Annotated in this window: 49 protein-coding genes, 1 tRNA gene and 2 pseudogenes; 30 read left to right on the top strand and 22 right to left on the bottom strand. The window is 65.8% G+C overall.

The genetic code is table 11. The features are described from left to right. Positions 1-1,172, top strand: a 1,172-nt coding sequence (locus tag AC0CH8_RS18005) for a sensor histidine kinase (protein WP_465241060.1), incomplete at its 5' end; no start/stop codon positions are given. 6 nt (positions 1,173-1,178) lie between these two features. Here the strand turns inward: AC0CH8_RS18005 and AC0CH8_RS18000 are convergent. Further along, positions 1,179-2,174: a cupin-like domain-containing protein gene (locus tag AC0CH8_RS18000; protein ID WP_465241059.1), complete on the bottom strand. Its 996-nt coding sequence runs from the start codon at positions 2,172-2,174 to the stop codon at positions 1,179-1,181. Next, positions 2,171-2,857: a SapC family protein gene (locus tag AC0CH8_RS17995; RefSeq protein WP_465241058.1), complete on the bottom strand. Its 687-nt coding sequence runs from the start codon at positions 2,855-2,857 to the stop codon at positions 2,171-2,173. Before AC0CH8_RS17995 ends, AC0CH8_RS18000 begins: the two co-directional genes overlap by 4 nt. A 247-nt stretch (positions 2,858-3,104) precedes the next feature. Between AC0CH8_RS17995 and AC0CH8_RS17990 the strand changes: the two genes are divergently transcribed. From AC0CH8_RS17990 to AC0CH8_RS17980, 3 genes are all read left to right on the top strand, one after another. Further along, positions 3,105-6,107, top strand: coding sequence for a TonB-dependent receptor (locus AC0CH8_RS17990; protein ID WP_465241057.1), 3,003 nt, complete (start codon positions 3,105-3,107; stop codon positions 6,105-6,107). Positions 6,108-6,175: 68 nt separating this feature from the next. After that, positions 6,176-7,717 carry a tryptophan halogenase family protein gene (locus AC0CH8_RS17985; RefSeq protein WP_465241056.1) on the top strand — a complete coding sequence of 514 codons (1,542 nt, stop codon included), beginning with the start codon at positions 6,176-6,178 and terminating at the stop codon, positions 7,715-7,717. 26 nt (positions 7,718-7,743) lie between these two features. Continuing rightward, on the top strand, positions 7,744-9,702 hold the full coding sequence (locus AC0CH8_RS17980; RefSeq protein WP_465241055.1) for a sialate O-acetylesterase: 1,959 nt from the start codon (positions 7,744-7,746) through the stop codon (positions 9,700-9,702). Between the two features lie 491 nt (positions 9,703-10,193). Here AC0CH8_RS17980 and lepA read toward each other — a convergent pair whose 3' ends face one another. Further along, positions 10,194-12,017 carry a translation elongation factor 4 gene (gene lepA, locus AC0CH8_RS17975; RefSeq protein WP_204199691.1) on the bottom strand — a complete coding sequence of 608 codons (1,824 nt, stop codon included), beginning with the start codon at positions 12,015-12,017 and terminating at the stop codon, positions 10,194-10,196. Between the two features lie 133 nt (positions 12,018-12,150). On the opposite strand from lepA, the gene AC0CH8_RS17970 reads away from it, so the two are divergent. From AC0CH8_RS17970 to AC0CH8_RS17935, 8 genes are all read left to right on the top strand, one after another. After that, a complete protein-coding gene (locus AC0CH8_RS17970) occupies positions 12,151-13,101 on the top strand; it encodes a CsgG/HfaB family protein (RefSeq protein WP_465241054.1) in 951 nt (316 codons plus the stop codon). A 136-nt stretch (positions 13,102-13,237) separates the two neighbouring features. Then, positions 13,238-13,314 (top strand) — tRNA-Pro (locus tag AC0CH8_RS17965). Positions 13,315-13,446: 132 nt separating this feature from the next. Beyond that, positions 13,447-15,033: a sensor histidine kinase gene (locus AC0CH8_RS17960; protein ID WP_465241053.1), complete on the top strand. Its 1,587-nt coding sequence runs from the start codon at positions 13,447-13,449 to the stop codon at positions 15,031-15,033. 14 nt (positions 15,034-15,047) lie between these two features. Next, positions 15,048-15,410, top strand: coding sequence for a response regulator (locus AC0CH8_RS17955; protein ID WP_465241052.1), 363 nt, complete (start codon positions 15,048-15,050; stop codon positions 15,408-15,410). Between the two features lie 118 nt (positions 15,411-15,528). Further along, positions 15,529-16,869 (top strand): MFS transporter, encoded by a 1,341-nt coding sequence (locus tag AC0CH8_RS17950; protein ID WP_465241051.1) that lies wholly within the window; start codon positions 15,529-15,531, stop codon positions 16,867-16,869. Beyond that, entirely contained in the window at positions 16,866-17,006 is a 141-nt protein-coding gene (locus AC0CH8_RS17945; RefSeq protein ID WP_465241050.1) for a hypothetical protein, read from the top strand. The genes AC0CH8_RS17950 and AC0CH8_RS17945 overlap by 4 nt, the downstream gene beginning before the upstream one ends. Before the next feature lie 23 nt (positions 17,007-17,029). Beyond that, entirely contained in the window at positions 17,030-18,172 is a 1,143-nt protein-coding gene (locus tag AC0CH8_RS17940; RefSeq protein WP_465241049.1) for a glycoside hydrolase family 68 protein, read from the top strand. A 33-nt stretch (positions 18,173-18,205) separates the two neighbouring features. Next, positions 18,206-18,709: a hypothetical protein gene (locus AC0CH8_RS17935; RefSeq protein ID WP_465241048.1), complete on the top strand. Its 504-nt coding sequence runs from the start codon at positions 18,206-18,208 to the stop codon at positions 18,707-18,709. Between the two features lie 5 nt (positions 18,710-18,714). On the opposite strand, the gene AC0CH8_RS17930 is transcribed toward AC0CH8_RS17935, so the two are convergent. The 8 genes from AC0CH8_RS17930 to AC0CH8_RS17895 form a co-directional block, all read right to left on the bottom strand. Continuing rightward, complete coding sequence (locus tag AC0CH8_RS17930) at positions 18,715-18,942, bottom strand: hypothetical protein (RefSeq protein WP_204199699.1); 228 nt, start codon at positions 18,940-18,942, stop codon at positions 18,715-18,717. A gap of 81 nt (positions 18,943-19,023) precedes the next feature. Then, a complete protein-coding gene (locus AC0CH8_RS17925) occupies positions 19,024-19,233 on the bottom strand; it encodes a cold-shock protein (RefSeq protein ID WP_204199700.1) in 210 nt (69 codons plus the stop codon). Between the two features lie 188 nt (positions 19,234-19,421). Beyond that, positions 19,422-20,162 (bottom strand): hypothetical protein, encoded by a 741-nt coding sequence (locus AC0CH8_RS17920; protein ID WP_465241047.1) that lies wholly within the window; start codon positions 20,160-20,162, stop codon positions 19,422-19,424. Between the two features lie 10 nt (positions 20,163-20,172). Further along, positions 20,173-21,309, bottom strand: coding sequence for a hypothetical protein (locus AC0CH8_RS17915; protein WP_465241046.1), 1,137 nt, complete (start codon positions 21,307-21,309; stop codon positions 20,173-20,175). Between the two features lie 75 nt (positions 21,310-21,384). Further along, a complete protein-coding gene (locus AC0CH8_RS17910; protein WP_465241045.1) occupies positions 21,385-22,827 on the bottom strand; it encodes a phospholipase D-like domain-containing protein in 1,443 nt (480 codons plus the stop codon). A gap of 101 nt (positions 22,828-22,928) precedes the next feature. Continuing rightward, the gene (locus AC0CH8_RS17905; RefSeq protein ID WP_204199703.1) at positions 22,929-23,102 is read right to left on the bottom strand and encodes a YegP family protein; all 174 of its coding nucleotides are present in this window, start codon (positions 23,100-23,102) and stop codon (positions 22,929-22,931) included. A 17-nt stretch (positions 23,103-23,119) separates the two neighbouring features. Further along, on the bottom strand, positions 23,120-24,190 hold the full coding sequence (locus AC0CH8_RS17900; protein WP_465241044.1) for an NAD(P)/FAD-dependent oxidoreductase: 1,071 nt from the start codon (positions 24,188-24,190) through the stop codon (positions 23,120-23,122). Beyond that, positions 24,187-25,134, bottom strand: a complete 948-nt coding sequence (locus tag AC0CH8_RS17895; RefSeq protein WP_465241043.1) for an alpha/beta fold hydrolase — start codon at positions 25,132-25,134, stop codon at positions 24,187-24,189. The genes AC0CH8_RS17900 and AC0CH8_RS17895 overlap by 4 nt, the downstream gene beginning before the upstream one ends. A gap of 50 nt (positions 25,135-25,184) precedes the next feature. Here AC0CH8_RS17895 and AC0CH8_RS17890 point away from each other — a divergent pair, with 50 nt between their 5' ends. From AC0CH8_RS17890 to AC0CH8_RS17860, 7 genes are read left to right on the top strand one after another with little or no spacing between them, the layout of a single operon-like run. Further along, positions 25,185-25,658: an A24 family peptidase gene (locus AC0CH8_RS17890; RefSeq protein ID WP_465241061.1), complete on the top strand. Its 474-nt coding sequence runs from the start codon at positions 25,185-25,187 to the stop codon at positions 25,656-25,658. 53 nt (positions 25,659-25,711) lie between these two features. Further along, positions 25,712-26,749, top strand: a complete 1,038-nt coding sequence (cpaB, locus tag AC0CH8_RS17885; RefSeq protein WP_204199707.1) for a Flp pilus assembly protein CpaB — start codon at positions 25,712-25,714, stop codon at positions 26,747-26,749. A 1-nt stretch (position 26,750) separates the two neighbouring features. Continuing rightward, on the top strand, positions 26,751-28,361 hold the full coding sequence (locus tag AC0CH8_RS17880; RefSeq protein ID WP_465241042.1) for a type II and III secretion system protein family protein: 1,611 nt from the start codon (positions 26,751-26,753) through the stop codon (positions 28,359-28,361). After that, a complete protein-coding gene (locus AC0CH8_RS17875) occupies positions 28,361-29,017 on the top strand; it encodes a CpaD family pilus assembly protein (RefSeq protein WP_465241041.1) in 657 nt (218 codons plus the stop codon). Before AC0CH8_RS17880 ends, AC0CH8_RS17875 begins: the two co-directional genes overlap by 1 nt. A 1-nt stretch (position 29,018) precedes the next feature. Further along, the gene (locus AC0CH8_RS17870; RefSeq protein ID WP_465241040.1) at positions 29,019-30,314 is read left to right on the top strand and encodes an AAA family ATPase; all 1,296 of its coding nucleotides are present in this window, start codon (positions 29,019-29,021) and stop codon (positions 30,312-30,314) included. A 25-nt stretch (positions 30,315-30,339) separates the two neighbouring features. Then, complete coding sequence (locus tag AC0CH8_RS17865) at positions 30,340-31,311, top strand: type II secretion system F family protein (protein WP_465241039.1); 972 nt, start codon at positions 30,340-30,342, stop codon at positions 31,309-31,311. 10 nt (positions 31,312-31,321) lie between these two features. Next, positions 31,322-32,314, top strand: coding sequence for a type II secretion system F family protein (locus tag AC0CH8_RS17860; protein WP_239474857.1), 993 nt, complete (start codon positions 31,322-31,324; stop codon positions 32,312-32,314). A gap of 306 nt (positions 32,315-32,620) precedes the next feature. Here the strand turns inward: AC0CH8_RS17860 and AC0CH8_RS17855 are convergent, their stop codons facing one another. Beyond that, on the bottom strand, positions 32,621-32,851 hold the full coding sequence (locus AC0CH8_RS17855) for a hypothetical protein (RefSeq protein WP_211534557.1): 231 nt from the start codon (positions 32,849-32,851) through the stop codon (positions 32,621-32,623). Positions 32,852-32,990: 139 nt separating this feature from the next. Between AC0CH8_RS17855 and AC0CH8_RS17850 the strand changes: the two genes are divergently transcribed. Continuing rightward, on the top strand, positions 32,991-33,176 hold the full coding sequence (locus AC0CH8_RS17850; protein ID WP_465241038.1) for a hypothetical protein: 186 nt from the start codon (positions 32,991-32,993) through the stop codon (positions 33,174-33,176). Between the two features lie 130 nt (positions 33,177-33,306). Beyond that, the gene (locus AC0CH8_RS17845) at positions 33,307-33,498 is read left to right on the top strand and encodes a hypothetical protein (protein ID WP_465241037.1); all 192 of its coding nucleotides are present in this window, start codon (positions 33,307-33,309) and stop codon (positions 33,496-33,498) included. Between the two features lie 89 nt (positions 33,499-33,587). Here AC0CH8_RS17845 and AC0CH8_RS17840 read toward each other — a convergent pair whose 3' ends face one another. The 4 genes and pseudogenes from AC0CH8_RS17840 to AC0CH8_RS17825 form a co-directional block, all read right to left on the bottom strand. Next, positions 33,588-34,220, bottom strand: a complete 633-nt coding sequence (locus AC0CH8_RS17840) for an NF038120 family PEP-CTERM protein (RefSeq protein WP_465241036.1) — start codon at positions 34,218-34,220, stop codon at positions 33,588-33,590. A gap of 535 nt (positions 34,221-34,755) precedes the next feature. Next, positions 34,756-36,027, bottom strand: a complete 1,272-nt coding sequence (locus tag AC0CH8_RS17835) for a cation:proton antiporter (RefSeq protein WP_465241035.1) — start codon at positions 36,025-36,027, stop codon at positions 34,756-34,758. 106 nt (positions 36,028-36,133) lie between these two features. Then, entirely contained in the window at positions 36,134-36,391 is a 258-nt protein-coding gene (locus AC0CH8_RS17830; RefSeq protein ID WP_465241034.1) for a hypothetical protein, read from the bottom strand. 455 nt (positions 36,392-36,846) lie between these two features. Beyond that, positions 36,847-37,272: pseudogene (locus AC0CH8_RS17825) on the bottom strand (IS6 family transposase); the annotation flags it as partial. 170 nt (positions 37,273-37,442) lie between these two features. On the opposite strand from AC0CH8_RS17825, the gene AC0CH8_RS17820 reads away from it, so the two are divergent. Together AC0CH8_RS17820 and AC0CH8_RS17815 are read left to right on the top strand one after the other, a co-directional pair. Further along, on the top strand, positions 37,443-38,159 hold the full coding sequence (locus AC0CH8_RS17820) for a PEPxxWA-CTERM sorting domain-containing protein (RefSeq protein ID WP_465241033.1): 717 nt from the start codon (positions 37,443-37,445) through the stop codon (positions 38,157-38,159). A 422-nt stretch (positions 38,160-38,581) separates the two neighbouring features. After that, positions 38,582-39,196, top strand: a complete 615-nt coding sequence (locus AC0CH8_RS17815; RefSeq protein ID WP_465241032.1) for a PEPxxWA-CTERM sorting domain-containing protein — start codon at positions 38,582-38,584, stop codon at positions 39,194-39,196. 79 nt (positions 39,197-39,275) lie between these two features. Here the strand turns inward: AC0CH8_RS17815 and AC0CH8_RS17810 are convergent, their stop codons facing one another. Further along, positions 39,276-40,274 (bottom strand): helix-turn-helix transcriptional regulator, encoded by a 999-nt coding sequence (locus AC0CH8_RS17810; RefSeq protein WP_465241031.1) that lies wholly within the window; start codon positions 40,272-40,274, stop codon positions 39,276-39,278. Positions 40,275-41,120: 846 nt separating this feature from the next. On the opposite strand from AC0CH8_RS17810, the gene AC0CH8_RS17805 reads away from it, so the two are divergent. After that, positions 41,121-41,372, top strand: a complete 252-nt coding sequence (locus tag AC0CH8_RS17805) for a hypothetical protein (protein ID WP_204199749.1) — start codon at positions 41,121-41,123, stop codon at positions 41,370-41,372. 220 nt (positions 41,373-41,592) lie between these two features. On the opposite strand, the gene AC0CH8_RS17800 is transcribed toward AC0CH8_RS17805, so the two are convergent. Further along, complete coding sequence (locus AC0CH8_RS17800) at positions 41,593-42,957, bottom strand: glycoside hydrolase family 43 protein (RefSeq protein WP_465241030.1); 1,365 nt, start codon at positions 42,955-42,957, stop codon at positions 41,593-41,595. Between the two features lie 248 nt (positions 42,958-43,205). Then, complete coding sequence (locus tag AC0CH8_RS17795) at positions 43,206-45,113, bottom strand: NPCBM/NEW2 domain-containing protein (RefSeq protein WP_465241029.1); 1,908 nt, start codon at positions 45,111-45,113, stop codon at positions 43,206-43,208. 380 nt (positions 45,114-45,493) lie between these two features. Here AC0CH8_RS17795 and AC0CH8_RS17790 point away from each other — a divergent pair, with 380 nt between their 5' ends. Genes AC0CH8_RS17790 through AC0CH8_RS17780 form a run of 3 tightly spaced genes read left to right on the top strand, consistent with a single transcriptional unit; the run spans position 45,494 to position 48,149 of the window. Beyond that, positions 45,494-46,009 (top strand): DUF3489 domain-containing protein, encoded by a 516-nt coding sequence (locus AC0CH8_RS17790; protein WP_465241028.1) that lies wholly within the window; start codon positions 45,494-45,496, stop codon positions 46,007-46,009. Next, positions 46,006-46,419: a DUF2924 domain-containing protein gene (locus AC0CH8_RS17785; RefSeq protein WP_465241027.1), complete on the top strand. Its 414-nt coding sequence runs from the start codon at positions 46,006-46,008 to the stop codon at positions 46,417-46,419. Before AC0CH8_RS17790 ends, AC0CH8_RS17785 begins: the two co-directional genes overlap by 4 nt. Beyond that, positions 46,416-48,149, top strand: coding sequence for a recombinase family protein (locus AC0CH8_RS17780; protein ID WP_465241026.1), 1,734 nt, complete (start codon positions 46,416-46,418; stop codon positions 48,147-48,149). Before AC0CH8_RS17785 ends, AC0CH8_RS17780 begins: the two co-directional genes overlap by 4 nt. 223 nt (positions 48,150-48,372) lie before the next feature. On the opposite strand, the gene AC0CH8_RS17775 is transcribed toward AC0CH8_RS17780, so the two are convergent. Beyond that, complete coding sequence (locus tag AC0CH8_RS17775; RefSeq protein ID WP_465241025.1) at positions 48,373-48,927, bottom strand: 3'-5' exonuclease; 555 nt, start codon at positions 48,925-48,927, stop codon at positions 48,373-48,375. A 362-nt stretch (positions 48,928-49,289) separates the two neighbouring features. Next, complete coding sequence (locus AC0CH8_RS17770; protein WP_239474863.1) at positions 49,290-51,695, bottom strand: TonB-dependent receptor plug domain-containing protein; 2,406 nt, start codon at positions 51,693-51,695, stop codon at positions 49,290-49,292. A 386-nt stretch (positions 51,696-52,081) separates the two neighbouring features. Here AC0CH8_RS17770 and AC0CH8_RS17765 point away from each other — a divergent pair, with 386 nt between their 5' ends. Next, positions 52,082-52,996, top strand: a complete 915-nt coding sequence (locus AC0CH8_RS17765; RefSeq protein WP_465241024.1) for a fatty acid desaturase — start codon at positions 52,082-52,084, stop codon at positions 52,994-52,996. Positions 52,997-53,016: 20 nt separating this feature from the next. Further along, entirely contained in the window at positions 53,017-53,802 is a 786-nt protein-coding gene (locus AC0CH8_RS17760) for a phosphate/phosphite/phosphonate ABC transporter substrate-binding protein (RefSeq protein WP_204199758.1), read from the top strand. Positions 53,803-54,075: 273 nt separating this feature from the next. On the opposite strand, the gene AC0CH8_RS17755 is transcribed toward AC0CH8_RS17760, so the two are convergent. Further along, positions 54,076-55,455, bottom strand: coding sequence for a YeiH family protein (locus tag AC0CH8_RS17755; protein ID WP_465241023.1), 1,380 nt, complete (start codon positions 55,453-55,455; stop codon positions 54,076-54,078). 190 nt (positions 55,456-55,645) lie between these two features. Here AC0CH8_RS17755 and AC0CH8_RS17750 point away from each other — a divergent pair. Then, a pseudogene (locus AC0CH8_RS17750) lies at positions 55,646-55,759 on the top strand (IS5/IS1182 family transposase); the annotation flags it as partial.

The raw sequence follows: 55,759 nt of genomic DNA, 5'->3' as shown, positions 1-55,759 counted from the left end.
CACCGCCCCCACCCCGAACCGCCCGCCACCTCCGCAATCTCGGCACGCTCGCCGCCGCGATCACTCTCGCAGCAGCCGGTGGCACGGTCGTGTGGGCGAGCGAGCACCGCTTCTGGGGCACCGTCGTCGTCGCGCTGCTGGTCGTGCTCTGGCTCGCCATCCTGCTCTGGGCCGCCGTCACGCGCGCAGACCCGCGCGGCCAACCGGCACCCGCGAGCGACCCTGACGACGAACGCATCATGCTGCGCGTGGTGCTCGACCAGGCCCCCGGCGCGCTGCTCGCGGTCGAAAACGGCGGGCATGTCCGCGCCCTCAACCGCGCCGCGCGCCGCCTGTTCGCCACCGACGACCGCGTGCTGCCCGCCCCGCCGGCATTGCTGTCCGCCGACACCACGCGCCTGCGCCACGGCGGGCGTAGCTGGCGGATCGACCGCGCCGTCGTCGATGCGCTCGGCACCCCGCGCACCCTCGTCGCGCTGGTCGACGTCGAGCCCGAGGAACATGCCGCGGAGGCGCGCGCCACCCGCGAACTGCTGCGCGTACTCGGCCACGAAGTCATGAACGCGCTCGCGCCGATCACCTCGCTCGCGGAGAGCGCGCTCGGCGTGCTCGATGCGCCGGCGGAGCGGCGGGAGCGATTGCTGCCCGATATTCTGGGGACGCTCGCCCGCCGCACGGACGGGCTGCAACGCTTCACCGAAGCCTACCGACAGGTCGCCCGCCTGCCCGAACCGACGATCGAGCCCGTACGCTTGCGCGACCTGCTCGCCGACTGCGCGCGCCTGTTCGACGGCGAGTGGCAGGGTCGCGCCACCTTAACGATCGACGATCCTGGCGATCACGCCGCGCCGCTCGACCGCGGACAGGTCACGCAGGCACTGCTCGCCGTCCTGCGCAACGGCGCGGAAGCCGGCGCCGGCGACAGTGCGGACGCAACCGTCCACCTCGCTGTGACCGACACCCCCGCCCGCCTGATCTTCGCGATTTCCGACAACGGCACCGGCGTCGCACCGGCGGATCGCGCGTCGATCTTCCTGCCCTTCTTCACCACCAAGCCCGACGGCAACGGCATCGGCCTCGCCGCCGCGCGCCAGATCGCGCAGGCGCATGGCGGCGAGCTGATCCTGAAAGACGGCCTGCCGACGACGTTCGCGCTGACTCTGCCCAAATAGGCTGGATCAGCCGCGCAACAATCGCATGACCAGCGCGCGGATGCGTCCGTAATTCTCCTTAGCCGCGCCGAGGATGCCGTGCTGCTCGGGCGGCAGGAACGCGAGCGGGTGCCCATCCGGCCGGAATACATAATGGTCGAACCACGCCCGCCACGCCGCCCGCTCCGCCGCCGGCCGGTCCGCGATGGCGATCAACGCCAGCATCATCGCCGTGTACGGCTGATCGGGACCGCCCGCGAAGCCGTCCCACCAGTAATTCACCAGGATGTTGACGTCGCCCGTCGCCTCCACCTGATGCCACCACAGCTTCGGCAGATACAGCGCGTCTCCCGCCTCCAGTTCCACGACGATCGCCCGCCCGCGCGCCTGTTCGAACCGGGGATAACGCGGATCGCCCGGCGCGCTGCCGACCGCCAGACCCACCGGTTGCCCGGCCATCGTGTGATCGATCGGCCCGACATACAGGTCCTTGATCGTATCCGGGGGGAACAGCGTGAAGCGCCGCCGCCCCGCCGCGACGCAGGCGACATTGTCCATAGTGTCGTAATGGCAAGCGACCGTCGACGCGTGCCCGATCCAAAACCGCGGCCGCACCGTCGCGGGCACGAACGGCAGTCGCACGCTGTCCTCGATCCCCGGAAAGAACGTCTCGGCGGTCAGCGATCCCATATACAGGCTCGGGCGATCACCCTGCCCGGCGGTCGTCAGTATTGCGCTCAGCGCATCGCGAAACGGCATCGTCCGCCGCTCGAAATTGAACCCCGCCAGCGTGTCGTCATAATGGTAGCGGGCGCCGATCGACGGTGCCCCGACGAACACCTCTGCGGATCGTCCCGCGTCGAACCGTTCCAGTTCCGCCGCCGCCGCGGCGACCGTCCCGCCCGCCAGCATCGGCCAGTCGCGCGCGATCCCGCGCAGCACCACGGGTTCGCCGCGCGCCATCACCTCCGCGCGAAACTGTTCGGGATCGCGCACATGCTCGGACGCGGCCTCCCGGATCATAGCCCCCCGTCCAGCAACCGCTCGTTCCTGATCCGGCCCAGCGTCCGCAGATGCCGGATCGATCCCGCCTGCGCATAGGCGAGTTGGAGATCGCCCGACCGGAACAGCGTCACCGCGACGTCGTCGGGCAGTGCATGAAGCGCGTCGAGGCTGACGGTGTAGAGGCCGTCCAGCCGCACGTGCTGCCCATCGTCCGAATGCAGCGTCACGTCGATCGGCTCCAGCAGCCGGTGCGTCAGCCACCGCCGGATGATCGCGTCGGTTGCCGGGATGCCCTGCTCCAGCGTCCGCAATGCCTGCTGCACCCGCTTCAGCGCCGGCTCCGCCTCACCGCCGGGTCCGAACAGCGGCTGCCCCGCCGGATCGGCGAACGCGACGTGGTCGGGATCAATCACCACGTGCCCCTCGGCGACGAAGAACCCCTGCCGCTCCAGATCGGCGGGCCGATAATCCGGCAGTGCGCCGTCCACCGACAGCAGGTTGCGGCCCGGCTCCACCCCCATCACGACGCCGGCGTAGAACGCGCCGGTCTCCGCATTCTTGGTGAACAGGATCGGATAATGCGGCGCGGCGAGCGGAAATTCGTCGGCGACGATCTGCGCGAAATGGCGCGCTCCGTCGATGCGGCGCGAGGCGCGCAGGTCCGCGTGCTGCTCCCGGTTCAACACCTCCCATGCGGGCATGCATCCCTCCTCCCGATCGTATTTTGCTGCGCGTCTGCTGCATCAGATCGCACAGCGGGGACCCAAAACAAAGGCGCTACGATCGCTCCGACAAATGCTTGCAATCATCCTATATGATCGTATTGTGAGCGCTACCGTAGATTCGCTCGGCCCCGGCAACGGGACTGGAACGGCTCTGCACACTGGATCGCCAGCGACTACCTCGCATCAGAAGAGGAGCCGCAGCGGACATAGAGGGGATGTTGAAATGCTTCCGAATACGCGTGCCGTTTCGATCAATCCGGGCCTGTCGCGGCGTATCCGCGCGCTCGCCTGCGCTACCAGCGTGGCAGCGCTGACGTGCGCGACGCCGCTCCTGGCGCAGGATCAGGGCAACCTTCAGAACAGCACCACCGGCCAGCCCGCCGCACCGCAGCCGGCGGTGCCCGCAACCGCCAACACGACCAGCGCCGCCGAAGCCGGTCGGCCGCAGGACGCGGCGACGGCGCAGGACGAGTCGCAGGGTAACACCGCCCAGAACGACGACATCGTCGTGGTCGGCCTGCGCGGATCGCTCCAGCGCAACCTCGACATCAAGCGCACATCGTCGGGCGTCGTCGACGTCATCTCCGCGGAAGACATCGGTAAATTCCCCGATTCGAACGTCGCCGCCTCGCTCCAGCGTCTGCCCGGCGTGTCGATCCAGCGCTCCGGTTCGCGCGGCGAGCCGACCGGCATCACGGTCCGCGGCTTCGGCGGCGATTTCAACACCACGCTGTACGATGGCCGCCGCATCTCGACCGCGACGGGTGGTCGCCAGATCGACTTCAGCACCGTCGGCGTCGACTTCATCGGCCAGTTGAGCGTGCTCAAGACGCCGGACGTGTCGCTCTCCGCGAGCTCGATCGGCGCGACCGTCAACATCCAGTTTCCGAACCCGTTCGACCATCCCGGCTTCCGTCTCGCGGCGACCGCATCGGGCTCGATCCAAGACCGCGCCGACAAGATCGTACCGACCGCCGGCCTGCTCATCAGTAGCACGACCGCGGACGACCGCTTCGGCATCCTCGCGGACGTGATCTACACCCGCCGTGATACCGATACCAACCGCGTCTACGTGTCCGGCTGGCCCGGCGGCAACTACGCGCCGTGCCAGCTCACCGCGAATTGCACTGCGGCGCAGGCCGGCAACAAGACCATCCCCGGCTGGTTCCCCCAGCAATATGGTGCGGAACAGCAGCGGGTGGAGGACGAGCGCGTCGACGCCCGGATCTCGCTGCAATACCACCCGACCGACGCGCTGATGGTCACGATCGACAACAACTTCTCGCGCCAGACGATCGACCAAAACAACTATGCGTTCGGCGTCTGGTTCAACCAGGGCGACCTCCGCAACGTCACGCTCGACGCGAACGGCACCGCCGTCGACTTCACGCAGGCTGGCACCCCGACCGACTTCACCGCCGCGCTCAACAAGCAGGTGCTGCAGACCAACCAGACCGGCCTGAACGTCAAGTTCGACGCGACCGACAACCTGACGCTGGAGGGCGACGCCGCCTATGCGAAGAGCTGGCTGAACCCCGGCGACATCATCGGCAGCCGCAACGGCGACATCGGTTACGGCGGCAACCTCGGCAACACGCTGCGCTTCCAGGTCGGAGGCAACAGCAAGGACGCCTTCCCGTCGATCAGCAATTTCGGCCCCGCCGGCGACAGCGCGCGCTGGGCGGACCAGTCGGTCATCGGTTCGCACGTCACCGTCAACCAGACGCAGCACAACACCGACGAACTGATGCAATTCCGCGGCAACGCCACGTGGAAGCAGGACAATCTGACGCTGAAGGCGGGTGGCCAATATTATCAGGACACCTTCAACTTCCGCAACCAGAGCACCTTCACCAACAACTTCTGGCAGGCTTATGCCGGCTACGGCGCGCCGTCCGGCCGCACGTCGGGTATCTCGCCGCTGCCGGGCGACCTGTTCCAGGGCAATGTCAGCCTGAACAACTTCATCCCCGGCTTCAACGGCTCGCTGCCGCCGTCGGTGTTCATCTTCGATCCCGTTGCCTACCAGAACTATCTGACCGGCCTCGGCAATCCATCGGCGCAGAACATCCCCGGCTTCAACTATGGCAGCGTTAACGGCTTCACCGGGACGTTCGACGAGGCGGTCGATCCGGGCAGCGTCCTGCGCGTGCGGGAGAAGACGTGGTCGCTGTATTTCAGCGCGAACTTCAAGACGGAGATCGGCGGCCTGCCGTTCACCTTCAACGCCGGCATCCGTAACGAGGTCACCAACCTGTCCTCGACCGGTCAGGGCCGCCAGCCGGTACGGATCGTCACCAGCTCGGCTGATCCGACGCTGCTCACGGTCGACCAGTATACCGAGATCCAGCCGGTCACGAACACCAGCTCCTATTCGTACCTGCTGCCCAGCCTCGATGCGAAGCTGGAGCTGACCGACAATCTCGTGCTGCGCGTCGACGCGTCGCGCACGCTGACCCGGCCCGGCCTCAACCTGCTGACGCCGGTGCTCAACGTCGGCAGCGGCCAGCGTGTCGGCGCGCTGACCGCCAGCGGCGGCAACCCCAATCTGCGGCCGTATCTGGCGGACAATTTCGACCTCGGCGCCGAATGGTATTACCGTCGCAACTCCTATCTGGCGGTCAACTTCTTCCTGAAGAACGTCAGCAACTTCATCATCGGCGGCGTGACGCGTCAGGCGATCAACGGCGTCGTCGATCCCACCACCGGCCAGCCAGCATCCTTCGCGGTGTCGCAGCAGGTGAACGGCCCCGACGCCACGGTGCGCGGCGTGGAGCTGGCATGGCAGCAGGTGTTCGGCGACAGCGGCTTCGGCTTCCAGGCGAACGCCACCTTCGTCAACACCAACCGCCCCTATGACGAGACCAACATCTCGCAGACGGGCTTCGCGGTCACCGGCTTGGCGAATTCGGCAAACTTCGTCGGCTTCTACGACAAGTCGGGCTTCCAGTTCCGCGCCGCGGTCAACTGGCGCGACAAGTATCTGCTGCAGTTCGGCCAGAACCAGAACACCGGCTCGTTCGGTGCGGAACCGACCTTCGTCAACCAGAGCTTCCAGGTCGATCTGACCACCAGCTACGACATCAGCAAGAACTTCAGCATCTTCGGTGAAGCGCTGAACGTGAACAACAATCAACAGAGCACGCACGGCCGCTTCAGCAACCAGCTGCTCGACGTGTTCGATTACGGTCGCCGCTATACGCTGGGCGCCCGCTACCGCTTCTGACGGTCCCTCCCTCGGGCGGAGCACGACGCTACGTTGTGCTCCGCCCTTTTTTGATTACGCTTCCGCCCATGCGCCCAATCCAGAACATCGTGATCGTCGGGGGCGGCACCGCCGGCTGGCTGACCGCGGGCGTCATCGCCGCCCGGCACAAGGCGCGGGCACCGCACGGCTTCACCGTCACGCTGGTTGAATCGCCGACCGTCCCGATCATCGGCGTCGGCGAGGGCACCTGGCCGACCCTGCGCGATACGCTGCGCCGCATGGGCGTGTCCGAAACCGAGTTCTTCCGCCAATGCGACGCCTCGTTCAAACAGGGCGCACGCTTCAACCGCTGGACCACCGGTGCGCCCGACGACGGCTACTACCACCCGCTAATGCTGCCGCAGCAGTTCGGCAGCGTAAACCTCGCCCCGCACTGGCTCGCGCACGATACGGACGACAGCTTCTGCGACACCGTCACGCCGCAGGGCCGGATCTGCGACGAAGGGCTGGGCCCGAAGACGATGGCGACGCCCGAATACGACGCGCACGCCAACTACGCCTATCACCTCGACGCGGGCAAGTTCTCGACCTTCCTCCAGCGGCATTGTTGCGACACGCTCGGCGTCCACCACGTCCTCGCCGATGTGACCGGGGTGACGCTGGACGATCAGGGCGACATCGCCAGCCTCGCCACCGCACAAGGACCAACAATCACCGGCGACCTGTTCGTCGACTGCACCGGCTTCCGCGCGCTGCTGATCGGCGAGGCGATGGGTGTGCCGTTCAAGAGCTGTAGCGACATCCTGTTCTGCGACACCGCCCTGGCGATGCAGGTCCCCTACGACGCGCCCGACGCGCCGATCGCCAGCCACACCATCTCCACCGCGCAATCCGCCGGCTGGATCTGGGACATCGGCCTGCCGACCCGCCGAGGGGTCGGCCATGTCTTCTCCAGCAGCCACATCAGCGCCGACCAGGCCGAGAGCGAGTTGCGCGCCTATATAGGCCCCGCCGCGCGCGACCTGTCGGCCCGCACCCTGTCGATCCGCGCCGGCCACCGCGAAACCTTCTGGAAGGGCAATTGCGTCGCGGTCGGCCTCGCCGCCGGGTTCCTCGAACCGCTCGAAGCCTCCGCGATTGTGCTGATCGAATTGTCTGCGAAGATGATCGCCGAACAGATGCCCGCCTGTCGGGAGGTGATGCCCGTCGTCGCGCGCCGCTTCAACGACACGACGCTGTATCGCTGGGGCCGGATCGTCGATTTCCTGAAGCTTCATTACGCGCTGACGAAGCGCACCGACACCGACTTCTGGCGCGACAACGTCCGCCCGGAATCGATCCCCGATCGCCTGCGCGGGCTGATGGAGCTGTGGCGCTACCAGTCGCCGTGGCTGCATGACGAGTTCGACCGCGCCGAGGAGGTCTTCCCCTCCGCCAGCTACCAATATGTCCTGTACGGTATGGGCGCGCGCACCGCGGTGCCGCCCGGCACGGTGGACCGCGATGCCGACCTCGCGAGCCGCGCCCGCCGCGAGAACCGCGCACAGACCCAGCGGTTGACGAGCAGCCTGCCCAAACATCGCGACCTGATCGAACGCATCGTCCGCCACGGCCTGCAACCGATCTGACCTCGTCTCGAAGGAGCAAAACCCCCATGCGATCCGTCGCCGCGCGCCTGACCCTGACCGCCATGATGACCGGCGCTGCGTGGGCCGCACCGGCCGGTGCCGCACCCCGCCTCGACGGCGTCGTGAGCGATCACGCCGTACTCCAGCGTAACCAGCCGATCGATCTCAGTGGGCAGGCCGCAGCCGGCGAAACCGTGATGATCTCGCTCGCCGGGCGGAGCGTCAGCGCGAAGGCCGGGCGCAACGGTCGCTTCACGGCGCAGCTCCCTGCCCTGCCCGCCGGCGGCCCCTACGACCTGACGATCGCCGCCGCGAGCGGCGCGGCGGTGCTGCACGACATCCTGATCGGCGACGTCTTCCTGTGCTCCGGCCAGAGCAACATGGAACTGAAGGTCAGCGATGCGCAGGACCTGATCCCGGACGCGCACGCGCCCGCCGACGACAGGCTGCGCCTGCTGACCGTACAGAAACGCGCCGCGCCGACCCCGGTCGCGACCTTCGCCGATCCGCCGCGCTGGGTCGTCGCGGGTCCGACGACGCAGCCCGATTTTTCCGCCGCCTGCTTCTACATGGTGCAGGCCCTGCGCCGCACCGCGGACGTACCGATCGGCGCGATCCATTCCAGCTGGGGCGGATCGCGGATCAGCGCGTGGATGAGCGACGCCGCGCTGCGCCGCACCGGCATGGCCGATCAGGCCGACCTGCTCGCCCTCTACGCCCGCGACCCCGCCGCCGCGAACGCCCGCGCGATGACGATCTGGGAGGCGTGGTGGCGCGCCGGCTCGGGCGACGCCGCGGGCCGCGAACCGTGGCAGCCGGCGGCCGCGCTCGACTGGCGTCCGGTCCCCGCGATGACCAATTTCGAGACGTGGGGCGTGCCCGAACTCGCCGACTACAACGGCATGGTCTGGTACCGCCGCGAGGTGGAGCTGACCGCCGAACAAGCGCGCGGCCCCGCCACGATCGTCCTCGGCGCGGTCGATGATGCCGACCGCACCTGGGTCAACGGCAAGGGTATCGGCGGCAGCAGCCTGGCGTCGCAATCACGCGTCTATGCCCTCCCCGCCGGCACGCTGAAGGCCGGGCGCAACGTCATCACCGTCAACGACGACGACGTGTATGCCAATGGCGGCATGACCGGACCGGCGGATACGATGCGGATCACCTTCGCCGACGGCAGCAGCGTACCGATCGGCAGCGAATGGCGCTACGCCGTCGCGAAACCACTCGCCGGCTCCGCCCCCCGCGTGCCGTGGGACGACATCAACGGCGCAGGCACGCTCTACAACGCGATGATCGCGCCGCTCGGCCGCACGCATGTCGCCGGCATGGCGTGGTATCAGGGCGAATCCGACACCGGCATTCCCGGTTATGACAAGCGACTGGCGACGATGATCGCCGACTGGCGCACACGGCTCGGCAGTCCCGACGCCGCCTTCGGCATCGTCCAGCTCTCCTCCTATGGGAAGCCCGCGACCGCACCGTCGGAGAGCGGCTGGGGCGACGTGCGCGACGCCCAGCGCCGTGTCGCCGTGCAGGACCCGCATGCCGGCCTGGCCGTTACGCTCGACCTCGGCGATCCGCTCGACATCCATCCCGGCGAAAAGCACGCGGTCGGCCAGCGGCTCGCCCGCGCCATGCGCGCGGCCGTCTATGGCGAGCGCATCGCCCCGTCCGGTCCCTCGATCGCCGACGCGCAGGCGGGTGCGGGCGGCGGCGTCACGCTGCGCTTCACCGGCGTCACCGGCACGCTGCACGCGCTCGGTGCGGGACAGGCGATCGGCTTCGAACTCTGCGGCACCGCACCCGCCTCGTGCCGCTACGCCGCCGGCCGTGTTGACGGCGCGCAGGTGACGCTGCCCGGCGACGGCCAGCCCGTCACCCGCATCCGCTACGCCTGGGCCGACGCCCCCGCCATCAACCTCGCCGACGACGCCGGACTCCCGGTCGGCACGTTCGAAGTGCCGGTGATGGCCGCGCGCTGAAGCCCAGACGCCCCTCCCCTTCGGGGATCGTAGCGAATAGCTTCGCTGCCTGTCACCAAGCCACCACCCCGGCCAAGGCCGGGGTCGTAGAAGAGGTTTTTGCGAAGAGCCTTTTCAGGATCGGGGAGGCTCGATCGATTCTCCCCTCCCCTTCAGCGGAGGGGTTGGGGGTGGGGCCTCTCCGCCGGACCGATCGCTGGTGGCTCGACCAGCCAACGTATCCACCAAAGCCGAGTCCCTGTCCTACAAGCGCCGACTCGTATATTTCGAGCTCGCGCCCATAATACGCCCGCTCTTTGACAACCGGCTTCCGGTATTGACCTAACCACCGCCGCGTCACCGCGAGGAGGGGAACGACGCGGCAATCCAGCACCGCGCTCCTGCCCAGACCACCTCACCACGCCCGCGAAAACGACCGCGCGAAAACATCGCGTAGGACTAACCTTAGCCTAACCTTCCGAACAAAATCGTTCGAAATCAGACGCTCAGTGTCAGCCCTCATCCCCCATGCGCAGCGCCGCGATGAACGCCTCCTGCGGGATGCTGACCGAGCCATACTCGCGCATCTTCGCCTTGCCCTTCTTCTGCTTCTCCAGCAGCTTCTTCTTACGGCTGGCATCGCCGCCATAGCATTTCGCGGTCACGTCCTTGCGCATCGCGCTGATCGTCTCGCGCGCGATCACCTTGCCGCCGATCGCCGCCTGGATCGGAATCTTGAACAGGTGGCGCGGGATCAGTTCCTTCAGCCGCTCGACCATGCCCCGACCCCGCACCTCGGCGGTGCCGCGATGGACGATCATGCTCAGCGCGTCGACCGGCTCCTCGTTGACGAGGATCGACATCTTGACGAGGTCGCCCTCGCGGTAACCGATCTGGTGATAGTCGAAGCTGGCATAGCCCTTCGACAGCGATTTCAGCCGGTCGTAGAAGTCGAACACCACTTCGTTCAGCGGCAGTTCGTACGTCGCCTGCGCTCGGCCGCCGACATAGGTCAGGTTCTTCTGGATACCGCGCCGGTCCTGACACAGCTTCAGGATCGAGCCGAGATACTCGTCGGGGACGTAGATCGTCGCCTCGATCCACGGCTCGCTGATCGTCTTGATCTTGTTCACGTCCGGCATGTCGGCGGGATTGTGCAGGTCGATCTGCGTGATCCCGGCCGGATCGGGATGCGTGAACTCGATCTGGTACACCACCGACGGCGCAGTGGTGATGAGGTCGAGGTCGTACTCCCGCGTCAGCCGCTCCTGGATGATCTCCAGATGCAGCAGTCCCAGGAACCCGCAACGGAAACCGAAGCCCAGCGCGGCGCTCGTCTCCATCTCGAACGAGAAGCTCGCATCGTTCAGCCGCAGCTTGCTGATGCTCTCGCGCAGTTTCTCGAAGTCGTTGGCATCGACCGGGAACAGGCCGCAGAACACCACCGGCTGGACTTCCTTGAAGCCCTCCAGCGCCTCCGCGGCGGGGCGCTTCGCATCGGTCAGCGTATCACCGACACGGGCCTGCGCCACGTCCTTGATCTGCGCGGTGATGAAGCCGATCTCGCCCGGCCCCAGATCGGCCAGCTGCTCGATCTTCGGCCGGAAACACCCGACGCGGTCGACGAGGTGCATCGTGCCGGCCTGCATGAACTTGATCTGCTGGCCCTTCTTCAGGACACCGTCGATCACGCGGACGAGGATGACGACGCCCAGATACGGGTCGTACCAGCTGTCGACCAGCATCGCCTTCAGCGGCGCGTCGGCATCGCCCTTGGGCGGCGGGATACGCTTGACGATCGCCTCCAGGATTTCGGCGATACCGATCCCCGACTTGGCCGACGCCAGCACCGCCTCCGACGCGTCGATGCCGATCACGTCCTCGATCTCCTTGCGGACCATCTCGGGCTCGGCGGCGGGCAGGTCGATCTTGTTGATGACGGGTACGATCTCGTGGTCGTGCTCGATCGACTGATAGACGTTGGCCAGCGTCTGCGCCTCGACGCCCTGCGCCGCATCGACGACCAGCAGCGCACCCTCGCACGCCGCCAGCGACCGCGACACTTCGTAAGCGAAGTCGACGTGGCCGGGCGTGTCCATCAGGTTCAGTACGTACGTCTCGCCGTCCGACGCGGTATAGGCCAGGCGCACCGTCTGCGCCTTGATCGTGATCCCGCGCTCCTTCTCGATGTCCATGTTGTCGAGCACCTGCTCGGACATCTCGCGCTCGGTCAGGCCGCCGGTCTGCTGGATCAGACGGTCCGCCAGCGTCGACTTGCCGTGGTCGATATGCGCGATGATGCTGAAATTACGGATGCGGTCGAGCGGGGTTGCCACGGATGTCCTGACGATGTGCGGGTTTCGCCGGCCATAGCATCCGCTCGCCCCAAGGCAAACGCGGGTTCCGCACCGCCTTCACCTTCGCTAAAGGCCGGAGTCGTTACGGGGCAAGTAACAAGGGGGACTATCGATGAAGACGTTCGCAGTAACGGCTGGCTTGGTCGCGGCCGTTACACTGTCTAGCGCACAGGCCGTTGCACAGGCCCGCGCATCCAAGGGACAACAGATGCAGGTGCAGGCCGTCAACGACGTGCCGCGCTGCACCCGCAAGCTGGGCACCGTGTCGATTGCGGACGGCGACGATCCCTCCGCCTGGACGCAGAACAGCCTCGCACCTCCGCAGAAGCTTTTGCGCGTCCTCGTCCAGCGCTCGGGCTGCTTCAACATCGTCGATCGCGGCACCGGTCTGAACGCCGCCAGCCGCGAACGCGCGATCGGCGGCGGCCTTGGCCTGCAACGCGGCGCGAACGTCGGTCAGGGCCAGATCAAGGCGGCGGACTATGTCCTCGTCGCGGAGATCGCCGGTGCCAACAGCAACGTCAGCGGCAGCGGCATCGCCGGCGGCATCGGCGGGCTGGTCGGCGGCCGCGTCGGCGGTCTGCTCGGCGGGCTGAAGAGCAAGAAGATGGAGGCGAACACCCAATTGTCGCTGACCAACGTCCGCACGACGGAGACGATCGCGGTCGAGGACGGCTATGCCGCGAAGAACAACCTGGCGTTCGGCGCGGGCGGCTTCCTCGCGATCGGCGGCGCGGTCGGCGGCGGCTACGACAACACCGATATCGGCCGGATCGTGACGCTGTCGTTCATCCAGGCCTATACGAAGATGGTCAACACGCTCGGTCTCGTCACCCCCGGCGACGCGGGCACCGCACAGGCTGCTCCGACCAAGACCTTCACCGCTCAGGGCCCCGTCGCGATGCGCGCGTCCGGCGTCGCCTCGGCTAGGGTCATCCGCACGCTGCCGGTCGGCTCGATCGTCTACCCCACCGGCCAGAAGGCCGGCCTGTGGTGGGAGATCGCGGACGAGAACGACAATGTCGGCTGGGTGCTCAACACCAAGCTCGCCCCCAGCAACTGACGATCCGCACAGGTGACGTTCAGCGGTCGCGCACCGATTCGGTGCGCGACCGCTTGCCAGCCCGCAAAGTGCTGGCTATAGGCGCGCCTCCAAGCACCGGCAGGCCCCCGAAAAGGCCGATGACCCGGGACTCCGTCGGGGAGTAGCTCAGCCTGGTAGAGCACTGTCTTCGGGAGGCAGGGGCCGGAGGTTCGAATCCTCTCTTCCCGACCATAACTCAGCGACATACGCCACACCGCAGGCGCAACGTGGGCGTCGAGACCGACCGCGGCTTGACAGCGTACCGACTTCAGTAGCTTACCTGCGTCAGGTCCGCCGGGGGGCGGTACGGATAGCGAGATTCGGGTGAGCACGGAACAGGACGCCTCGCGGGCACGCGCGCTGGCCAGTTTGCGGGTGCTCGACACCCCCGAGGAGCAGGCGTTCGAAGACATCGTCTTCATCGCCTCGCAGACCTGCGACGCCCCGATCGCGCTCATCAGCCTGCTCGATAGCGACCGCCAGTGGTTCAAGGCCCGTCATGGCCTCGACGTCGACCAGACGCCGATCGACCAGTCGGTGTGCCGCATCGACATCGATGACGCGCACCTGCTGGAGGTTACCGACCTGTCGCAGGACGGTCGCACCCACGCCAATCCGCTGGTCACGGGCGAACGCACCTTCCGCTATTATGCCGGTGCCCCGCTGACGCTGCGGTCCGGCGAGGTGGTCGGACGGCTGTGCGTGATCGATACGACGGCGCGCCCGGCTGGTCTGAGCGATACGCAGAAGACACTGCTGCTCGCCCTAGCCCGACAGGCCAGCGACCATCTCGAACTTCGCCGGATCGCGCGCGCCAGCGAGCGCATGGCGGAATTGCAGACCGCGCTCGTCGAGATCGGTGAGCACATCCGCAACAGTCCCGACGCCAGCCAGATGACGCATGCCGCCGCCAAGATCGTCGGCCGCGTGTTGAACGTGGAGCGGGCCGGCTTCGGGTTCGTCGACGACGACGTTCGCTCGATCGACATCGAAAGCGATTGGACCGCACCCGGTACCGCGAGCATCGCCGGACGTCATCGGTTCGAGGATTACGGCGCGATCCGCGATCATCTCGCTCGCGGCGAACCGCTGGTGATCGAGGACGTGCTGACCGACGAACGCACCGCGGCGGACCCGGCGGCGATGCAGGCAGTCGGTGTCGAGGCGCTGGTCAACATGCCGGTGCGCCAGCATGATCGGACAGTTGCCGCGCTGATCGTCAACTCCGCCCATCGCCGCATCTGGATGCCGGAGGAGCTCACCTTCCTGCGCAGCGTCGCCGACCGGCTGGAGGCGGGCGTGGCGCGCTTCCGCGGCGAACAGCAGCAGGAGATGCTGAACGGCGAAATCTCGCACCGGCTGAAGAACATGCTGTCGATGGTGCAGGCCATCGCCAGCCAAACCTTGCGCGACGTCCCCGATCGCCGCCCGGTCGAGACCTTCGAACAGCGGCTGATGGCGCTCAGCGCCGCGCACGACGTGCTGCTGCAGAAAAGCTGGATCAATGCCGATCTGCGCACGGTTGCGGACGCGGTGATCGACACCGTCGGCTTCGGCGACCGTGTCCACATGGCCGGTCCGCCCGTGGCGCTCGGCGCGCGCGCCGCTTTGTCCTTTTCCCTCGTCCTGCACGAACTGATGACCAACGCCTGCAAATATGGCGCATTGTGTCGCGAGAACGGGCGTGTCGACGTTGGGTGGAGCATCGAGGGTACCGGAGACGACGCCAACCTCGTCATGCACTGGCGCGAAAGCGGCGGCCCACTTGTCGTACCGCCAACACGTCGCGGCTTCGGATCGAAGCTCGTACGGATGGGCCTGGTTGGAGCGGGCGGTGTCGATCTCCGCTACGAACCGACCGGATTCGAGGCAGACCTGCAAGCGTCGATTCGACATTTGGCGCAGGCGTGACCCACGTGACGGGTGTGGAAGCCAGACCCATCGTCCTGGTGGTCGAGGACGAGCCGTTGTTGCGCCTGTTCGCGATGGACATGATCGAGGAGGCGGGGTTCGAGGTGCTGGACGCCCGCAACACCGCCGAGGCGCTGACGATGCTGGAAACCTGTGCCGGCATTCGCGTCGTCTTCACCGATGTCGACATGCCCGGCGGCGCGGACGGCATCGCGCTGGCGACGAGCATCCGTCGGCAATGGCCAAAGATCGCGATCGTCATCACTTCCGGCAAGCCGTGGCCGATCGGCATCCGCTTGCCCGAGGATGCCGTGTTCTTCAGCAAACCCTATCGGCAGGACCGCGTGATCGCCACGATCAGGGACATGGCCGGCTGACCTGGCGCACCTCCCGAGCAGCTCCACAATCGATTGTTGCGTTCCTTGCTTCAGCCGCTAGAATTCCCGGACAACCCGCGGCAGACGAGTCTGTCGGTCCGAGGGGATCCCGTCGCCCATGCGCTTTCCTGACTCCAAGCCGCATCTGTCGCTGCCGCGCATACTGGAAATGAACCTCGGATTTCTGGGGCTTCAGTTCAGTTTCGGCCTGCAACTGGGCAACATGGCGCCGATCTACAGCTATCTCGGCGCGTCGGAGGCGGCGCTGCCGATCCTCAACCTCGCAGGGCCGATCACCGGCCTGCTGGTGCAGCCGCTGATCGGCGCGATGAGCGACCGGACCGACTCGCGCTGGGGTCGGCGAACGCCGTACTTCCTGTGCGGCGCGGTGCTGTGCGCGATCGGGCTGTTCTTCATGCCGCTGTCCTCGTCGCTGCTCATGGCGGTGTCGATGCTGTGGATCCTCGATGCCGGCAACAACATCACCATGGAGCCGTACCGCGCCTATGTGTCGGATCGCCTGAACGCGAACCAGCATCAGGTCGGGTTCCTGACGCAGTCGGCGTTCACCGGCCTCGCGCAGATGCTCGCCTTCCTCACGCCGTCGCTGCTCGTCTGGGCGGGCATGAACCAGGACTGGGTGGACGCGCACAACATCCCTTATACGGCACGCATCGCGTTCATGGTCGGCGCGGTGCTGAGCTTCACGACGATCCTGTGGTCGATCCGCCGGGTACCGGAACTGCCGCTATCGCTGGCCGAGCGCGCCCGCATCGCCGCCGAGCCGAAAGGCGTCGTCGCGACCTTCACGGAAATCGTCAGCGCGATCCGCGACATGCCCCTGGCGATGCGCAAGCTTGCGGTGATGAGCCTGTTCCAGTGGTACGCGATGGCAGCCTATTGGGCCTATGTGATCTACGCGATCGGACGGTCCGTCTACGGCACCGATGCGCCCACCTCGACCGGCTTCCATTCCGCGGTGCTGACCAATGGAGAAATGGCGGCGTTCTACAACGCGGTGGCCTTCGTCGCCGCGTTCGCGATGGTGCCGCTGGCGAAGCGTTTCGGCGCGGCCGGACTGCATGCCGCCTGCCTCGTGCTCGCCGGCGCGGGCATGCTGTGGCTGCCTCATATCACCGAGAAGTGGATGCTGTTCCTCCCCGCGATCGGCGTCGGCATCGGCTGGGCGAGCATCATGGGCAATCCGTACGTCATCCTCGCAGGGTCGATCCCGCCGCACCGCACGGGGGTGTACATGGGCATCTTCAACATGATGATCGTCATTCCGATGCTGCTGCTCGCGGCGACGTTGCCCTTCTACTACCAGCCGATGATGAACGGCGATCCGCGTCACGTGCTGACGCTGTGCGGGCTGTTGATGATGGCGGCCGCGGTCGCCGTCTGGTCGGTTCGCGAGCGCAACACCGGGGGCCTGCCGGTGGGAGCGACGCAGGCGTGATCGCCCTGCACGGCCCGTCGTCCAGCATCGTGCTGGAGCCGCGCGACGGCGGACCGTCGGCATGGCGCCGATGGGGACTGCCGTTGCCCGCGATGAAGGCGGAAAGCGTCGCCATCTTCCACGTCACCGCCGCGTGACGAAAGGCCCGCACAGGACCCCCATGCCCGACCCCCTCTGGATTCCCACCCACTGGTCCGCCGCCGACGTCGCCGGCATCCGCGATCAGCGCGGCGCCGCCCTGCCCGTGATCCGCGCCGCCGACCTCGCGCCGGTCGTCGCCGGTCACGATGTCTGGGATATGTGGCCGATCGCCGACGCCGACGGACGTACCGTGTTCGTTGAGGGGCGCAGTTTCTGGTTCTTCCTCGCCACCCCGCGCTTTCCCGATCCCGACCGGCGCCACGACGCCGCGCGCATCCGCCTGACCAGTTACGGCGCGGACGGATGGCGCGACCATGGCGACACCTTCGCAGAGGGGTTCACGCCCGGCAGTCGCGAATGGTCCGGCTCGGCGGTGCTCGGCGACGACGGCGAGACGCTGACGATGTACTTCACCGCCGCTGGCCGCCGTGGCGTAGCTCGCAGCTTCGAGCAGCGCCTGTTCGAAAGCACCGGCCGGTTCGTCGCCGCAGAGGCGCGAACCGAAGGCTGGTCTACACCCGTAGAGTCCGTCGCCAACGATCGCACCACCTACGCACCCGCCGACCAGACGGAGGCTGTGAACGACCGGATCAAGGGATTCCGCGACCCCGGCTACTTCCGCGATCCCGCGGACGGTGCGGAGTATCTGCTCTTCGTCGGCTCCGCCGGATGGTTGGACGCCATATTCGACGGCGTGATCGGCGCAGCCCGGCGGGAGAGCGACCGCTGGGTGCTCACGCCACCTCTGATCGAGGCGGTCGGTACCAACACCGAGATGGAACGCCCGCACATCGTCGTGGCCGACGGCCGCTACTATTTGTTCTGGTCGACACAGGCGAAACGCTTCTCCCCCGCCGCCACCGAAGGCGTGACCGGCCTCTACGCGATGGTCGCAGATCGGATCGCGGGGCCCTGGCGACCGGTCAACGGCACCGGACTCGTCGCCGCGAACCCGGCTGATGAGCCCTTTCAGGCCTATTGCTGGTGGGTGACGGGCGAAGGCGACGTCATCAGCTTCGTCGATTTCCCGGGTCTGGAAGGCCGATCGCCCGACACGCCGGAGACTCGCCGCGCCCATTTCGGCGGCACGGCCGCACCCTGGTTCCGTCTCACCATCGACGGCGACCAAGTGGCCATCTCGCCCGATCCATCGATTTCATAGGCTGTTGTGGTTTGAGCCATGTTAGGCGGCGCGATGATCGCATCGCCCCTCACCCTGCCGAATGACGGCGTTCGGCGCGCGGCATCGCTGGACCGGGCGCATGAAACACTGATGCGCGGGGCTGCCTATCTCGACCGTCACGTCGCGCCACGGTGCGATGCCGGCGTCCACGCGCCCTTCATCGGCAACGCGCTCGGCGAGCTCGATCGCTTCCTGAACGTGCTGGTGGATGAGGTCGCCGACTGGATCGGCGCGCCGGTCAGGCCCAAGCAGCGAAACACCGCCAATAAACTGTCGGCGCTGCACCGTGTCACCGGCGCTGCGGTCCATCGCCGTACGGGTCACGCGCGACTCTCGGCGATCGGCCGCTCGCGTGAATTCTTGAAACATGCCGGGGGCCGCGATGCCACGGCCGCGGGCCGGATGCCGAAGGCGATCCTACCGCTGTCGTCGGCGGAGATGACGGCGATCTGCCGCCTCTACAGCGACACCGCCCGCGATCTCCACGCGACGGCGCTGGCGTTACGCCCCCGCTGACTGCGTCAGGCCTCTGCCGATTCCTCGGCCATTTCGGACACCGGCTCGGCGGAGGTCTTCGAACCTTCGCGCTGGGCGCGCATGATCTGCGTACGCTCGGCGCGGACCGCCATCTGTTCCCACGTGCTCGCCGCACGGTCGCAGCGGTCCTTGACGTTCTGGAGCGTCGCGGCCTCCGAGTTGGAGCGCTCTACGGTCGCGCGGTTGCGATAGAAGGCTGCATCGTCGGACATGATATTCCTTCCGCCATCGGGCAGGATCGTCTGGGAAGATCGGGCGACGACGCGCCGTAGTGCGCCGTCGCCCGAGCGGACTCAGTCCGCCGGCTGCAGGTTCACTGCTGCCATCTTGCCGCGGCGATCCTCTTCCATTTCGAAGTGGACGCGCTGGTTGTCGCGCAGCGTCACCATGCCGGCGCGCTCCACGGCACTGATGTGCACGAACGCGTCCTTGCCGCCCTCATCGGGGGTGATGAAGCCATACCCCTTGTCGGCGTTGAAGAACTTGACGGTTCCGGTAGTCATGACAGGCATTCCTTCTTTCGTGTCCGTCGCTCCCCGTGTGGGAACGCCGGCGCCAGGGCAGCAGGGAAAGAAGGAAGAGGGTGCCGCAAAGCGCCGAAGACCGTCGATATGCGACTATAGCGACTCCTATATGCGCCTCGTACGCCGCAATCGCAAGGTGACGCCCCGGTAAGGGCAGGCATGCGCCTCTACGCAGCCTCGCGCATCCATCCCCGCGCGCGCCGCTGCGCGATGTCCGGCGCCGCCCGGTACCGCTCCAGCCGCTCCGGAAGTATCCCGCCGATGACGTCGGTCCAGCGCCCCGGCAAAGGCTCGGCCGGAGCAAGCCGCGCCGGATCATCCATATTGGCGTAATAGCCGAACCACTCCGCCTCCAGATGGAACACGTCCGGCTCGGCATCCGGGAAATGCCGGTCGACCAGCCCCAGCAGGCACGGTCGCGCGCGTGCGAACTTCGTTCGGTCGCGGGGGTCGAGGTCCATACCCCAGAACGCGCCCGGCGCGGCGCGGATCAGCACATCGCCGGTCAGCATCGCCAGATCGCCCATAAAGGACAGCACGATCGCATCACCCGCGCGGTCCGACGTCTCCCATGCCTCCCGACGCGCCAGTTCCGGTCGATACAGCGCGGGCAGTTCCGCCAGCATCACGGGATGCAGCCGCCGAACGAAGCCCGCCGCGTCGGTATAGGCCTCATCCAGCACTAGCCCCAGATCGCGCAGCACCGGACGCAGGATATCGATGCGCACCGGCACGGCGTCGCGATACGCCTGCAGGTTCTCCCGTGCCTCGGACGGGGTCAGCAGCGGCGCATCCCCGTCGCCAAGCTTCAGCACCGTTCCACGATGGGGCGACGACCACGCGGGATAGCCGGCCAAGCTCTTCTTCAGGCGCGACTCGCCTTCGCGCTTACGACCGAGACCGAACATTGTGCGGAGACTAGAACCAGCCCTTCACCCAGTCGACCGCCTTTTCGCCGACACCGCTGCCGACGATACCACCGATCGCCGCACCGGCAAGGCCGCCGACCACGGTACCGACCGGCCCGCCCAACGATCCGATCGCGGCCCCGGCCTGAGCGCCGCCCCATGCGCCGGCGGCTCCACCAACCAGGCTGCCTGCCGCTCGCTGACTATTGTCGCCGAACGTTCCGCCATCGGCCTTGATCGCGCTGCCGATCTGCACCGCGTCGATCACCACGCCGACCGGCCGGGCCACCTTGCCGACACCCTCCGCGACCGCGCCGATCCTGCGGATACCGGCATTCTCCAAGATTCGCTCACCGTCCTTGGCGACCTGGGCCAGATTGCCTTTCGGGCCGCGGCTCCCTGCCGCGGAGCCGAGCTTCGACTCGACATCGACACGCACATTGTCTTCGGGTCGTGCGCCCGCTCGGATGGCGGTCACATCGACATGACGTTCGCCCATCGAAGTCTGCCGGACGATGGTGCCGTCCGCTTCGTTCGCGACCTGGCTATAGCGCGGATCGGTCCGCAACTGGTCCGCGATCGCATCGCGCGCCGCATGGCCGTTGAAGGTTTTGGACGCGGAGGTGTTGATGGTCGTGCCGTTCACCGGTCGCGGCGCTACCGCGAAATCGTGACGGATACCGGCCTTGTCCATCGCCCGTTCCAGCGGGCCGGAAAAGCCGGACCGGCCGGTCACCGGGCTGGTGGTGGAACGCCACTGAACCTCCAGCAGCGGGTTGTCGCGCAACACCCGGCGGCCCGCCACATCGGGAGCCATCCCCGCGCCATACGCCGAATAGGTGGGATCTTGATCGTCCTCGCGCTTTGCTGGCGCGGGCGGCGTCCGCATCGCTTGGGCGACATCGACAGTCAGGCGGGACACGTCGCCGACGCTCAGCTGCGCCTCGATGCCGGCGTAGGCCGACGATGCCGTTTCCGGCGACGTCCGCGCCACATCGGCGACCCACTGCGCCAGCTTGGGGGTGTCGACCGATCCCGTCCTGGGATCGGTTGCCTGCGCCACCACCGATCGCGCATCCGTAGGCGGCGGTGGGGGTGGTGCGGCCTGGGTGGCGACCCGTACGCCGCCGTCGATGGCAAGGCTCATGATGGCTTCCGATCGGCTGTGTTCGACCGAAGTACCATACGCCAGGCCACCTGCGGTCGGGGCTAGTCGATCCGACTAGCCCCGCCGGCGCCACCGCCAGCGTCGGAACAGCCCCCGCTTCGAAAACACCTCGAACATCTCGTCCGGTCCTTCCGGATCGAGCACCTCGTTATCGGCCAGCCAGGTCTCGACGGCGGTCAGGTCGGGCACCTCGTACGGGACCAGCGTCTTGCGCCCCTGCCCTTCCCGCACCCGCAAAGCCTCGATCGTCGCGATCAGCGATCCGTGCTCCGCGACGGCCGCCGCGACCTGCTCGACCGGCAGGCCGAGATGCTCGGCCAGCAGTCCGTCGCGGATCGCGACGATGCACGCACGCTGCCCCTCGTCGGTCGGCGCGATCGACAGGTCGCACTCCGTGTCCAGCCGCAGCGAGCGGTTGTTGATGTTCGACGACCCCAGCCTCAGCACTTCGCCGTCGGCGATCAGGATCTTCGCGTGGCAATAGATCGGCGTGCCGCCCGCGGTGTGGGGGTGATACATGCGCAGCCGTCCATGCCGGTCGCGCCGCCGCAGCGCCTCCATCAGCCGCGCCCGCGCCGTATCCATCGCCAGTGGCTCCAGCCAGCCCTGCGCCGTCACCGGGTTGATGATGACGATTTCCGGCGGCTCCGCTTCGTCAAGCCGCCGTGCGATCGCCTCGGCGATCTTGCGCGACGCGAAATACTGGCTCTCGATATACAGCGTGTGGCGGGCGGCCGCGATCTGCGACAGGAACAGCGCCTCGCTTTCGTACACCGGCTGCTGGTCGTCCATCTCGGGGAAGGTGCGCGCGATGCCGACCTCGATGTTCTCGAAATCGATCGGCAGCCCGTCCGGCCAGCATGGCCCGGACGGCTCGGGCTCGGGCAACAGCGCCATGTCGCCGCCCGCGGCCCGCCACCGCTCGCGGAACAGCACGCCAAGTGCTCCCGCGATCGGCCCCTGCACCGCACTGATCGCGTCGTGCCAAGGCTTGTAGGGCTGGCCGCCGGGGCGATGCCGCAGCGGCTGGTCGTCGAGATGCTCGCGCGTGTCCCAACGTTCCGCGGTCATGTCGATGCCCCCGCAAAAGGCGAGGCAGTCGTCGATGATGACGATCTTCTGGTGATGCGACGCCGCGGTCGGGTGGTGCCCGTCCAGCTTGGTATGGATGCGCGGGTGCCGCATCCAGCGCAGCACCGTGAAGAACGTCGATCCCCGGAACAGCGATTTGATCGCACCGGTATCCCAGCGCAGCACGAACACCTCCAGCGCCGGGTTCGCCTCGACCAGATCGTGGACGAACCGGCCCAGCGGGCGCGGTTGCGAAACGGTGTTGTCGAGCACGATGCGCGCATCGAAGTCCCAGCCGATCAGCAGGATACGCCGCTTCGCGGAAAGCATCGCACGCCGCGCGACCCGGAAATATTCGTCGGCGTCGATGATGACCGCCATCTTGTCGGCGTGCTCGACCCGCCAGAACTCGTCGCCGGTCCGCATTCCCGTTCATTCCCCCGCATACACGCGTCACGCGCGCCGCCGCTCTACGCATGGCGGTGCCTACTGTCTCCGGCTCCCGCGACCGGGCCGTTCGGGCTTCGTCAGATTTCCTCCACCGGCGCCTCGGGGCCGTTCTTCAGGATGGAGGCGATCGCATTGCGCGCGGCGGCCTTGCTCGAATAGCCCTCCGTCCAGAAGATGACTTCGCTGTTGTGCTTGAAGCGCGCGATATACTCGCCGGCCTTGTTCTGCTCGATCGTGAACTTGTGGGCCACGGCATCGTCTCCTGACGTCAGCCCGCTGCGAAGCGGGCGGGGGCATAGCGCGCCGGATCGACGCCCGGCACCGCGGGATCATGCCCCAGCAGCAACGCCGCCGCCAGTGCCGCCGCCGCGGGCGCGGTCTGGATACCGAAGCCGCCCTGTCCCGCACACCAGAAAAAGCCCGGTTCGGCAAAGCCATAGACCGGCAGCCGGTCGGGCGCGAAGCTGCGCAGCCCCGCCCAGCGCCGCTCGACCGCGTCGACGTGCCAGTCGACCGCACCCTGGAACCGGTCGATCGCCAGCGCCACGTCATACTCTTCCGGCGCGGCGTCGCAGGGGTCGGTCGGCGTCTCGTCGTGCGGTGACAGCCACAGCCGCCCGCCCGCCTCCGGCTTGAAGTAGAAGCGCCCGGCGATGTCCGCGATATGCGGCAGGCCCGCCGGAGGTGGCGGCGAGGTCCGCAACTGCGCGACGGTCCGGCGATAGGCCCGGATACCAAGCGGGCGCGCCCCGGACCGCTCCGCGACGACATCCGCCCACGCACCCGCGGCGTTGACCAGCATGGTCGCGGCGAACGTCCCGGCTCGGGTGTCGATCGTCCAGCGGCCACCGGCCCGCGTTGCAACCTCCAGCCCGGCATCGACCACCAGCGTCGCGCCCCCGCGCCGCGCCCGCGACAGGCAGTCGGCATGGACCCCGGCTACGTCGATATACGCACAGCTCGGTTCCATCACGCCCAGCGTCCAGTCGGCGCGCAGGCCGGGGATCAGGCTCGCCGGATCGACGCGGTGCAGTTCGACATCGCTGTGCGCAAACTCCTCCAGGAACGCATCCACCGCGCCGTCGTCCTCGGCCCGTCCGATGTGGAGCGATCCAAGCGGTTGCAGGAAGGGTGCGAGACCCTCCGCAGACGCGGTGGTCAGCGGCTGGATCAGCGGCCCGCCATAGGTTTCCGACCAGAACGCCGCCGATCGCCCGGTGGCGTGGCGACCGGGCATGTCCTCCGCCTCCAACAGCAGCACGCGGGCGTGCGGGGCCAGTTCCGCGGCCAGACTCGCGCCGGCGATCCCCGCGCCGACGATCGCGATGTCGTACGTCATCGGCGCGGCACCTCAGCATCGAGGAAGCCGTCGATCGCGGCCAGCGCGCGCAGTCGCACGGGGTCGGCCTCGCGCAGGATCTCGTGCGCCGACTCGGTTCCGAACCGCACCACCTCGACGTTCGGCAGCGTCGCCGCGACGCGCAACGCGGCCGGGGCATCGACCAATTGATCCGCCTCGGCGACCAGCATCTGCACCGGCGTCGTCACGCCGCTCAACCGCGGATCGTCGCGCAGGGCGGCGGTGGCGGCGAACGCCTGCACGATCCAGCCCCAGCTCGGCGGTCCGAGTCGCAACGCCGGATCACGGTCGAACCACGCCTGCTCGTCCCGAAACCGCGTGAGGTCGTGCGTCAGGCGACGCTGACGATCGCGGATCGCCCGCGGCGTCGTCCCGTGCCGCCACGCCGCCCGCCGCACATCGCCCCGCGACGCCAGCAGCCGCGCGACTCCGCCACCGATCCACGCCCCCAGCGGGTTGCGCAGCCCCAGCATCGGCGCGACGAGCACCACCGCATCCGGCGCGATCGCGGCCTCCACCAGCGCTTGCAGCGCCACGAACCCGCCCATCGAATGGCAGACCAGCACGTGCGGCCCCTCACCCTCCGCCGTCCAGTCGCGCCAGAACGCGGCGAGGTCGGCCACCAATGTCGCGAAATTGTCGAGGTGGCCGATATCGCCCTCCGCCAACCGACCCGAACCACCCTGTCCGCGCCAGTCGAACGCCGTCGTCGCCCAGCCACGATCGTGGAAATGCTCCAGCGTCTCCAGATATTTCTCGATCATGTCGGCGCGCCCCGCCTGCAACAGCAGCCGCCCGCGTCCGAGTCCCGGTCGATCGTAGCGTCGGTGCGCCCAGCCATCGGCCGCATGCCATACACTGCGCACCGAGTCGGTGGGCCAGTCCTGCAACGTTGCGGTGGTCGAGGGCGGGTTAACGATCACCGGGCCCGGTTACGGTTTCCTAAGCCCTGCCGTCTAGGACGGATGCTGTGATGCTATGGGATTTCGTCCGGATCGGGCTGGCGTTCGTCGCCGGCGGCCTGCTGTTGTCGGCGGGGATCGAGGATGCTCGCACGCGCGAGATCGCGGACTGGAAAAGTATCGCGCTGTGCGCACTCGCCCCACTCTGGTGGTGGGCCAACGCCGCGACCTTCTGGCCGGGAGCGGCGGTCCAGATCGCCGCCGCCGCGATCCTGTTCGCGATCTTCGCGGCCGCCTTCCACTTCGGCATGATGGGCGGCGGCGACGTGAAATTGATTTCGGCGCTGACGCTGTGGCTGCCTCTCCCCGAGCTGGTGGGGATGTTGGTCGTCATGTCGCTGGTTGGCGGCGGCGTGACGGGGGCGATGCTGGTTCACCGGCGATTCGCACGCTCCGACCGGCCGATCGAGGTGCCGTACGGCGTCGCGATCGCCGCCGCAGGCATACTGGCGTTCAGGGAACCCATCCTTAACCATTTTGCCTGATGCTTAACGCCTGAAGAACCGGATTAAGTCGCGAAAGGCGCGGGATACGCAACATGGACAGTCGTAAACTCATCCTGCTGGTCGGCGCGCTGTTCGTCGCCGGTCTGACCGCATTCCTCGCCCGATCGATGATGCAGGGCAGCGCCGCGCCGGTCGCGATGGCCGCGCCCGCCGTCGTGATCGACGGACCGGAGGTGCTGGTCGCCACCCGCTCGCTGCCGGTCGGCACGATCCTCGACGCGACCGCGCTGAAGTATCAGCCCTGGCCCAAGGAACTGGTCGACGGCGCCTATTACCTGCGCTCGCAAAGCGACCTGAAGGCGTTGCAGGGCACCGTCGTCCGCAACGCGATCACCGCCGGTCAGCCGGTCACGCAGGGCGCTCTCGTGAAGCCGGGCGACCGGGGCTTCCTCGCCGCCGCGCTCGGACCCGGCATGCGCGCCGTCACCGTGCCGGTTTCCGCGCAGGCCGCCGTCGCCGGCTTCGTCTTCCCGGGCGACCGCATCGACCTCGTGCTGACGCAGACCGTCGCCGGTGGTGGCGACGGACCGCCGCTGAAGGTGTCGGAGACGATCATCCGCAACATGCGCGTGCTGGCGACCGACCAGCGCACCGACAATGTCGTGGGCGAGGACGGCAAGACCAAGGTCAGCACGTTCAGCAACGTCACCGTCGAAGCGACGCCCAAGATCGCGGAGCAGATCGCGGTGGCGCAGACGCTGGGTACGCTATCGCTGTCGCTGCGCAGCCTGGCTGACAATTCCACCGAACTCGAAGAGGCGATCGCATCGGGGGCCGTCACGGTGCCCAACGGCGATCCCAAGGCCGAGAAGGCGATGATGATGCAGCTGGCGACCCAGCCGGTGTCCGGCAACTCCAGCTTCGCCACCGGCGCCGACGTGTCGCGGTTCCAGCGGCGCAGCGTCCCCGGCAAGTCGGATCAGGGCGCGGGCGCATCGTCGATGAGCGCCGCCAACCCTGCCACGCCGGCCGGCAATTTCCCGGGCTCCGCGCCCGCAGTCGCCCAGGGGCCGGTCGTTCGGATCGCCCGTGGCAGCAACGTGACGGCCGTGCCCGTCGGGGGTAAGTGAGATGCGCGTTTCCACGATGACTCTGACGGGGGCGCTCGCCATCGCCCTCGCCGGCCCTGCCGCCATCGCCGTTGCCGGCCCCGCCGCCCTCGGCGCACCGGCTCCCGCGCGCGGCAAGCCGAACGCCCGCCCGGCGGTGGTTCGGCCGGCTGCTCCTGTATCGATGCCCGCCGCAATCGTGTCGGTGAACACCGGTCGCGGCCAGTTGGTCCGCCTCGCCCAGCCGATGACCGACCTGTTCATCGCGGACGACGGGATCGCCGACGTTCAGGTCCGCTCCCCGACGCAGCTCTACATCTTCGGCAAGAAGACCGGCGAGACGACGATCTCCGCCACGTCGAAGAGCGGCGCCGTCGTCTATGCCGCGACCGTCCGGGTCGGCACGAACCTGAATTCGGTCGGACAGATGCTGTCGCTGGCGATGCCGGAGGCGCAGATCACCGCCACGCCGATGAACGGCATGGTGCTGCTGACCGGCACCGTCGCCGCGCCGGACGATGCCGCCGAAGCCGAACGACTGGTGCAGGCGTTCGTCGGGGACTCCACGAAAGTGCTGTCGCGCCTGAAGACCGCGACGCCGCTACAGGTGAACCTGCAAGTGCGCTTCGCGGAAGTCAGCCGCAGCTTCATCAAGAACGTCGGTGTCCGCCTCAACACCAGCGACCGCGCCGGCAGCGGCTTCCTGTTCGGGTCGAACTCCGGCAATGCCGGCACGATCACCTACGACGCGGCCACGGGTGGGAAGACGTCGACCTATTCGGTCGGCACCCAGCGCAGCACGCTGGGCATCGCGGGCCGCCTGTTCGGCACCGACATCCTGTCGGCGATCGATCTGGGCGAGACGATCGGTCAGGTGACCACCCTGGCCAATCCGAACCTGACTGCGCTGTCGGGGGAGACGGGTACGTTCCTGGCCGGTGGCGAGGTTCCCATCCCGATCGCGCAGGCGCTGGGCACGATATCGGTCGAGTACAAGCAATACGGCGTCAGCCTGTCCTACACGCCGATCGTGTTGTCCGACGGGCGCATCTCGCTGCGTGTCCGTCCGGAGGTGTCGCAACTCGACTATTCCAACGCGATCACGATGAACGGCACGCGCGTTCCCGGACTGACCAGCCGTCGCGCGGAGACGACGGTGGAACTCGGTTCCGGACAGAGCGTGATGATCGGCGGACTGCTCCAGAACAGCCACAACAACTCGATCGAAAAGACGCCGTTCCTCGGCGACCTGCCGATCCTCGGTTCGCTGTTCCGGTCTAACGCCTTCCAGCGGAACGAGACCGAACTGGTCATCATCATCACGCCGTATCTGGTGAAGCCGGTGAACTCCTCATCGGACATCGCGCTGCCGACCGACGGCTACCGCGCGCCGACCGATGCCGGCCGCATTCTCGGCGGACAGCTCAGCGCACCCTATCTGCCGGGTACCCCGATCGACCGGCGTCCGGTGCCGACGATGGCACCCCAGACCGACGCCGCACCCGCGATCGGCGCCACCGCAACGGTTCCCGCCGTCCCGGTCCCGCAAGGGCCGGTTGGCGAAGACCGCGAGCGCGCCCTCCCCGCGTCGTCGAAGAAGGGCAGCTCCGTAATGCCCGGCTTCTCCCGCTGATGCGCGCCGAAGGAACCATGATGAAGCAGCCTGTTCTTCTGTCCGCCCTCGTCCTCGCTCCGGCCCTCCTGTTGGGCGCGTGCATGGGCAGCGATGCCCAGCGCCGGGGAATGGAATCGATCCATCAGCCCGTCGTGCAGCGGTCCGACTATCTGCTGGACCTTCAGTTGGCAGGCGACCGTCTCGCCAGTGGCGAGTCGCAGCGTCTGACGGGCTGGCTCGACGGTCTGCGGGTCGGCTACGGCGATCATGTCGGGCTGGACGATCAGGGCCGCTCGTCGGCGATGGTCCGCGGCCAGGTGTCGGGCACGCTCGCTGCGCGCGGGATGCTGATCTCGGACGAGATGCCGGTCACCGCCGCGCCGATCGCTCCCGGCACGGTGCGCGTCGTCGTCAGCCGCATGAAGGCGACGGTTCCGGGCTGCCCCGACTGGGAGCATCGGCTGGACACCACGTTCGAAGCCGCCACCTCGCCCAATTACGGCTGCGCCATGAACCGTAATCTGGCCGCGATGGTCGCCCGGCCGGAGGATCTGATCCGCGGCGCGGGTACCGGCGACACCGATCCCACGACCAGTTCGCGCGCGATCAACAGCTATCGCAAGGCAGCGCCCACGGGCGGCGGCGGCACCACGGTGAAGTCGGAAGGAAAGTAAGATGAACGCTCCCTGGAAGCCCACCGGCGTGGGCACGCGCGATCCCTTCTTCGCCTATGTCTGCGACGACACGACCGCCGACTCGCTGCGGCCGATCGTCAGCGAACTGGGCTGGTCGGTGGAGAAAATCCACAAGGGCGGGCTGCGCAACGCGATCCAGTCGCTGTCGGTCTCCGCCAGCCCGCAGATCCTGTTCGTCGATCTCGCCGAATCGGGCGATCCGCTCAACGACATCAACGCTCTCGCCGAGGTATGCGAACCCGGTACGGTCGTCATCGCCGCGGGTCAGGTCAACGACGTGCGGCTGTACCGCGACCTGATCGCCAGCGGGATCCAGGATTACCTGCTGAAGCCGCTGCATCCGGACATGATGCGCGACGCGTTCAGCCACGCCCAGGCGATGCTCAACGCACCCAAGCCCGTCGATGCGGTCGTCGACCGGCCGCATTATTCGGTCGGCATCGTCGGTGCGCGCGGCGGCGTCGGCGCGTCGATGGTCGCGACCTCGATCGCTTGGCTGCTCGCGGAAAAGGAGGGGCGCACCACGGCGCTGCTCGACCTCGACGTGCATTTCGGCACCGGCGCGCTCAGCCTTGATCTGGAACCGGGCCGCGGCCTGACGGATGCGATCGACAATCCCAGCCGGATCGACGGGCTGTTCATCGAGCGCGCCATGGTGAAGGCGTCGGAGAAGCTGGCGGTGCTGTCCGCCGAAGCGCCGATCAACCAGCCGCTGATGACGGACGGCGCGGCCTTCTTCCAGTTGCAGGAGGAGATGCGCTCGGCGTTCGAATGCACTGTGGTCGACCTGCCGCGCGGCATGCTGGTCCAGCATCCGCACCTCGTCAGCGACATGCAGGTGATCGTCATCGTCACCGATCTGACGCTGGCGGCGGCGCGCGACACGATCCGGCTGCTTTCGTGGTTCAAGACCAACGCCCCGAACACCTCGGTCACCGTGCTCGCCAACCGCGTCGCGGGGACCGGCCAGCCGGAGATCACGCGCAAGGACTTCGAAACCTCGATCGAGCGCAAGATCGATTATCTCGTGCCCCTCGACATGAAGCTCGCCGCACAGGCCGCCAAGCTGGGCAAGCCGGTCGCCGAAGCGGGCAAGAATTCGAAGACCGTCACGCCGATCGGCGATCTGGTCCGCGCGATCACCGCGATCGTGCCCGATGACGTCAAGGATGCGGGCAAGGGCAAGAAGGGCAAGGGCGACAAGCCGGCCGGCGGATCGTCGCTGCTGGGCGGGCTCAAGGGCCTGATGACCAAGCGCGCGGCGAAGGCGAAGTAAGCCGGCAACGGCGGAAGGGCGCGTCATGGACATGATGCCACTAATCATCGTCACGGTCGGCGGTGCCTTGATCCTGGGGATGATCGCGCTGGCGTTTGCCGGCCCCTCGCCTCAACGTGCGCAGGCGCGCCGCATCGGTGCGCTGCGCGAACGGCACGGCGACTCCGCCGTCGCCGTCGACGCGAAACTGCGCCGCATCACGAACTCGCGCGACACCAGGATGGATGTCGCGGTCGGCCGCCTGCTCCCCAACCGCGCCGCCCTCGCCAAACGGCTGGCGATGACGGGCAAGGACTGGACGGTCGGCAATTACGGCATGGCGACCGCCGGCGTCACCGGTGTCGTCGCGCTGCTGCTGCTGCTGAAGGGCGCACCCCTGCTGCTCGCGCTGTTGCTGGGGCTGGCGATGGGTGCGGGCATCCCGCATTTCGTGGTCGGCAAAGTCATCAAACGCCGCATCGCCAAGTTCACGTCCAAGTTCCCCGACGCGATCGAACTGCTCGTTCGCGGCCTCCGCTCCGGCCTGCCGATCAGCGAGACGATGGGGGTCGTGGGCGCCGAGGTCGACGGCCCCGTCGGCGAGGAATTCCGTGCGATCGCCGACAAGATGAAGATCGGGCGGACGATGGACGCGGCGATGCAGGACACCGCCGATCGCCTCGGCACCCCCGAATTCCAGTTCTTCGTCATCACGATCGCCATCCAGCGCGAAACCGGTGGCAATCTGGCGGAGACGCTCGCGAACCTGGCGGAGGTGCTGCGCAAGCGCAGCCAGATGAAGTTGAAGATCCGGGCGATGTCGTCCGAATCCAAGGCGTCCGCCTACATCATCGGGTCGCTGCCGTTCGTCGTCTTCGGCCTGATCTGGACGATCAACGATACGTACATGCAGAACTTCTTCGTCGATCAGCGGCTGATCGTGGCGGGGCTCGGCGGCATGATCTGGATGAGCATCGGCGCCTTCATCATGGCCAAGATGATCAATTTCGAGATTTAGGACAGCGATGATGACCCCAGCTCATGGCCCAACGCTGCTCGGCATCGACGTCCTGTGGGTCGCGACGTTGCTGTCCGGCGTCGCCGCCTTCGCGGTCATGGTCGCGATCTACGCCGCGACCAGCGTCAAGGATCCGATGGCGAAGCGCGTCAAGGCGCTGAACGATCGGCGCGAGCAGTTGAAGGCGGGCATCACCGCCTCGACGAAGCGCCGCGCAAAGCTGGTCCAGCGCAACGACACCGCCGACCGCATGAAGACGATGCTGTCGTCGATGAAGGTGTTGCAGGACAGCCAGGTCAAGGCGGCGCAACGCAAGCTGTTGCAGGCGGGCATCCGGTCCAAGGAATGGGCGGTCGCGGTCATCTTCGGCCGCATGGTCCTGCCGATCGTGTTCGGCGGCATGGCGGTCTTCTGGGTATACGGCACCGACGGTTTCGCAGACTGGTCGCCGTTGAAGAAATACGGGCTGGTCGCGGTGACCTTCATCCTGTCGTACAAGGCACCCGACATCTTCCTGACCAACAAGATCAAGAAGCGCACCGACCTCATCCGCAAGGGGCTGCCCGACGCGCTCGACCTGCTGGTGATCTGCGCAGAGGCTGGCCTGACCGTCGATGCAGCGTTCCACCGCGTGGCGCGCGAACTGGGCCGCGCCTATCCCGAACTGGGCGAGGAATTCACGCTCACCGCGATCGAACTCGGCTTCCTGACCGATCGACGTCAGGCGTTCGAGAACCTGGCGATGCGCGTCGATCTGGACGCGGTGAAGGGCGTCACCACGACGATGGTCCAGACCGAGAAATACGGCACGCCCCTGGCATCGGCGCTTCGCGTCCTGTCCGCGGAGTTCCGCAACGAACGCATGATGCGCGCCGAGGAAAAGGCGGCACGGCTGCCGGCGATCATGACGGTGCCGCTGATCCTGTTCATCCTGCCCGTACTGTTCGTCGTCATCCTTGGGCCGGCCGCCTGTTCGATCAAGGACGCGCTGATGACCGGCTGACGCCGGCCATCATAGCCTGACGCCTCACGTTACCCGGGGCCAACCGTCACCCCGGCGAACGCTGGGGTCTTTCTGAGGAGAGAACCGGTGCTCCTCACCACGAGCCCCCCTTCACTACAGTGACGTGAAGGGGGGCGGTGGTCACTGAAACCTCGGTTTTGTTTGCGCCATCCTATCCAGAGATGCTGTCAGCGTAACGCGAGCTGCTCCCCACCGGATGCCTATCGGGCTATGAAGATGGCAGCCCCGCTCTCGCCACCCGCCGGAACGATCTCACCTGCAACGAACAGGTATCGGATGCCTGGATCAGTCCGTGCCTTGCTTTCGTGCGCCATCGATCATCTTCTGCGCGATCGTGCGTACGCCGGCGTCGTTCTTGGTGGCGTCACTGGCAGGATCGCCCAGATGGTCGAGGCTGTTCTCGAGAAAATCGAGCAGTCCGGGGTGTTGCGCCTCGACATACTCCATCACCTTGAACAGCAGGTGCTCGGTCGCGATTTCGCGTTGACGGGTCTGCACGGCGTCGGCGTCGTTCATCATTCTCTCCTGACTGGAGACGCCATAACGCGCCATCGACGCGTGGGTCCCGGCCGCCGTGCAACCCGGTGCGTGCGATCATCGCGGCGACGACGCTTCGCGGATGCGACCAACGCGGGCTCCGCATCGTTATCCGCCTATGGACAACGACCCCCTCGCCGCCGCGCTCGAACATGCCCAGGCATTCGCGCGATCCTACAGCCCCGGCGATCTGATCGACGAGGACAGCGGCTTCACAGTAGACAACCTTCTTGCGCTGATCGCGGCGGCAACGCCGCCGACGCCGGAAGACAAGATCGCCGACGAGCTGGGCGATCTTGCCTGACCGGAACGCGTGACTGCGCCCGCCATGATCACGCGTCCCCGCGACTTCCTTTGATCGACATCATAGCGAAAGCCCATTTGCTTGGGTGGCGTTGTCTCCCCTGCCGCGTTGTAACGATCGGAGAACTGCCATGAACCAGCCCGTATATGATGAGCCGTCCGATGTAGATGCCGTCGACGGCGTGGTACTCGTCAGCGGACCGGGCGGGGTGGTAGCCTCGTTTACGCCGGATGCCGCAGCCGACACCTCCGATCGGCTGCTTCAGGCGGCGGCGCAGGCGGAGGGCCAAACGATCGAGATGCGGTCGAAGTCTGGCCGCTGACGACGCGCAGGCCAACGGCCGGATTGCAAGAAAGCCGCCGACCATCATGCGTGGTCGGCGGCTTCGCGTATCCGGGACGACGGAGTCGGTCAGGCGAAGCTGACGGTCGTCCTGACCGAGCGACGACGGCGCAGGGCGCCACCCGTTGCACCGACGCCTGCGATCATCAGCGCCCAGGACGCGGGCTCGGGCACGGCCCCTGCGGACAGAACGACATTGTCGAGGGCGAACTGTGCAAACTCGGGGCCGCCCGTGATCGTCAGGGACGAGAGATTGACGAAGTCGTTAAGGGCGAAGGTAGAGAATGTTTCAGCCGCCTGCGGGTCGGCGAAGATCGTGGCGGTGATGACGGCGCCAGCCTTCACCCCGGTCACCGTGAGGGTCAGGGGATTGCCCGACCCGGTAAACGTCTGCGCCGCATCGAGCGAGATCAACGAAAACAGCCCCCCGTTCACGCCGAAGAACGACACGCTGGTTTCGTTCAAGCCGTAATAGGCTGTCGTGCCATTTGAAGGACAGCTTGGATTGCACATGCCGAGGTGTTTCGAGGGATCGTTCAGCAGATACATCCCGAAGATGCTTGTAGGGACGATCTGCACCTGAAAGCCGTCTTCATTGAACTTGTACTTTTGGGATCCGAAACCATCGAGGGCTTGTGTATTGAAGTCGATCGTTGCTGCCTGAACACTTGTCGCTGAGAAAGCGGCCGCAATGGCCAGCATTGAAAATCGTATCATCGGCGATCCTTTTTGCGCGATTGATGGACTTGCTGGTTGCAGCTCTGACGTCCTGCGGCGTTCTTGTGCACCATGCTGTTTCGACTGGATCGTCCAACGCCAACGCTTCTGCGAGGACGGTCGAAACATGCGGCTAGGCTGCGGCGCTATAGCTCGCGGCAATGCTCCGCCGTGTCAATATGGTTAATAACTATCTATTATTGCATCGATTTTAGTGTTTCGCGGGGAGCAATGGATCGTTAACCTCCACCCTCTTCCGGGAAGCGCGGATCATCCGCGACGGCTCGTCGCGATCGCCCTGTTCGCATCGTATTCGCTGTTCGCTCGGAGCTCGCGAGCCGTCCGGTTCGCGGAGACTGCACTGGCGCCATCGACGTCCCGCAAGATCCGCGCGCGCCGACCCACTGCCGCGTCAAGGCTCTGGCCTTCGCCGATGAAGGCTCACGGAACGCCCGCGACACGCGGCGCGCCCGGCGGGACGCCGTCCTGACCTCGCGCGCAGCGTTTACGGCTCGCCCGATCAGCGCGACGCTTGAGCCGCCGGCCCCTGCAACCCCGGCGGCGGCGTGGCCTTCGCGTCCGGGTCGACGCCTCTCCGCTCGTCGAGCGAACGCATGATCGGCGTCACCGTCAGCCCGTGCAGCAGGATGGACAGCAGCACTACCAGCCCGACGATTCCCCACAGGCGTTCCGGATCGGCCACGTCCATATGGTTGATGCCGTACGCCAGATAGTAGATCGACCCGACGCCGCGGATGCCGAAGAACGCCAGCGTCATCTTCTCACCCCGATCCGCGTGGTGGCCGAGCAGGCCCAGCCAGCCCGTGACCGGCCGAACCACCAGAAGGATGAGGAGCGCGACGCCTGCATCCGTCCACGTCACGGGTGCCAGCAGACCGCTGACCAGCGCTCCGCCGAACAGGATCAGCAGCACCATCATCGCAAGCCGTTCGATCTGCTCGGTGATCGCATGCATGTCCGCCTGGAAGTCGTGCTCGCGGTGCGTATGACGGACTGTCAGCGCGGTGACGAAAACCGCCAGGAACCCGTACACGTGCACGATCTCGGTCAGGCCGTACGACACGAAGGTTGCCGACAGGGCGATCAAACCGTCGCCCGTCCGCGCCAGTTTCGTCTTCGCCGGGATGTGGAACGTCAGCCAGCCGAATATCCTTCCGACGATCCAGCCTCCGGCGATCCCGCCGACGATCTCCCACAGCACCCGGTATGTCAGCCACTCGGTCAGCCACGGCTTGCCGGCGGGTACTGCGACCGCCAGCAGGATAGCGAGATGCACGAACGGGAAGGCTGCGCCGTCATTCAGCCCGGCCTCCGAGGTCAGCCCGAAGCGCACCTCGTCCTCGTCCCCCGTTTTCGGGGGGCCGACCTGCACGTCGGCGGCCAGGACGGGGTCGGTCGGGGCGAGGCTGGCGGCGATCAGCAACGCCACCGCCCACGGCAGGCCAAGTGCCCACCCCGTCAGGAGAGTGATCGCCAGAATACCCAGCGGCATCGTGATCGCGATCAGTCGCCAGGTGATCGACCAGCGTCGCCAGCCGAACACGCGATCGATCTTCAGGCCTGCGCCCATCAGCGCGATGATGACGACGAACTCGGCAAACCGCTCAGTCACATCCGGGTAGCGCATCGGTAGCGGACGCAGCGTGACCTGCGGCAACAGGAACAGGCCCGCACCGATGCCGATGCACACGATCGGCAGTGACAGCGGCAGGCGCTTCAACGCCAGTGGCAGCCACGCCACCAGCGCGATCAGCAGACCGGCACCGGTCATGACGAGAATATAGGGATCGGGAAAAACGCTGGCTGGCATGACGGCTCAACGACTGCGTTCCGCAGACGGCCCCATCGGTCACCTAAACCGCGGTGCCACCCAGCGGCTAGCCTTCGTCGAAGGCAGCCAGATCCATGAAGTTCCTGGCGGCATCCCGGTCAGCGGGATCGGCGAACGCCACGTCGAGATCGGGCGCGGCATCCAGCATGTAGAGCAGGGCCCACAAGGCGAACCGCCGCGATCGGCCTCGCTCCAGTCCGAGATCGACGCGCATGTGCTCGATTCCCGCCGCCAACGCCTCGCGGGGCACGGCGGCCAGATCGTCCGTGCCGAAATAGCGGCGCACCTGATCGTCCAAATCCATGTCGATGTGTACCGTCCGATCGGGGTTCGCCGTAGGCCAAAAATAAGGGGTCGGGTTTTCGAAGCCGCAATCATATAGGATCTACGTTCACACAGCCCGCCCCCGCGCTTCACCGTGCGGATCGGAAGCGCCGTCTGCCCGCGGGCGCTTCAGGATCGTGGCCCTATCGGAGGATCGAAGTGTCTATCATCCTGCTGCTCGGACTGGCGCTGCTGAGTCCCTTTCAGGCGTCCGCGCGACATGCGATCGAGCAGGGGAGTGGCGCGTCGCCCGCACTGTACGAGGAACGACCGGATCTCCCCGACCATGTCGTCTACAGACCCCGCGACCTGACCGCCGTCAAACCCGCGTCGCTGGGCATCTACGTCTTCGGAAATGGCGGGTGCAGCGCGGACGGAACGAGCTCACGTAATCATCTGCGAGGCCCTGTCAGGACTTTAGCGGGCGGCAACAGTGAGATGGCGCTCCAGGCTGAAGTGGTTGTGGACGTTGGCATGTACCGAGGCGAACTTCTGCAGCATCTTCATCTGCCTGAACCGGAGCATCGCACGTTCTCGCCGTCGGAACGGCAGGTGTGAGTTCTCCGGCCGGTTGTTGGTTCAGCGGCCAATCTCCTGCTTCTCGGCGGCGCCGAGGTCGTTCATGGCTGCACGGTAGGAGCGCAGGCCGTCGGTGGTGATCGCCTCTGGTGAGCCGTGGCGCTTCAGCGCCTTCTTCATGAAGGTGAGCGCTGCCGCCTTGTCCCGGCTCTTGGTGACGTAGCTCTCCAGCACCTCGCCCTCATGATCTACGGCTCGCCACAGGTAGACCATCTCGCCGTTAAGCTTCACGTACATCTCGTCCAAGTGCCAGCGCCAGTGGCGGAAGCCACGCATGTGCCCAGACCATTGCGACCGAGACGCCTCGTTCAAGACCAGTGAGCCGGCAACACACATTGAAACCGATGATCTCGACGCCGTGGCCCATTTCGGGGCAGAGGTGAACGATCCGTAGTTTACGATGGTCAATCGCTGAGATCCTCTGTATTCTCTAATCTTTCGGGGAGAATCATATGTCCAAGCTTATCAACAGAATGCTGCTCGCCGCTGTTGCGGTGGTTGCCGCTCCAAGCAGTGCCTATGCCGCAGATGCCTTCACCAGCTTCAACGGCACCCAGGGTGCCGGTGGCTTCTTCTATGGCGAGACTTCGAATCCGAACGTCGGCTTCCAGGGCTTCACGGCCAACACGAACTGCTTCATCAGCGGTTCGACCTGTCTCCAGCGCGCCGCGAACGGCGACGTCCCCGGCTTCACGAAGTCGACCACGCCGTCGTTCCAGTACGGCACCGTCAATGTACCGGCTGATCGCCTGTTGATTCATCCGGCTCAGGACGGTTCTATTCTGACTGCACTGTATCGTACGCCGACCGCCGGCAGCTACAACATCCGCGGCACGTACACGATCCAGGACATCAATCCGACCGGTGTGAACGTCGGCTTCGTCGCCGCCCCGGGTGGCGCGGTGTCGAACACGGCGCTGGGCCAGATCGGTGCTGGCAACACCTCGGGCTCGTTCTTCACGACGTTGTTCCTGAATGCCGGCGACCTGGTCGGCTTCACGTTTGACAATGCCGGTAACTACTCCAACGATTCGGTCGGGTTTAACTTCACCGTCGTGTCTTCCGTGCCTGAGCCGGCCAGCTGGGCGATGATGATCGCCGGTGTCGGCATCGCCGGCGGCGCTCTCCGTCGTCGTCGCTCGGTGAAGACGACCGTCAGCTTCGCCTAACAGGCTTCACCCTCCCGGGTGATAGGAAGCCGCTGATCGCATCGGGTGATCGGCGGCTTTTCAGTGTTTGCGGTAGGGCCGGCCGGACGGCGCAAAGTGTTGCACAAGGTATACACGGGGTGCTGTGCGTCCGACGATACGAAGCGCTCAACCAACCGGACCTCACCGACGATGTACTCTCGCCGAGGTGAAGATCGGCCCAACTGCTTGTCGCAATGTCGCGCGACCGAGCAGAGAATCCCGCTGGCCTATGCGGTGGGTCCCAGTTGTCACCCATGCCGTAACGGAAGGGCCAAGCATCAGGCCCAGAAAAGGACTCAACTGGTCGAGCTAGTACTAAAAGACCAGTGTCAGAAGCCTGAACCTAAGATAGGCACCTGGTCAGCGCCTGCCCTGACGGCTCGGTGCCAAGGGGGAAAATTATGAAGACGATCAAAATGCTCGCGCTTGCCGGTGCCTGTGCGGTTGCGATGGCTGCTCCCGCAACGGCTGATACGATCACCTACGATCTTACGGGCAGCTTTACCGGCGTCAACGGCGGCCCGTTCCGGGACGTCAGCGCGGTTTTCACGGGTATCGGTAACACCGACGACGCGTTCTCCTTTGGAGACAACGTCACTGTCGTTCCGCTGTCGTCCTTCACTGCCCTTGCTGGTGGACTGACCTACACCTTCACAACTCCAATCAGCTACTTCGTCAATCGCCAGTTCAACCTCTCGGGCTTCATCAGCAGCAACATCGAGCGCGGCTTTATCCGGTTCAACAGCACGTCCGGCGCGGGTTTCGCGAATTATGATGGCACTTCGAACCTAGCTCCGACGGCGCTGGACTTTTACACCGACGGAGCCACCTCCGCTTTCGCGACCGATCGCGGCGACGTGCTTGTCACCAGCGCCTCGAACCTCGTGCTCACGGCTTCGACCGCCGGCGCAGTTCCTGAGCCGGCCACTTGGGCCATGATGATCGGTGGTATGGGCGTAGTTGGTGGCGCGATGCGCCGTCGTCGCTCGGTCAGCACCAAGGTAAGCTTCGCCTGATCAGTTTCCCGAAGAGGGGATGAGGAGCCGCTGGCCGGAAGGCTGGCGGCTTCGCTGTCTGCAGGAGCCGTCGACTTCTTCAGTCGATGCCTTCGATCGCCATACGGATTTCGTCGGTCGGCGTCCTGTCCGTCGGTAAGGCCGCGCTAGCGTGACGTTGCCGCAGTTCGCTTGGTGAGGATCCGAAAGCCTTGCGAAAACTGCGCAGCAGCGCGGCCTGATCGCGGAAGCCATAGCGCGCGGCCAGCTCGACCAGCGTGCTCGTATTCAGCGGATTGCTCATGGCGCGGTGGGCGGCACGCAGGCGGCGCATCCGATCATAGGCCAGAAGGCCGCCCTCTCGCTCGAATAGCCGATACACCACCGACCGTGAGATACCGAGCGCCGCTGTGATGCCGGCAACGGACAAGGTTCCAGGCGGCTGCGCGGCGACATAGGCTTTGGCCGAGGCCAGCAACGATATGCGATCGATACGCCCGCTGGCTCCTGCGCGTACCATGGCAGCAGCGGCAAGATCGCGCAGGATCGTCGCATAGAGCGGTGCGCTGCTTGCAGCCGCGGCCGGGAAGAAGCGGATCATCTCCATCGCGATGTCGCGCAGCAAGGTCAGTTCGGGAACCGGAGCAAGTGGGCCCTGAAAGGCAACCGGGCCGACGGCTTCCTCTAGAAAATCGCGCGAGAAGTACAAGATCAAACAACGCATACGGTCGGAGGTCGCGGTGCTAGGCTGCCCATAATCGCGCAGGAAGGCGACGGGCGCTTTGAGTTGAATCGTCTTTCCTTCTGTCTCGAAGGTGATGCCGCCTTCAAGGAGCAGAACCAGCTGCAGGTAGTCGGACTCGACCGCGTTGACGAGCGCGCGATCCCTGACTGCGATAAATGGATCGACCTCGGTCAGCGTGATTTGCAAACCACCGAGATTCCAGAGGTCGCCGCGCGCAAGGAATGGTCCCGGCACACGCTGATGTAATCGAGCACCACGCGAGTGTGCGGCCCAATAGGCGAACTGCTCGGCCTCGGGCACGTTAGATGTGTCCATCGCAATCATCGGGATCGTACCGCGAGTGTCGCTGTGCATTGCAGATCCACAGAAGTTTGCTCTTGGCAGGCTCTGTCTTGCAGGAGGCGCGCGCGCAAGCCGGTGTTTTCAGATTGCAGCTACGATGGCGAGCCCCGGCTTCGAGCGGCCTGAACAAGGTCAGCATGCACAGAATCCCAGCCGGCTAGGCCCGGCGTCCCAAATGGCAGCATTGCCCCCCGAAACCGACCTTCTACGGAATGGCCCCTGTTGCGAAACTGCGCCGGTTGGATATTCGCACTGAGCGCACTGGTTGGGGCGTTCATCGAATTACCGCGGCGAGAACAAGATCATTGGTGTCGGATTTGACCGGTAATCGCTGCGCAGGTCGATAGAAGTACAGTGACGTTTGTTCGGTGACTGGCGCCGACCGGGGGGGGGGGGACCGGATGACGGTCGGCTCGCCGGACTGAGTTCTCTCGCGGGGGCGAGAGATCCTCTAAGCCGTTTCTCCCGCGGGGGCGGGAGCAAGGGGAAGCCGCTGGTCGGAAGACCGGCGGCTTTTTCACGTCAGCCGAAGGCCATTCGACCGCAGCTAATCGCGACCCTTGCTTCGATCGTGCATGATATTTCGCCGCACGCCGAGCAGGTTCTCGCGACCTTCTACGGATTTCGAGCGGTTGAGCGATGCTGCCGGCTTTGCGGTGCGCGCGCGCCACAATCACAGTTCACGAAGCAGAGCATCTTTTGCCGGTGTTCGCCTACGAGGCTGGCAAGCTAAGGCGACGGTGGCGCTAAGAATACGGAAATCAAGGTTTTTTTGCTTGGGTGATCCTGACGCGCCATCAGTATGGACCCAGATGAATAGGCAACCGTTGGCAGACGTCACGATTGGAAGGTCCACCAATGCGCTATGTCAATCTCATCCTGATCGCCGCGCTGGCAGGTGCCACGCCGGCGATCGCACAGCACGGCAAAGTGCCCGATCAGGATCCTGTGCGAGTGAAGTACGCGGACAGCCGTCAATATCGTAACGAGCCGAGGGGCAACGCGGCGAAGCGGATGACGCGTTGCAAGATCGTTGTTCGTAAGGGGCAGGATAAGCGCGTCTGCGGTGTGCCGACGAACCGTAGCCCCGGCGATGGCAGAAACAGGTAGGTGCCACACGGACGCCTTGTGGAAATACTAACCGCTATCCACGGCTCAAGAGCTCGCATGCGTCCGAAACACCGGCTCCCAAATCGTCGTTGATTGGCTGGATACGGCTGCCGGAGAAACCTAGTTCGGAGTGGCCCAGGACGCTGAAGGAGACGTTCTTCGTACTTAGTCGATAGCTGGTGCGTTTGATTTGACAGCACCCAGATTACCGATCGCAAGGTCAGCGGCTGAATTTCCAGTAGTCGAGATCGAACATCGACCCGCCATCGCCGCGGAATACGAGATACAGGTCTCGTATTCCGATCGCTCCGGACACGGCTGTGGACTGCGCCTCCCAACCGGACCCCCGCGTAGCGGCGACCTTCATCACTCCGATTACCGGACCATCAACGCGGTCGACGTGCAGCTCGATCGACGAGTTCGGCCGCGCGTTAGCGATACTGGCCATGAACCTTCTCGCTTCCGCTTTCCCGAAGTCGACCCCAGCAACCTTGATGTAGCTGCGGTCCGTGATCCGCGTGACGTACACGCCTGCACGGTCGTCCTGGTCCGTCGTGACGCCCGGTGCCCAGGAATAGTCGCGGTCGCGATCACGTTTCAGCCGGGACGTCCACGCGATCGTCTCGGCCTCGACGCGTGCATACGGATCGAGGGTCCCGACCTGCGGTGCGCTCGCCACATCCCACCACTTCAGATTTGGGATGGTGCCATCGGCATTGTATTGGAAACGCGCGACCGAGACTGATCGGCGCTCATGATGGATCGGCGTCAGCGCGAAATTATGCTCGTAGCTGAAGCCGAAAACATAAGAACTGCCCTTGTAGTCAATGATGCCCGGATGATTACCCGTAGCCCGGGCGTCATGCTCCATGATCGGGCCTATGTAGACCCACGGCCCGGTCGGGCTGTCGCTCATCGCGTACCCGATGCCTTCCGAGCAGCAGGTGGATGCGAACGCCATGTAGTATCGGCCGCTACGCCCGTAAAACCACGGCCCTTCCTGATAGTCGAGGATCCTCGGCTGGACCTTCGTGATCGGACCGGAATATGAGGTCATGTCCTTGTTGAGCTTGACGTACCAGAGGTCGGGATTGCCCCAATAGAGATAGGCTTGCCCGTCCTTGTCGATCCAGACGGTGGGATCGAAATAGCCATCGGCGGGACCAACCAGCGGCTTGCCCAGCGCGTCGCGGAACGGCCCGGCCGGATGGTCGGCAACCGCGACGGCGATGACGTTCTTCGGCGATCCGGCGATGCTGATGGGAGCATAGAGGTAGAACTTGCCGCCTCGTGCAATCACCTGCGGCGCCCACGCGTCGTTGGTCTGCACCGCCCACGGGAACGTATTCAGCGACGCGACTACGCCGCGATCGGTCCAGTTCGCCATGTCGGTCGAGCTGTACAGGCGCCAGTCGAGCATCCTGAATCCGTCCGCGTCGTCCTCGTCATGGCTGGTGTAGAGGTACACCACGCCGTCATGGACCATCGGAGCCGGGTCCGCCGTGAAACGGGTCTGGATGATCGGGTTCTCGGCACGAACGGTACTCGGCGCACCCGACAGGCATGCGACTGCCATAGCAACCATCAGGATCGTTCTTCTCGCCATCCACCACCTGATCGCTCTGACTGGACGCAACCACTAGCCTGAACGCTGCTCAAGGCCGAGCTCAAACTGTTGCTATATGATATGATGGAGCTACGCGGGTCGCGGTATCTGTCACGATCATGCCAATCAACCCGGCCCGACGATCCATCGCGAACGCCCTTCACCGTCTATCGAGCAGGCGGCTGAAAAACACCCGAAGTTTAACCGGCTTCGCGCGGCGTTCCCGCTCACCGTTTCATCAACGCCGCATCGGCCCAGCTTGTGGGTAAAGGCGCAGCATTGCTCCCGTTAGCGCGGGTAACGAGTTCAACGATCCTGACGCCCGTGACGTCGGCTGAGATCAACTGCCCGGGATCACCCCACTTCAGGGCCCGGCTTGTCGCCAGGAGCTTGCCATCCCCGTAGACGGCGAACGTTGCCGCCCGCTTCGTATCGCGCGCCGAGTCATTGATTCCGACCACAGCTGTGAAGCGGCGGTAGCCCTGGTTGCGGACCTCCAGGCGTGAATTGGCCAGAACGCCGACTCCCGTGTCGAACCGCGCCCCCTTGATCGCCAGCACTTCGCCAAAAGGAGCACGGTCGGCTTGGGCACCGCCCCAGCCGGCGTAGATCGGCCCCTCACCCGTACCCCGGGTGCCTTGCCAGCCAGTCGCCGACCGGTGAATCGTCGGGTCGGGCATTGGCTCGACCACCCCGTCGACCGCCGGATTAACGTTGCCGGGCTGCTCGGAAAGGTAGAGCCCGTCCGTCAGGACACGCGTGCCGTTCGCCCGGAACAGCAGCGTTTGATGCCCCTGGATCTTGAGCTTCGTCGTCGCCCGGAAGCTGCGTCGCTCCCCGCTCCACAAGTCCACGAGCTTCACGTCGGCATCGTCGCGAAACTTCATCTGCGCAGCGGTGAGGTCGACGTCCAGCGAGGCCGCGCCACGATTGAAGATCGCGACAGCCTTTTCGCCCGTGGAGAGCGTCTTGACGAAGATCTGTACGTCGTCGCTGTCGAACGCGACGATCGCCTGATGCCCCGCGGGATCCTGATCGAGCGCGATAACCTGCGCATTGCCGAAGATGTCGAGCAGCGATCTGGACGCCTGCCGCAAGTCCATGCCGATCATCAGCGGAGCGTTGATCATCGCCCACATCGTCATGTGCGAACGAGCCTCCGTGAGATGATCAGCGTCGAAATCTCCCTTGCCGATGAACAACATGTCGGGGTCGTTCCAGGAACCGGGATGGGCGTAGAATGCCCGCTTCGCGGCGGTGTCGAAGTTGGTCAGCATACGACCCCAGCTCGGATTGATGTCGTCACTGGTGCGCGAGATGTTGCCGACGTTCTTGCCCCACGACCTCACGTCGGCGGCTCCCCAGATGCACAGGGACAGGAGATAATCGCCGTCTGGATTGTCACGGGCCAGCGCCGCGTTGATCTGACCGAACAGCGCCTGCACGGCGGGAATATCCGACCGGTTTACGAAGTCCATGTTCAGGATCGGGGGCAAAGCGCGGTATTTGCCGGAACGTACCTTCTCCGCGTCCGCACCGAAGGCGCGCAGGCCGCAGCCATCGACCTTGATGAAGTCGAATCCCCATTTGGCGAAGAAGAGGTCGATGTCATGATCGATGTGCCCGTACAAGCCGATCTCGCGCTCGAGCACCGAACCCTTCGGGAGATCGGTATCGTTGGGGGAATAGGCTTGAGAGCAGGTGTTGCGCCCGAGATCCGAGTAGATACCCGCCTTGAGCCCCATCCCATGCAGCCTGTCCGTCAGCGGACGGAAAGATGCGTCGGCGTTGGATTGCACCGTGATCGGAAAACGCCCGGGACGGATGATCAGCGCACCGTCACGAACGCGGCGTTGCAGCGCCCAGCCATCGTCGATGTTGACGTAGCGATAGCCCTTGGCAGCCAGTCCGTCCCGGACCAGCGCCTCCGCGGACCCGAGTATCTTGCTTTCGTCGATGTCTGTCGCAAACGCGTTCCAGCTGCTCCAGCCCATCGGCGGGGTTTGCGCCCGTCCCGCGGTGTAGGTGCTCCACCGCCCCGTGGGCGCAAGTGTGTCCTGCTGCGCCTGCGCCGAGACGACGGGCAGCGCCATCATCGCAGTGAACACGGCCGCCGTCGTCTTGCTCAGTCTCATAGGCCTCCCTCGTTTGGCCTCGTTTGGCCTCGGGCCGACATACCCCCGCTTCCATGATGATCGCCAGCGCTCAGAATATTCTGGCGGCAGCCCTTCCTCACGATCCTTCTCCACGCCCCCTATCCCTGCCCGCTGTTGCCCTGACGACCGCCCCAGATCGTCTGGATCCGTTTGGTACAGAGCGTGCACTTAGTTCTTTGAGGAGCGATCGTTATCCATGCTGATCAACGCCGCTCGACTTCAGTCCGCACCAGAGCGACAGGATGCTCGACTCGGATGCGCAGCGAGGGCGCGCGAGCCAGAGCCCTGATCGGCGTGACCGACAGGGCTGCAGGTGGTGGCAGCGGCACTGGAGCCGCTGCGAGCCGAGGAACACCACCATGCCAAAACTCAGCGACACGCAGGCCATCCTGCTGACCCACGCCGCTCAGAACGAGACCGCCAGCCTGTATCCCCTGCCGCCGACGCTGCGTCGCGGCGGCGGCATCACCAGGGCCATCGCCGCGCTTGTTAGCGCCGGCTACGTGGAAGAGCGCGAGACCCAAGAGCCGGGTGCAGTGCACCGCACCGACGCTGAGGTCCGCTACGGCATTTTCGCTACTGCTTCGGGGCTTGCCGCCATCGGCATTGTCGATGGCGAGCAAGGCGCGGCGCAGCCGCCATCGCCTGAGCCTGCTGCTGCCGCACCACGGATCACCAAAGCCGGCACCGTGGTGGCACTGCTATCCCAGCCCACCGGCGCAACGCTGCCGGAGCTGATCACCGCCACCGGCTGGCTGCCGCACACCACCCGCGCTGCGCTGACCGGCCTGCGCAAGAAGGGCCACACCATCGTGCGGTACAGCCGCGATGGCGCGACCTGCTACCGCATCGACGCTGCGGCGGCCGCAGCATGAGCAGCGTCGATGCGGAGATCGCCGCGCTGGAGGCGCTGTCCTCGGCGGCCCTGCGCGAGCGGTGGTCCGCGCTGACCGGCAGCCCGGTGCCGCGGATCAGCCCGAAGCTGCTACGATTGGCGCTTGCGTGGGAGCTGCAGGCGCGCAGCTTCGGCGGCCTGTCGCGGGCGACCACGCGCACGCTCGACCAGCTCGGCCGCGGCGAGACGCTGACCGCCCCTGCCCGCCCCGGCATGCGGCTGGTGCGCGAGTGGCAGGGCCGCGTGCATGTGGTGACGGTGGGAGAGGATCGGGTCGTCCGCTGGGAGGAGCGGCCATATCGTTCGCTGAGCGAGGTCGCCCGCGCGATCACCGGCACCCGCTGGTCCGGACCTGCCTTCTTCGGGCTGAAGAAGAAGGTCGCGGCATGAAGCCTGTCCTGAGCAGAGCCGCGACCACGGTCCGCTGTGCGATCTACACGCGCAAGTCGAGCGAGGAGGGTCTGGAGCAGGACTTCAACTCGCTCGATGCGCAAAGAGAGGCGTGCAGCGCCTACATCCTCAGCCAGGCGAGCGAAGGCTGGCTGCTGAGCGGTGAGCGCTATGACGATGGCGGCATCTCGGGCGGGACGCTCGCCCGCCCTGCCCTGCAGCGGCTGCTGGCCGATGTCGCAGGCGGCGAGATCGACATCATCGTCGTCTACAAGGTCGACCGGCTGACGCGCTCGCTGCTCGACTTCTCGAAGCTGGTGGAGGCCTTCGATGCCGCCGGCACCAGCTTTGTCTCGGTCACCCAGTCGTTCAACACCACCACCAGCATGGGGCGGCTTACCCTCAACATGCTGCTCTCCTTTGCCCAGCTCGAGCGGGAGGTCACCGCCGAGCGCATTCGCGACAAGATCGCCGCCTCGAAGGCCCGGGGCATGTGGATGGGCGGTACGCCGCCGCTTGGCTACGCGCCTGATGGACGATCCCTCAGAATCGTCCAGGAGCATGCCGCCATCATCCGGCACATCTACGCGCGCTATCTGGCGCTTGGCTCGGTGCGCAGCCTGTCAGAGGAACTGGAGCAGCGCGGCATCCGCGCGCCGGTCCGCACCACCCTCGGTGGCAAGACATTTGGCGGTGTCCGCTTCTCGCGTGGCAACCTCTACTCGATCCTGCGCTGTGCGACGTACGTCGGCGAGATCCACCATCAGGGACGCGTCCACGCCGGCCTCCATGCGCCGATCATCGCGCGCGACATGTGGGACGCGGTGCAGGCAAAGCTCACCGACAACCGGCAGGGCGAGCAGCGCCGCGGTGGCCGGGCAGCCGCCAGCCTGCTGGCGGGCCGGGTGGTGGATGCGCAGGGGCAGCCGCTGGTCGCCACCCATGCCGCCAGGGGGAAGGCCCGCTACCGCTACTATGTCAGTCGTGACCTGCAGACCGGCTCCAGCGACACCGGGCTGCGCGTGCCCGCAACGGAGCTGGAAGCTGCCGTCACCCGGCGGATCGCCGAGCTGTTTGCCGACCCGGTCGAGCTTGCTGCTGCCGCGCAGCTCGAGCTGACGCCCGACAGCTTTGCCGCCGCGGCAGCGAAAGCCGACGCGATTGCCAGTGGCACGCCTGCTATCCTGAAGGACGCCACCCGCAGCATCGTCACCTCGGTGCAGATCCATGACGGGCGCATCGATCTGGTCTGCGATACCGCGGCTATCGCTGCCGCTCTCCAGCTTCCCACCGCCACAACATCGGAAAGCATCACCATCCGCTCGGAGGTGCGCCTCACCCGTTCAGGGCGCGTCATGCGGCTGGTGCATGCCAGTGGCAGCGGCGTGACCGCGACCGCGAACGGATCGCTCGTCCGCCTCATCCTCAAGGCGCGGCGCTGGTGGAGCATCCTCAAGGCTGGCGAGCTTGATGTCAGCGCGCTCGCTGCCCGCGAGAGCGTGCAGGCGGGTTATGTCACCCGGGTGCTGCGGCTGGCGTTCCTGGCACCGGCGGTCGTGGAGGCGATCCTTGCCGGCAACATCAGGGCTGGTGTGGATGGGGCAACGCTGACTGCCACCGGCGCAATGCCAGCGCTCTGGGCGGAGCAGGTGGCGGCGGTGTTGCCACATGATGGCCAGACAGGCGTCCGACCATCCATGCGGTCGATGGGCCACTCTGTCACAACCTGATGTTGCGCTTCCGCATTTCGGCCGCCGCTATACCCTTCAGCGTCGATGGTGGAGCTTCCACAAAGATATCGGCGAGATCCAGGAGATCCTCATCGTTTAACAGGGCAATAGAAGCATGGATGTCAGCGACTTGAGCAACTGCTTGCTCAATCCTCGCTGTTCGCCTCCGATTTCGTATTTTCAGCATAGGCGCCAACTAGCAGGAAGGTGGCAGCACAGTCAGCTACCTTGGCTGTTCTGGGGCACGTAAGCGCGCCGCCGCCTGGACGCGCAGCCAGCGAGCATGTTCTCCTTGCGCATCTTGCAACGCGCGGTGCGCGGGAACGACATCGTCGCCGACTGCGGAATGTGCAACGATGATGTGGACCTCGGCGTCGAGCTTAGCTGGCGTTATGACAGCCCGCAGGATGTCCGAAGCCGTCTCCCGCAATGCCTCATCCGTGTCGCGCAAACGGAGCGTGTGTCGGGGAAGTCCCGCGGCCCGGAGCAGCGTGCTCAGCCATTTGCCATCCCATGATGGCGCGCTGGCAAACAGGTCATGATCCGTCAGCGCTTCAATCATGCGTGTCGCCACCGAACTCACCGGTTCACCCCGCGCGACGAGAGTGTCGCGCGTGATGCCGTGGATCGCCTGCGACTCCTCGTCCCAGTCGGTCCAGTCTGCTGCTGGTGCGATCAGGTGCGTCTCACTCCGACCATCCTGGAACACCCAGGCGACCTCGATGGGATAGCTGTTCCTGGCCAGCGAAGACGCCTCAAAGTCGAGAAAAACCTTCATGTGCGGCGTAGTGGCGTGCGCTCATCACCCGAGCAAGTGGCGTGTTCAGTCGGCGGCGCGACATAAGATGGATATGGATAGCCCAAGACGCTGAGGAGCCGTTACTCCCTACTCCGTCTCGGCTTGTTCGTTTGCTTTGACAGCACCCTGACGCACGATCGAGACTGCCTGCATTCCAACGACGATAAGGTGTGACCCAACTTCGGGCGCCCGTTCATCGTCGCGATAGATGTTTCCCATTGAGTTCGGGAAACGAAATATTCGGCTGGCAAATCACCTGATGGCGGCAGCGGTTGATCGACAAGGAAGGCTGGAAGCCCGGCGGTGCCGACTTGCGCAACCCTCCATACCGGTGAAGCCTGCTACCAATTTAAGTTCAAGCGGCCGTAAATCTGGCGGCCGTTGAAGCCGAACGGCGAGTAATAGGGAAACGCCGTCACGCCGTTGTTGTTGAGAGCGGCCGGCGAGGTGGCCGGATAGACATCGAACAGGTTGTCCGCGCCGATCGCCAGCGCCACGCTGTCGTTGAACCGGTACCGCGCCTCCAGATCGACCAGCGTGTGTCGTCCGGTGTCGATGTCGCTCGCGGCAGTCGTGCCCGGCTGCAGCACGTTGCCATAGTGGATCGCGCGCAGCGTCACGCCCAGATCCTCCAGCCGCCAGTCGACCGAACCGACCAGCTTGGTCCCCGGCGTGCCGTCCTCGATTGTCAGGATGCGGTTGCGACCGAACAGGCTGGGCGCCGGGTCCAGCGTGGCAGTCGAGGTCGGTATGCGGTTGACCTTGATGTCGTTGAGGTTGGCCGCCGCACTGAGCGCGAAGCTGCCGAGCGTACCGGTGCGCAGCGTATAGGCCGCCACGACATCCAGCCCCTTGGTCGTGGTGGTGATGCCGTTGATGAAGAAGCGCGCCGCCTGAACGCCGAACGGTGCCAGCAGCGACGCGACGGCGGGGCTCGCCGCCGCCTGGATGTTCTCCGACAGCGCGATCTGATCACGGATGCGGATGCGGTAGGCGTCGACGGTCAGGCTGAAGCCGCCGGCGCGGATGACCGTACCCAAAGAATATTGACGTGACTTTTCTGGATCGAGCGGCAGCGCCCCCAGTGCGCGGGCGATGTCGCTGGAGACGGGATACAGCCCGGTTTCGAGGATCTGGTTGCCGGTGACCAGCGTCTGCGTCGACGTATAGAATTGTTGCTGGAGCGACGGGGCGCGGAAACCGGTCGAGATCGATCCGCGAAACGCCAGCCACGGCGCGATATCGTAGCGGGCCGAGACCTTGCCGGTCGCGGTCTCGCCGAAGTCCGAATAGCTTTCCCCCCGGGCGGCGACGCCGATCGTCAGGCGATCCCAAAGCCGCGCCTCAACATCGCCGTAGATGCTGCCGTTGCTGCGATGGACGTCGACCTCGTTGGCCGGCTGGAAGCCGAGGAACCCCTGCGCACCGGATCCCAGATTGGCGGCGGCACCCGGTGCCCGGTTGTAGCTTTCGGGCTCGCCTGCACCGATCTTGAACCCCTCGCGCCGATACTCCCCGCCCGCGGCAAAGTTGATGACAGCCGGACCGAAGCTGTATTCGCGCGCGACGTCCAGGCCGGCGACGAACTGGTCGTAATTCAGCCGGCCGGAATCGAAATCGGTCAGCGTCGCATTGCCATAGGTCGCATTCGCCGAGTTGCGCGTGGCGAAATTGATGGTGTTGCGGCCATAGGTCGCGCTCAGATCGACGTTCCATCCGCCGAGTTCGCCGCGCACGCCGCCGGTCGCGTTGTAATCCTTCGACCGCGTGGCGATCAGCGGCAGGAATCCGCCGGAATAGAGCCCGCTCACCGCCTCCGCATTGGCGTTGCCAGCCCCGACAACCCGCGGGAATGCCGCGCTCTCGCTATCGCGCAGCTGGAACCCGCCATTGGCATAGGCGGTCCAGCCGCCATCGCCCAGCGGCACGGCGGCGTTGACGTACCCTGTCCCCTGCTCGACCTCCGGGTCGCCAAAACGAGCCCGAATGCGCAGGGGCGCGGGACCACGCGGGTCAAGATCGGCGCGGTTGGTCGGCTGACGCGTGACATATTCCCCTGACACGGTCAGGAAACCGTCGGCACCCAGTCCGAAGCCCTGCCAGCCGCTGACGGTCAGCGACTCGCCGTCGCGCGCGTCACGGGAAATGCGTGCTGCGTCATAGCTGGTCACGAACTGGCCGAAGGTTACCGATCCGCCTCCGCCGGAGCGCGCTTCGCGCAGGCGCAGGTTGACGACGCCGGCAATTGCGTCCGACCCGTATTGCGCGGACGCCCCCTCCCGCAGCACCTCGACCCGGTCGAGCGCAACAGTCGGGATCGTGTTGAGGTCGACTGCCGCCGAGCCACGACCGACCGAGCCGTTGATGTTGAGCAGCGCCGAGGGGTGGGCGCGGTTGCCATTGATCAGGACCAGCGTCTGATCCGGCGAGAGACCACGCAAGGTCGCGGGTCGGATCGCGTCGGTACCATCGACGGCCGCCTGCCGCGGGAAATCGATCGACGGCGCGACGGTCGCCAGCGCATCGGCGAGTTCCGTTGTTCCCTGCGCCCGCAAGGCGTCGCCGCTGAGAACGTCAACCGGCGACACGCTGTCGAGCCGGCTGCGTCCTGGTGCACGCGTCCCGGTCACGATAATCTCGTCGTCCTCCTGCGGAACGACGGCAGGGTCCGTACCCGGCGAGGCAGCCGCAGCACTGTCCGCTACGCCTTCCGAAGCCGGCGAAACCGTCTGCGCGAACGCAGGCATGGCGATTGCCGTCGCGAGCAGCGACGCGGTGACGAGCAGGATGTAACGCGAGTAAGGCAAAGCGGAGTCCCTTGAACCGTGCCCAGCTTTATTCGACTTCCGCAGTGGGAATTAGAAGCCATGGTTTTTTGCGGCGCAGCAAGCGTAGCTTCAGCATCCCCCGCTTGCACATCGCACCGGGATTTCCGCAAACGCGCCAGGCCTAAGTTGCTGATCTACATTGCGTCGATCGCAACAGGGGAGCGCCGAGCGGGCATCGGCCGCAGCGGCCCGCCACCGGCGATTGGCGCCTTCGATAGCAGCTCTTGTCCGGCACAAAGATGCGTGGAGTTGGATATCCGACTAACCGGGTGGAGTATCTTGTGCTCGGAAGGATGGACCCGGACATGACAGGATATCCGACCAATCGTGAACGAGCCGGACCACTGATGGAGTGGCCGACGATGGCGGTCGCGGTCACGATCTATAGCGGTTGGCTGATCGCAACCCGGTGTCACGCGGCAATTCCGACGCCGCTCATAATCCTCGCCGGTGGCTGGATCATCGCTTGGCAGGGATCGCTCCAGCACGAAACGATCCATGGTCACCCGACGCGCAGTCGGCGCCTCAATTCAGCGATCGGGTTTCCGCCGCTGGCGCTATGGCTACCTTATGCGATCTACCGCCGGAGCCATATCGCCCATCACGGCAGCCACGCCATCACTGATCCCCGCGCCGACCCGGAGTCCCGGTACGTCGATCGTTCTCGCGGGCTCACCTGGATCGCCGCAACGCTGCAAGCCAGCTTGTTAGGGCATATGTTGTTCGGACCACCGATCACGATCGGCCGGTTTGCGATCGACGAAGCACGGCGTGGTGTGCGGAAGCCCGGTCGGGTGGCGCGGGACTGGCTGCCTCATCTCGTCGGAGTGGCCGCGCTGATCGCCTGGCTGGACCATGTCGGGATGGGGCTGGGGCACTACATCCTCGTCTTCGTTTATCCCGGCATGGCGCTGACGGCGTTGCGTGCGCATGCCGAGCATCGTGCTGACCTCACCAGCCGGGCGCGTGCGGCAATCGTCGAGCATCGTGGGGCCCTCGCCCTGCTGTTCCTCAATAACAATCTCCACGTCTCGCATCACGAACGACCGCAGCTCGCCTGGTATCAGTTGCCCGCTTATTACCGGAGCCAGCGGACCCGGCAGATCGGCGAAGGTGCGATCGTCTATGCCGGCTATGGCGATGTCGTTCGCCGGTTTGCGTTCCGGGCGCACGACGCCATCGTCCATCCCGGTCACCGACCGGACCGCGAACGTCCGTGACCCGGTGCGCGTCCTTGGGCATGTACGATCATCCCGCGCAGCGTTTGGCCAACGACGCGCTGTGGGCAAGGATCGCCGATGAATTGCGGCGTAGCGGGGTTGCCGACCTGCCAGCCACGTTAGACCGCGACCGCGACCTAGACGCCATCTGGCGCGATCCTGAGCTAATCCTCGGACAGGCGTGCGGCTACCCGATGATCACTGACGCGACGCTACCGCTAAGAATCGTCGCGCTGCCAGTCTATGAATGCCCTGCCTGCAGGGGCAGTACCCACCACAGCCTGATCGTCGTCCGTCACAATGATCAGGCGTTCGGACTAGGCGATCTGCGCGGCCGTCGCGCCGCGATCAACGATCCTGCCTCGAACACGGGCATGAACCTGTTCCGTGCAGCAATTGCGCCGATCGCAAACGCTCAAGCCTTCTTCGCTGCGGTCGAGCATACGGGATCGCACCGTGCCAGCGCGCTGGCCGTCGCATCGGGTGACGTCGATGTTGCCGCGATCGACTCCGTGACCTTCGCCGCGCTCGACCGGTACGAGCCCGATCTTACCGACCAGTTGCGCATCCTCCAGATGACGGCACCGTCGCCGACGTTGCCGCTGGTTACTGCGGCAACCACGGACGAGGCGACGCGCGCGGTGCTGCAACAAGCGGTGCTTGCAGCGCTGGCAGACCCGGCGCTTGCGGACGCGCGGGACGCACTCTTCCTCATCGGCGCCGCGATCAGGTCCGAGGACATCCTGACGCCGCTGGCATCTCTCTCTCTTCAAGCGTCGAAGCTCGGATACCCTTTGTTACGCTGACGGAAGCTGGTTGGCTTCGCTAACGGTAAGGCCGTCACTTCTTACCGGATACGACAAAGGCCGAACACCGGCGTTTGCCGTTACTCAGGCTTTGGTGGTGCAGGCACAGTCCGCTGCCCGCCCAGGTCGATGCATGCGCTGACGCGAGTACTGCAAGCCCGGGAAGCGACGCCTCGATCTCCGCTGGGTCAAGGCGATAGTGTCGACACGGTCCACACCCGGCTTCACCCGTTGCAAACGAAGCGCAAACAGCGGACCATATGGACATGAGCGTCACTGCCCGAGCGTCTCCCAATGCCATCCGAATACATGGACAGATAAAACGTACCCCAGGATAATATTGACTGCCACCCCCGCGGTGAAGGCTATTAGTGGTTTGCGCCCTGCTGCTGCCAAGTCGCGGAAGCGTGTGGTGAGTCCGATAGAGAGGAAGCAGAAGATAAAGCACCAGGTACGCAGATCCTTGACGGGCGCGATGAACCCGGGTGATGCGATGGTATTGTACTGAGCAAGCGAGTAGCTTGCAGTCGCTGCGGTGACGATCGCGGACGTGATGAAGAAGCCCAGCACGAACTTGGGAAAACGCCGCCAGATCTCCCGTGCGTCCGGTGCGCTGCCAGCTGACTGCCTCTCCCAGCGTGTCGTCGACACGATGGCAAGCGCGACAGCCCAGATCCCAATCCAAACGTCCCGGCCGACAACCTTCACCAACGTAAAGGCTTGTACAGCCTGATCCGCCGTGCCCGCGATGCCGGGGAATTTGCCTGCGAGGCCGCCATAAGCCTGAGCCGCAGCGATACCTGCTGCATCGGCGAACTCCGAGGTTCCGATCCAGGCCCCTGCAACTCCCGTCGGAAGACTGAGGGCGCGCGACGCGAAGGGCAACACGAAGATCATCACAATGGCCCAAAGCACCACCGTCGAGATGGTGACGGCCGTCTCCTCCTTCTTCGCCCCCACAGCGGCTGCTACCGCAATGGCAGCGGAGACACCGCAAACCGCGCCGCCAACTCCCAGCGTAGCGGCGAAGGGACGCTCGAGACCGAGCCGCCTGGCAACGAGGAAGATGACACTGAAGGTAACTACCGAGACGATCGACGCCTGAACAATGGCGATCGGCCCGGCCAGGGCAATAAGTGACAGCGGCACGGTGGCGCCTAGCAGCACAATCCCGGTTTTGACGTAGAGCTCGCCGCGGAAACCGGCATCAAGCCAGCGCGGCAGACGCAGCAGATTGGCTGCAACCAGCCCAAGGAAGAGCGCGAGCAGCGGGGGCTCGAGGTTATAAGCCGTAGCCTTGTCCCACTGGCCGGCGACGAAGACGACCCATGCGGTTGCATAGAGCAGCGCGAACGCAAGGACGAAATCTCGTGATCTAAAGCCGAGCGCCTTGAGCGGAATAGAGAATGCCACCAGCCAGAAGATAAATTGGGCCAGGTAGCGAGACCAGTTGGCCGTCATATCGGCGCCAACCTGCACAAGGCTCGACCATTTCGGTGGTGTTACCGCCAGCCAGCGCAGACTTGCCCCACTGGAGAACAGCGCGATCGCCATCACCACCACCGCGACGCCGATCCAGATCGCCCACCAGTCCTCCTTCCGCCACAGCTCGCGCCAGAAATTGGGGTGGGGAGCAGCGGTAGTGTCCGTCATGGCGAGCTCCTCAGGCAGTTGCTGCGGTTTTGATCTCGTTGATACGAAGCCTAGATCCAGCGGCAGGGCAACCAAGAGCCGAGACATTCAGGAAGGTTGAGCCGTCCTTCGCCAGGCAACGCCGCCTTAGGGTCAGGACCCATTGAGGGGAGCGCCGCGATCTGATTCATGCTCCGTGAGGAGAGCGTGGATGAGCGACCTGTACTGGTTGACGGATGAGCAGATGGCGCGCCTGCAGCCGTACTTCCCCAAGAGCCATGGCAAGCCGCGGGTCGATGACCGGCGGGTGCTGAGTGGCATCGTC

The sequence above is a fragment of the Sphingomonas sp. AC435 genome (assembly GCF_979253005.1).
This window is presented reverse-complemented; position numbering and strand designations above follow the sequence as displayed.

Bases quoted from the DNA above. Each gene is read 5' to 3' on its own strand.
- AC0CH8_RS18000 (WP_465241059.1), bottom strand. From the start codon at position 2,174: ATGATCCGGGAGGCCGCGTCCGAGCATGTGCGCGATCCCGAACAGTTT.
- AC0CH8_RS17995 (WP_465241058.1), bottom strand. From the start codon at position 2,857: ATGCCCGCATGGGAGGTGTTGAACCGGGAGCAGCACGCGGACCTGCGC.
- AC0CH8_RS17990 (WP_465241057.1), top strand. From the start codon at position 3,105: ATGCTTCCGAATACGCGTGCCGTTTCGATCAATCCGGGCCTGTCGCGG.
- AC0CH8_RS17985 (WP_465241056.1), top strand. From the start codon at position 6,176: ATGCGCCCAATCCAGAACATCGTGATCGTCGGGGGCGGCACCGCCGGC.
- AC0CH8_RS17980 (WP_465241055.1), top strand. From the start codon at position 7,744: ATGCGATCCGTCGCCGCGCGCCTGACCCTGACCGCCATGATGACCGGC.
- AC0CH8_RS17970 (WP_465241054.1), top strand. From the start codon at position 12,151: ATGAAGACGTTCGCAGTAACGGCTGGCTTGGTCGCGGCCGTTACACTG.
- AC0CH8_RS17950 (WP_465241051.1), top strand. From the start codon at position 15,529: ATGCGCTTTCCTGACTCCAAGCCGCATCTGTCGCTGCCGCGCATACTG.
- AC0CH8_RS17940 (WP_465241049.1), top strand. From the start codon at position 17,030: ATGCCCGACCCCCTCTGGATTCCCACCCACTGGTCCGCCGCCGACGTC.
- AC0CH8_RS17935 (WP_465241048.1), top strand. From the start codon at position 18,206: ATGATCGCATCGCCCCTCACCCTGCCGAATGACGGCGTTCGGCGCGCG.
- AC0CH8_RS17930 (WP_204199699.1), bottom strand. From the start codon at position 18,942: ATGTCCGACGATGCAGCCTTCTATCGCAACCGCGCGACCGTAGAGCGC.
- AC0CH8_RS17925 (WP_204199700.1), bottom strand. From the start codon at position 19,233: ATGACTACCGGAACCGTCAAGTTCTTCAACGCCGACAAGGGGTATGGC.
- AC0CH8_RS17920 (WP_465241047.1), bottom strand. From the start codon at position 20,162: ATGTTCGGTCTCGGTCGTAAGCGCGAAGGCGAGTCGCGCCTGAAGAAG.
- AC0CH8_RS17915 (WP_465241046.1), bottom strand. From the start codon at position 21,309: ATGAGCCTTGCCATCGACGGCGGCGTACGGGTCGCCACCCAGGCCGCA.
- AC0CH8_RS17910 (WP_465241045.1), bottom strand. From the start codon at position 22,827: ATGCGGACCGGCGACGAGTTCTGGCGGGTCGAGCACGCCGACAAGATG.
- AC0CH8_RS17900 (WP_465241044.1), bottom strand. From the start codon at position 24,190: ATGACGTACGACATCGCGATCGTCGGCGCGGGGATCGCCGGCGCGAGT.
- AC0CH8_RS17890 (WP_465241061.1), top strand. From the start codon at position 25,185: ATGCTATGGGATTTCGTCCGGATCGGGCTGGCGTTCGTCGCCGGCGGC.
- cpaB (WP_204199707.1), top strand. From the start codon at position 25,712: ATGGACAGTCGTAAACTCATCCTGCTGGTCGGCGCGCTGTTCGTCGCC.
- AC0CH8_RS17880 (WP_465241042.1), top strand. From the start codon at position 26,751: ATGCGCGTTTCCACGATGACTCTGACGGGGGCGCTCGCCATCGCCCTC.
- AC0CH8_RS17875 (WP_465241041.1), top strand. From the start codon at position 28,361: ATGCGCGCCGAAGGAACCATGATGAAGCAGCCTGTTCTTCTGTCCGCC.
- AC0CH8_RS17870 (WP_465241040.1), top strand. From the start codon at position 29,019: ATGAACGCTCCCTGGAAGCCCACCGGCGTGGGCACGCGCGATCCCTTC.
- AC0CH8_RS17865 (WP_465241039.1), top strand. From the start codon at position 30,340: ATGGACATGATGCCACTAATCATCGTCACGGTCGGCGGTGCCTTGATC.
- AC0CH8_RS17860 (WP_239474857.1), top strand. From the start codon at position 31,322: ATGACCCCAGCTCATGGCCCAACGCTGCTCGGCATCGACGTCCTGTGG.
- AC0CH8_RS17855 (WP_211534557.1), bottom strand. From the start codon at position 32,851: ATGAACGACGCCGACGCCGTGCAGACCCGTCAACGCGAAATCGCGACC.
- AC0CH8_RS17850 (WP_465241038.1), top strand. From the start codon at position 32,991: ATGGACAACGACCCCCTCGCCGCCGCGCTCGAACATGCCCAGGCATTC.
- AC0CH8_RS17845 (WP_465241037.1), top strand. From the start codon at position 33,307: ATGAACCAGCCCGTATATGATGAGCCGTCCGATGTAGATGCCGTCGAC.
- AC0CH8_RS17840 (WP_465241036.1), bottom strand. From the start codon at position 34,220: ATGCTGGCCATTGCGGCCGCTTTCTCAGCGACAAGTGTTCAGGCAGCA.
- AC0CH8_RS17835 (WP_465241035.1), bottom strand. From the start codon at position 36,027: ATGACCGGTGCCGGTCTGCTGATCGCGCTGGTGGCGTGGCTGCCACTG.
- AC0CH8_RS17830 (WP_465241034.1), bottom strand. From the start codon at position 36,391: ATGGATTTGGACGATCAGGTGCGCCGCTATTTCGGCACGGACGATCTG.
- AC0CH8_RS17820 (WP_465241033.1), top strand. From the start codon at position 37,443: ATGTCCAAGCTTATCAACAGAATGCTGCTCGCCGCTGTTGCGGTGGTT.
- AC0CH8_RS17815 (WP_465241032.1), top strand. From the start codon at position 38,582: ATGAAGACGATCAAAATGCTCGCGCTTGCCGGTGCCTGTGCGGTTGCG.
- AC0CH8_RS17810 (WP_465241031.1), bottom strand. From the start codon at position 40,274: ATGCACAGCGACACTCGCGGTACGATCCCGATGATTGCGATGGACACA.
- AC0CH8_RS17805 (WP_204199749.1), top strand. From the start codon at position 41,121: ATGCGCTATGTCAATCTCATCCTGATCGCCGCGCTGGCAGGTGCCACG.
- AC0CH8_RS17800 (WP_465241030.1), bottom strand. From the start codon at position 42,957: ATGGTTGCTATGGCAGTCGCATGCCTGTCGGGTGCGCCGAGTACCGTT.
- AC0CH8_RS17795 (WP_465241029.1), bottom strand. From the start codon at position 45,113: ATGAGACTGAGCAAGACGACGGCGGCCGTGTTCACTGCGATGATGGCG.
- AC0CH8_RS17790 (WP_465241028.1), top strand. From the start codon at position 45,494: ATGCCAAAACTCAGCGACACGCAGGCCATCCTGCTGACCCACGCCGCT.
- AC0CH8_RS17785 (WP_465241027.1), top strand. From the start codon at position 46,006: ATGAGCAGCGTCGATGCGGAGATCGCCGCGCTGGAGGCGCTGTCCTCG.
- AC0CH8_RS17780 (WP_465241026.1), top strand. From the start codon at position 46,416: ATGAAGCCTGTCCTGAGCAGAGCCGCGACCACGGTCCGCTGTGCGATC.
- AC0CH8_RS17775 (WP_465241025.1), bottom strand. From the start codon at position 48,927: ATGAAGGTTTTTCTCGACTTTGAGGCGTCTTCGCTGGCCAGGAACAGC.
- AC0CH8_RS17770 (WP_239474863.1), bottom strand. From the start codon at position 51,695: ATGCCTGCGTTCGCGCAGACGGTTTCGCCGGCTTCGGAAGGCGTAGCG.
- AC0CH8_RS17765 (WP_465241024.1), top strand. From the start codon at position 52,082: ATGACAGGATATCCGACCAATCGTGAACGAGCCGGACCACTGATGGAG.
- AC0CH8_RS17760 (WP_204199758.1), top strand. From the start codon at position 53,017: ATGTACGATCATCCCGCGCAGCGTTTGGCCAACGACGCGCTGTGGGCA.
- AC0CH8_RS17755 (WP_465241023.1), bottom strand. From the start codon at position 55,455: ATGACGGACACTACCGCTGCTCCCCACCCCAATTTCTGGCGCGAGCTG.